The organism is Corynebacterium sp. HMSC075D04 (assembly GCF_001815635.1).
GTDB lineage: Bacteria > Actinomycetota > Actinomycetes > Mycobacteriales > Mycobacteriaceae > Corynebacterium > Corynebacterium coyleae.
The window spans coordinates 171,342-220,772 of the sequence record NZ_KV821289.1; the positions used below are offsets into that span (position 1 = coordinate 171,342).

At 59.9% G+C, this 49,431-nt stretch carries 47 protein-coding genes and 1 tRNA gene (1 of these 48 cut by a window edge); 20 read left to right on the forward strand and 28 right to left on the reverse strand.

Translation table 11 applies throughout. The annotated features are described in order from the left end of the window. Positions 1-546 carry the 3' end of an apolipoprotein N-acyltransferase gene (gene lnt, locus HMPREF3048_RS01575; RefSeq protein WP_070771018.1) on the forward strand. The gene continues 999 nt to the left of window position 1, outside the view, so 546 of the gene's 1,545 nt are visible here — the last part of the coding sequence; its start codon lies off the left edge, out of view; it ends in the stop codon at positions 544-546. 26 nt (positions 547-572) lie between these two features. Then, positions 573-1,559 carry a polyprenol monophosphomannose synthase gene (locus HMPREF3048_RS01580; protein WP_070771019.1) on the forward strand — a complete coding sequence of 329 codons (987 nt, stop codon included), beginning with the start codon at positions 573-575 and terminating at the stop codon, positions 1,557-1,559. 4 nt (positions 1,560-1,563) lie between these two features. Here HMPREF3048_RS01580 and HMPREF3048_RS01585 read toward each other — a convergent pair whose 3' ends face one another. Beyond that, positions 1,564-1,941 carry an RNA polymerase-binding protein RbpA gene (locus HMPREF3048_RS01585; protein ID WP_070423193.1) on the reverse strand — a complete coding sequence of 126 codons (378 nt, stop codon included), beginning with the start codon at positions 1,939-1,941 and terminating at the stop codon, positions 1,564-1,566. A gap of 124 nt (positions 1,942-2,065) precedes the next feature. Here HMPREF3048_RS01585 and HMPREF3048_RS01590 point away from each other — a divergent pair, with 124 nt between their 5' ends. The 3 genes from HMPREF3048_RS01590 (at position 2,066) to HMPREF3048_RS01600 (ending at position 6,138) form a co-directional block, all read left to right on the forward strand. After that, positions 2,066-2,413 carry a hypothetical protein gene (locus tag HMPREF3048_RS01590; protein WP_246818825.1) on the forward strand — a complete coding sequence of 116 codons (348 nt, stop codon included), beginning with the start codon at positions 2,066-2,068 and terminating at the stop codon, positions 2,411-2,413. Positions 2,414-2,451: 38 nt separating this feature from the next. Continuing rightward, complete coding sequence (locus tag HMPREF3048_RS01595; RefSeq protein WP_083316641.1) at positions 2,452-3,117, forward strand: YceI family protein; 666 nt, start codon at positions 2,452-2,454, stop codon at positions 3,115-3,117. A 99-nt stretch (positions 3,118-3,216) separates the two neighbouring features. Continuing rightward, on the forward strand, positions 3,217-6,138 hold the full coding sequence (locus HMPREF3048_RS01600; protein WP_070771020.1) for an FAD-binding and (Fe-S)-binding domain-containing protein: 2,922 nt from the start codon (positions 3,217-3,219) through the stop codon (positions 6,136-6,138). Here the strand turns inward: HMPREF3048_RS01600 and HMPREF3048_RS01605 are convergent. Next, positions 6,135-7,469, reverse strand: a complete 1,335-nt coding sequence (locus HMPREF3048_RS01605; protein ID WP_070771021.1) for a class I SAM-dependent methyltransferase — start codon at positions 7,467-7,469, stop codon at positions 6,135-6,137. The genes HMPREF3048_RS01600 and HMPREF3048_RS01605 overlap by 4 nt on opposite strands. Positions 7,470-7,585: 116 nt before the next feature. Here HMPREF3048_RS01605 and HMPREF3048_RS01610 point away from each other — a divergent pair, with 116 nt between their 5' ends. From HMPREF3048_RS01610 to HMPREF3048_RS01630, 5 genes are all read left to right on the forward strand, one after another. After that, entirely contained in the window at positions 7,586-8,926 is a 1,341-nt protein-coding gene (locus HMPREF3048_RS01610; RefSeq protein ID WP_070423197.1) for an NAD(P)/FAD-dependent oxidoreductase, read from the forward strand. 244 nt (positions 8,927-9,170) lie between these two features. Next, positions 9,171-11,288, forward strand: a complete 2,118-nt coding sequence (locus HMPREF3048_RS01615; RefSeq protein WP_070771022.1) for a pyruvate formate lyase family protein — start codon at positions 9,171-9,173, stop codon at positions 11,286-11,288. A gap of 44 nt (positions 11,289-11,332) precedes the next feature. Continuing rightward, on the forward strand, positions 11,333-11,584 hold the full coding sequence (grcA2, locus tag HMPREF3048_RS12610) for an autonomous glycyl radical cofactor GrcA2 (RefSeq protein ID WP_034999039.1): 252 nt from the start codon (positions 11,333-11,335) through the stop codon (positions 11,582-11,584). A gap of 3 nt (positions 11,585-11,587) precedes the next feature. Then, entirely contained in the window at positions 11,588-12,463 is an 876-nt protein-coding gene (gene pflA / locus HMPREF3048_RS01625) for a pyruvate formate-lyase-activating protein (RefSeq protein ID WP_070771023.1), read from the forward strand. A gap of 143 nt (positions 12,464-12,606) precedes the next feature. Next, positions 12,607-13,680 (forward strand): magnesium and cobalt transport protein CorA, encoded by a 1,074-nt coding sequence (locus HMPREF3048_RS01630; RefSeq protein WP_070423200.1) that lies wholly within the window; start codon positions 12,607-12,609, stop codon positions 13,678-13,680. A 7-nt stretch (positions 13,681-13,687) separates the two neighbouring features. Here the strand turns inward: HMPREF3048_RS01630 and HMPREF3048_RS01635 are convergent, their stop codons facing one another. Next, positions 13,688-14,137, reverse strand: coding sequence for a PaaI family thioesterase (locus HMPREF3048_RS01635; protein WP_070615113.1), 450 nt, complete (start codon positions 14,135-14,137; stop codon positions 13,688-13,690). A 50-nt stretch (positions 14,138-14,187) separates the two neighbouring features. Here HMPREF3048_RS01635 and gndA point away from each other — a divergent pair, with 50 nt between their 5' ends. Genes gndA through HMPREF3048_RS01665 form a run of 6 tightly spaced genes read left to right on the forward strand, consistent with a single transcriptional unit; the run spans position 14,188 to position 21,780 of the window. Continuing rightward, on the forward strand, positions 14,188-15,654 hold the full coding sequence (gene gndA, locus HMPREF3048_RS01640) for an NADP-dependent phosphogluconate dehydrogenase (RefSeq protein ID WP_070771024.1): 1,467 nt from the start codon (positions 14,188-14,190) through the stop codon (positions 15,652-15,654). Between the two features lie 27 nt (positions 15,655-15,681). Beyond that, entirely contained in the window at positions 15,682-17,031 is a 1,350-nt protein-coding gene (locus HMPREF3048_RS01645; protein WP_070771025.1) for a DEAD/DEAH box helicase, read from the forward strand. A gap of 17 nt (positions 17,032-17,048) precedes the next feature. Beyond that, positions 17,049-18,422 (forward strand): hemolysin family protein, encoded by a 1,374-nt coding sequence (locus HMPREF3048_RS01650; protein ID WP_070423204.1) that lies wholly within the window; start codon positions 17,049-17,051, stop codon positions 18,420-18,422. Continuing rightward, positions 18,419-19,471, forward strand: coding sequence for a hemolysin family protein (locus HMPREF3048_RS01655; protein ID WP_070771026.1), 1,053 nt, complete (start codon positions 18,419-18,421; stop codon positions 19,469-19,471). Before HMPREF3048_RS01650 ends, HMPREF3048_RS01655 begins: the two co-directional genes overlap by 4 nt. A gap of 11 nt (positions 19,472-19,482) precedes the next feature. After that, a complete protein-coding gene (locus tag HMPREF3048_RS01660; RefSeq protein ID WP_070451546.1) occupies positions 19,483-20,346 on the forward strand; it encodes a 3-methyladenine DNA glycosylase in 864 nt (287 codons plus the stop codon). A 51-nt stretch (positions 20,347-20,397) separates the two neighbouring features. Further along, positions 20,398-21,780 carry a vWA domain-containing protein gene (locus HMPREF3048_RS01665; protein ID WP_070771027.1) on the forward strand — a complete coding sequence of 461 codons (1,383 nt, stop codon included), beginning with the start codon at positions 20,398-20,400 and terminating at the stop codon, positions 21,778-21,780. Between the two features lie 74 nt (positions 21,781-21,854). Here HMPREF3048_RS01665 and HMPREF3048_RS01670 read toward each other — a convergent pair whose 3' ends face one another. The 5 genes from HMPREF3048_RS01670 to secA2 form a co-directional block, all read right to left on the reverse strand. Next, entirely contained in the window at positions 21,855-22,430 is a 576-nt protein-coding gene (locus HMPREF3048_RS01670) for a MerR family transcriptional regulator (RefSeq protein WP_070771047.1), read from the reverse strand. 128 nt (positions 22,431-22,558) lie between these two features. Next, complete coding sequence (locus HMPREF3048_RS01675) at positions 22,559-23,140, reverse strand: bifunctional nuclease domain-containing protein (protein WP_070771028.1); 582 nt, start codon at positions 23,138-23,140, stop codon at positions 22,559-22,561. A 5-nt stretch (positions 23,141-23,145) separates the two neighbouring features. Beyond that, positions 23,146-23,898: a transcriptional regulator FtsR gene (locus HMPREF3048_RS01680; protein WP_070423209.1), complete on the reverse strand. Its 753-nt coding sequence runs from the start codon at positions 23,896-23,898 to the stop codon at positions 23,146-23,148. A 52-nt stretch (positions 23,899-23,950) separates the two neighbouring features. Next, on the reverse strand, positions 23,951-24,376 hold the full coding sequence (gene odhI / locus HMPREF3048_RS01685) for an oxoglutarate dehydrogenase inhibitor Odhl (RefSeq protein ID WP_070423210.1): 426 nt from the start codon (positions 24,374-24,376) through the stop codon (positions 23,951-23,953). Positions 24,377-24,459: 83 nt separating this feature from the next. Then, positions 24,460-26,751, reverse strand: a complete 2,292-nt coding sequence (gene secA2, locus HMPREF3048_RS01690) for an accessory Sec system translocase SecA2 (protein WP_070771029.1) — start codon at positions 26,749-26,751, stop codon at positions 24,460-24,462. 116 nt (positions 26,752-26,867) lie between these two features. Between secA2 and HMPREF3048_RS01695 the strand changes: the two genes are divergently transcribed. From HMPREF3048_RS01695 to HMPREF3048_RS01705, 3 genes are all read left to right on the forward strand, one after another. Next, positions 26,868-28,094, forward strand: coding sequence for a bifunctional alpha/beta hydrolase/OsmC family protein (locus HMPREF3048_RS01695; protein ID WP_083279529.1), 1,227 nt, complete (start codon positions 26,868-26,870; stop codon positions 28,092-28,094). An 86-nt stretch (positions 28,095-28,180) separates the two neighbouring features. Beyond that, positions 28,181-28,522: a YchJ family protein gene (locus HMPREF3048_RS01700; RefSeq protein ID WP_070771030.1), complete on the forward strand. Its 342-nt coding sequence runs from the start codon at positions 28,181-28,183 to the stop codon at positions 28,520-28,522. 81 nt (positions 28,523-28,603) lie between these two features. Continuing rightward, a tRNA-Pro gene (locus HMPREF3048_RS01705) sits at positions 28,604-28,677 on the forward strand. Positions 28,678-28,738: 61 nt separating this feature from the next. On the opposite strand, the gene HMPREF3048_RS01710 is transcribed toward HMPREF3048_RS01705, so the two are convergent. The 3 genes from HMPREF3048_RS01710 to HMPREF3048_RS01720 all read right to left on the reverse strand — a co-directional run bounded on the left by HMPREF3048_RS01710 (position 28,739) and on the right by HMPREF3048_RS01720 (position 31,244). Then, the gene (locus HMPREF3048_RS01710; protein ID WP_342027963.1) at positions 28,739-29,629 is read right to left on the reverse strand and encodes a 3-hydroxyacyl-CoA dehydrogenase; all 891 of its coding nucleotides are present in this window, start codon (positions 29,627-29,629) and stop codon (positions 28,739-28,741) included. 46 nt (positions 29,630-29,675) lie between these two features. After that, on the reverse strand, positions 29,676-30,212 hold the full coding sequence (locus tag HMPREF3048_RS01715) for a gamma carbonic anhydrase family protein (protein ID WP_070771031.1): 537 nt from the start codon (positions 30,210-30,212) through the stop codon (positions 29,676-29,678). An 87-nt stretch (positions 30,213-30,299) separates the two neighbouring features. After that, on the reverse strand, positions 30,300-31,244 hold the full coding sequence (locus tag HMPREF3048_RS01720) for a CE1 family esterase (protein WP_083316642.1): 945 nt from the start codon (positions 31,242-31,244) through the stop codon (positions 30,300-30,302). A 46-nt stretch (positions 31,245-31,290) separates the two neighbouring features. Between HMPREF3048_RS01720 and HMPREF3048_RS01725 the strand changes: the two genes are divergently transcribed. Next, entirely contained in the window at positions 31,291-32,073 is a 783-nt protein-coding gene (locus HMPREF3048_RS01725) for a class I SAM-dependent methyltransferase (RefSeq protein ID WP_070771032.1), read from the forward strand. Positions 32,074-32,082: 9 nt separating this feature from the next. Here HMPREF3048_RS01725 and HMPREF3048_RS01730 read toward each other — a convergent pair whose 3' ends face one another. The 17 genes from HMPREF3048_RS01730 to HMPREF3048_RS01810 all read right to left on the reverse strand — a co-directional run bounded on the left by HMPREF3048_RS01730 (position 32,083) and on the right by HMPREF3048_RS01810 (position 48,803). After that, on the reverse strand, positions 32,083-32,769 hold the full coding sequence (locus tag HMPREF3048_RS01730) for a CE1 family esterase (RefSeq protein ID WP_070451561.1): 687 nt from the start codon (positions 32,767-32,769) through the stop codon (positions 32,083-32,085). Positions 32,770-32,777: 8 nt separating this feature from the next. Further along, positions 32,778-34,376 (reverse strand): ribosome biogenesis GTPase Der, encoded by a 1,599-nt coding sequence (gene der / locus HMPREF3048_RS01735; protein ID WP_070771033.1) that lies wholly within the window; start codon positions 34,374-34,376, stop codon positions 32,778-32,780. Then, on the reverse strand, positions 34,373-35,077 hold the full coding sequence (cmk, locus tag HMPREF3048_RS01740) for a (d)CMP kinase (protein WP_070484761.1): 705 nt from the start codon (positions 35,075-35,077) through the stop codon (positions 34,373-34,375). The genes der and cmk overlap by 4 nt, the downstream gene beginning before the upstream one ends. Then, positions 35,077-36,006 (reverse strand): pseudouridine synthase, encoded by a 930-nt coding sequence (locus HMPREF3048_RS01745; protein ID WP_070423219.1) that lies wholly within the window; start codon positions 36,004-36,006, stop codon positions 35,077-35,079. The genes cmk and HMPREF3048_RS01745 overlap by 1 nt, the downstream gene beginning before the upstream one ends. Positions 36,007-36,051: 45 nt before the next feature. Then, a complete protein-coding gene (gene scpB / locus HMPREF3048_RS01750; protein WP_070423220.1) occupies positions 36,052-36,606 on the reverse strand; it encodes an SMC-Scp complex subunit ScpB in 555 nt (184 codons plus the stop codon). A 36-nt stretch (positions 36,607-36,642) separates the two neighbouring features. Next, positions 36,643-37,461 (reverse strand): segregation and condensation protein A, encoded by an 819-nt coding sequence (locus HMPREF3048_RS01755; RefSeq protein WP_070771034.1) that lies wholly within the window; start codon positions 37,459-37,461, stop codon positions 36,643-36,645. Further along, positions 37,461-38,330 (reverse strand): ParA family protein, encoded by an 870-nt coding sequence (locus HMPREF3048_RS01760; RefSeq protein ID WP_070423222.1) that lies wholly within the window; start codon positions 38,328-38,330, stop codon positions 37,461-37,463. Before HMPREF3048_RS01760 ends, HMPREF3048_RS01755 begins: the two co-directional genes overlap by 1 nt. Positions 38,331-38,391: 61 nt before the next feature. Beyond that, entirely contained in the window at positions 38,392-39,477 is a 1,086-nt protein-coding gene (locus HMPREF3048_RS01765; RefSeq protein WP_246818828.1) for a hypothetical protein, read from the reverse strand. A 12-nt stretch (positions 39,478-39,489) separates the two neighbouring features. After that, a complete protein-coding gene (gene xerD, locus HMPREF3048_RS01770; protein WP_070423223.1) occupies positions 39,490-40,410 on the reverse strand; it encodes a site-specific tyrosine recombinase XerD in 921 nt (306 codons plus the stop codon). Beyond that, positions 40,411-41,058 (reverse strand): NUDIX domain-containing protein, encoded by a 648-nt coding sequence (locus HMPREF3048_RS01775; protein WP_070615156.1) that lies wholly within the window; start codon positions 41,056-41,058, stop codon positions 40,411-40,413. Further along, a complete protein-coding gene (locus HMPREF3048_RS01780) occupies positions 41,055-41,909 on the reverse strand; it encodes a copper transporter (RefSeq protein WP_083308960.1) in 855 nt (284 codons plus the stop codon). Before HMPREF3048_RS01780 ends, HMPREF3048_RS01775 begins: the two co-directional genes overlap by 4 nt. A gap of 3 nt (positions 41,910-41,912) precedes the next feature. After that, positions 41,913-43,121, reverse strand: a complete 1,209-nt coding sequence (steA, locus tag HMPREF3048_RS01785; protein WP_141758818.1) for a putative cytokinetic ring protein SteA — start codon at positions 43,119-43,121, stop codon at positions 41,913-41,915. Positions 43,122-43,161: 40 nt separating this feature from the next. Beyond that, complete coding sequence (gene recN, locus HMPREF3048_RS01790) at positions 43,162-44,892, reverse strand: DNA repair protein RecN (protein ID WP_070771035.1); 1,731 nt, start codon at positions 44,890-44,892, stop codon at positions 43,162-43,164. Between the two features lie 9 nt (positions 44,893-44,901). Then, complete coding sequence (locus HMPREF3048_RS01795) at positions 44,902-45,840, reverse strand: NAD kinase (RefSeq protein ID WP_070451574.1); 939 nt, start codon at positions 45,838-45,840, stop codon at positions 44,902-44,904. Continuing rightward, on the reverse strand, positions 45,837-46,661 hold the full coding sequence (locus tag HMPREF3048_RS01800; protein WP_070423228.1) for a TlyA family RNA methyltransferase: 825 nt from the start codon (positions 46,659-46,661) through the stop codon (positions 45,837-45,839). The genes HMPREF3048_RS01795 and HMPREF3048_RS01800 overlap by 4 nt, the downstream gene beginning before the upstream one ends. Before the next feature lie 174 nt (positions 46,662-46,835). Then, positions 46,836-47,819: an HAD-IIA family hydrolase gene (locus tag HMPREF3048_RS01805; protein WP_070771036.1), complete on the reverse strand. Its 984-nt coding sequence runs from the start codon at positions 47,817-47,819 to the stop codon at positions 46,836-46,838. A 3-nt stretch (positions 47,820-47,822) separates the two neighbouring features. Further along, on the reverse strand, positions 47,823-48,803 hold the full coding sequence (locus HMPREF3048_RS01810) for a hypothetical protein (RefSeq protein WP_083292055.1): 981 nt from the start codon (positions 48,801-48,803) through the stop codon (positions 47,823-47,825). Positions 48,804-49,431: the final 628 nt, after the last annotated feature.

Genomic DNA, 49,431 nt, shown 5'->3' on the forward strand with positions numbered 1-49,431 from the left:
CCGTTCGGCGAGTACATGCCCATGCGTGACTTCTTCCGGAAGTTCTCCGACATGGTCGACCTGGCTGGCAACTTCAAACCTGGTGACGGCAACGGTGTGGTGCACCTCGGCAACATCGCGGTCGGTGTGGCGACCTGCTACGAGGTGGCGGAGGACGAGGCCTACCGGATGGCGATTCGCAACGGCGCCCAGTTGCTCAGCACACCGACGAACAACGCCACGTTTGGGTTCACCGGAATGACGTATCAACAATTGGCGATGAGCCGCATGCGTGCACTGGAGACCGATCGCGCAGTGGTTGTTGTAGCCACCTCGGGTGTCTCCGCCATCGTCCATCCCGACGGCTCAGTATCGCAGCAGACGGAAATCTTCACGGCAGATCATCTCGTCGAAAAGCTGCCGTTGCGCGATTCTGTCACCCCGGCTGTGCGATTTGGAAAGATTCTGGAGTGGTTGCTTGTCGCGGCAGGGATCATGCTGATGGCTGTGGCAGGCGTTTCCGCACGTACCCGGGCGCACGGGTATGCTGCACCAAAGAATAAATAAGTGTGACAACGAGGAGACGTAGCACCGTGGCGAATACAACCCTGGTGATTATCCCGACCTACAACGAAGTGGAAAACATCCCGCTTATCGTTGGACGCGTGCTGGATGCCAACAAGGATGTGGACGTCCTTGTCGTCGATGACAACTCGCCTGACGGCACCGGAGCAAAGGCTGACGAGCTCGCAGCTACTCATGATGAAGTTCACGTGCTCCACCGCACCGGCAAAGACGGCCTGCTGGCTGCGTACCGTGCCGGTTTCGAATGGGCCCTTCAGCGCGAGTACGAGGTCATCGTTCAAATGGATGCAGACGGCTCGCATGCCCCTGAGGAACTCGTGCGTTTGCTCGACGCAGTATCCAACGGCGCAGATCTGGCAATCGGTTCGCGCTACGTCGACGGTGGGGAAGTAAAGAACTGGCCGCGCAGCCGCTACCTGCTGTCCAAGCTGGGCAACGAGTACATCTCGATCGCGCTTGGCGACGATGTCAAGGACATGACCGCTGGCTACCGCGCGTTCCGCCGCGAAATCTTGGAAGAACTCGACCTGGATGCACTGTCCAACAAGGGCTACATCTTCCAGGTGGAGATTGCCCACAAGGTAGCAGACGCTGGATTCGGGGTTGTTGAAGTCCCCATCACCTTTGAAGACCGCAAGCTTGGCGAGTCGAAGCTGGACGCAAGCTTCGCTGCCGCATCGTTTGCGGAGGTAACCAAGTGGGGAGCGAAGGAAAAGGCATCCTTCGTGGGCAACCTGGCGAGCGAAACCTGGCGACAGATTGAGTACGCTGCCGCCAACTCAAAGCTTGCAGATCTTCCAAATCGTGCGGCCAAGGCTCCGTCGCAGGTAGCTGACTTGGCTAACGAGGTTGCTTCCTTGACCAAGTACGAGCTTTCCGGCAAGAACCTGGATAAGGTCGGCCGTCGCGTTGCAGAAGGTGCACAGACGGCAAAAGACCTGACGACGGAAACCGTGCGTCAGGTCCTTCACGTATTCAATTCCGGTTCGAAGTAGGGAATTAGCCTTCCTTCTGCGCGGCCTGCTCCTTAGCGAGGCGGGCCGCGGTGCGACGGCGCTTCCGGAGCTGCTCTAAGCGCTCCTCAAGCAGCACGTCGAGCTCCTCAATGCTGCGACGTTCCAGCAGCATGTCCCAGTGGGTACGCGGCGGCTTCGTCGGCTTCGACTCGACGCCTTCGCCCTCCATGAGCGTGCCGGTCTGGCCGTTCTTGCACATCCACTCTTCGGGGATCTCAGCCTCATCGGCGAACGGAACCTCAAACACCTCACCATTGGGTGTTTGGTACTTCGCCATGCGACGCGGCGCGAGATCATGGTCGCGGTCAGTTTCGTAGCTCACGGCACCCATGCGGCTACCGCGTAGCACTCGATCAGCCATGTTGTCTCCATCCTTGTCGTCGTTATTGCCCGGTTGCCCAGCAATCGCTCAAGTATAACGGTCCACTAATTCGTTTTGTTCCCTGACCTCACCCAGGCTTGACACCTGTAATAGACTTGCCGCCGTGAAGATCAGGAAGCGGAGAGTAGACGAGACTACAAACGTTTGCGCGTGGTGCGGTAAAGAGATTGAAATCAACCAGGGGCGTGGCCGCAAGCGGAAATATTGCAGCTCTTCGTGCAAGCAGCGTGCGTACGAACAGCGCACACTCCTTGCAGGTACGACCGTGGACCCTGACGCTGTGATTCTGAGCCGTCAGCGCGTCGCAGAGATCCGCGATCGACTTTACGAGTTGCGCTGTGCCGCTGAGGATATCCAAACTGCAGCGGCCGAAGGCGCGACGGCGGACGAGTTGCATTCGTTGTGTGACGAATTAGTAGGCTTGGTCCAGAAACTCGAAAAACTGAGGTGAGGTACGTGAAGACCAGCTCCCGTAATACGAAGCTGCTTATGATCGCAGTTTTAGCCTTTGCCATTCTGGCGCTTGCAGTGGCGTTCATCCCGTTGGGAAGGACGCTGTTTTTTAGTCACGGTGTCAAAACTGAGGGTATCGACGAGTCCAGCCTGAAATCCGCCACAACGGAAATTGACGGCGTCTGGGAGGTAACAAACAAGCCTGGACCCAACCAAACGTCTGCAGGCTTCACATTCTCCGAGGTGCTGCCAGGTGATCGCCGGACTACGTCAGGCTCGACACAAGGCGTTCGCGGTAGCGTGACTATCGAGGCGGGCACGCTGAAGGCTGGCGAGATTGTCGTCGATATGACAAACATTCGCACCGACTCTGATGTCCGCGATGAAAGCGTGCGACGCAAAATTTTCCATACGGACGATTTCCCGGAGGCAAAGTTCGTTGTCACCGAGCCAGTGGACCTTAGCAGCGTGCCAGAGGACGGGACGATGGGCACCGTAGACCTGACGGGCAACATGACCATCCACGGCGAGACGAACACGATCACGCAGACATTCAATGTCGCGCGCTCGGGCGATCAGCTGCTCGTCGCAGCAGACATTCCGATCAACCGAGAGGACTACGGAGTGAAGACTCCGGAGCTGGTGGCCGCAAAGATCGCCGAGGACGGCGAAATTAACGTCCGTCTGGATATGCGGAAGTAGCCCTATATAACGTCACCTGACGTTATATAAAGGATAGTTGTCCGATAATGTACATTATGTCAAGTAACAATTGGTGGCACCACGGCGTAATCTGTCCCCATGGCAAAGCTCCTCTCTCCCGATCCCCGCAGGATCCCCAAGCCGGTTTACGACGATTCTTACCCGGACGCTGTCAGTGAGCAATTCACTGGCGGCTCCGACCCGGAACTCGTCGCGGCGCTCGCAGCAATCGTCGGCGCGGACAATGTTCAATCACGCGTCTCAGATCTCGTGCGTTACGCCTCAGACGCCTCTCCGTACCGCGACATCCCGTCCGTGGTCGTTCAGCCACGCAACGCGCAAGACCTTTCCGCTCTGATGCGCTATGCCCGTCGCGCAGGCCGGACGCTGACGTTCCGCGCCGCCGGGACGTCGCTTAACGGCCAGGCGATGACGAACGACATCCTCGTCGATGTGAAGACCCACTTCGCCGGCATGGAGGTCCTCGACGGCGGCAAACGCCTTCGTACGTTGCCGGGCGTTGTGCTTGGCGACGCTCAAGCGGTCCTGCGACGCCACGGCTACATGCTTGGACCCGATCCCGGCTCGACCGCATCTGCTTGTATCGGTGGCGTCCTCGCTGACAATGCCGGCGGCATGCGCTGCAAGATTGAGCGTGATTCCTTCCACACCATCGATCAGGCTGAGTTTGTATTAACGTCTGGCGAGATCGTCGATACGCGCAAAGGCGACGACGCCTTCCGCAAACAGTGCCCTGAACTGCACAAACAACTCTCTGATTTCCGTGATCGATTGCGTGCTAACGAGACGCTAGTCGCTCGCCTACGCGCAAAGTTCTCCATCCGCAACACCAACGGCTTGCGCATCGATGCATTCTTGGACGAGGACGAGCCGGTCCGTATCCTCATGCGCTTGCTCGTCGGCTCCGAAGGCATCCTCGGCGTGTTTACCGAGGCTGAGATTCGCACCATCGAGTTGCCAAAGAAAAAGGCTGTGACCTGGGTGGTTGTACCCGACATCACTGATGCTGCCAACTATGTTGCACAGCTTGTCGACGCCGGCGCTGAAGCCTGCGAGCTGCTCGTCTCCGATGTCATGCGCGGTTCAGTTGGCCAATTTAGTGCTGCTCCTGCTGAATGGGCAGATATTGACCAGTCCACCGCTGCCCTGCTCCTCGAGGTCGGTGGCACCACCGAAGACGAGCTTCAGCAGGCCATTGCCGCCGCCGAGGCCGTGCTCGAAGGCGCGGAGCTGCTAGCACCGCTGCACTTTGAGACCGATCCAAAAAAGCAAAACGCCATGTGGCAACTGCGTAACGGCCTGTTTGGCCTGATCGGGCAAAACCGCCCGCAAGGCGCCGCGCTGATTACTGAGGACGTGTGCTTCCCACCTGCGCAGGTCGGCGAAGGCGCTGCTGAACTTATGGAGTTGCTCCGGCGCTACGGCTACCCCGAAGGTGTGATGGGACACGCACCCTACGGGAACCTGCACTTCTTTATCACCCCGGACTTCTCCAACCCTGTGGAGCTCGAGAAGTACTCGCGCTTCCTTGACGAGCTGGTTGAGTTGGTCGTCGACAAGTACGACGGCTCGATGAAGGCTGAGCACGGTACCGGTATCAACATGGCGCCGTTCGTGCGCCATGAATGGGGCGACGAAATCTGGAACCTGTTCTGGGAGGTCAAGGAGATGCTTGACCCGGACACCATCCTCGCGCCGGACGTGAAGTTGACTCGCCAGTCGGACATCCACCTGCAGCGCTTCAAGTCCTTTCCCAAGGTCGAGCAGGAGATCAATATGTGCGTCGAGTGCGGCTTCTGCGAGCCGGTATGCCCGTCACGCCACGTCACTGTGACTCCACGTCAACGTATTGTGCTGCGCCGTGAGATGGCGCGTCAGCCGGAAGGCTCGGAGGTCTTGGGGGCGCTGCGCGAGCAATACCAGTACGACGCGATCGACATGTGCGCTGCCGACGGAACCTGCGCTATCCCCTGCCCTGTTGGCATTGATACCGGCAAGGTAATGAAGCAACTGCGCGCAGCTCAGGCAACACCTGCAGAGAAGCGTGTCGCAACTGGGATCGCGAAGGGATACGGCGCGGTCGAGGCGTTGGGCCGTACTGCGGTATCTGGCGTCAATATTCTCGGGCCTGCGCTAGCCAATGCTGTCACCCAGGTTGGACGTGCACTCATCTCACCCGAGCGCCTCCCCTCTGTGCCAGGGCCCATGCCGCACAAGGCACCACAGATGCCGGAAACCTCGCGCAGCGGTGCCGCAGCTGTCTACTTCCCTGCCTGTGTAAACCGTATCTTCGGCCAACCTGCTGGTTCTGCTGATCAGATTGCTGTGCCGCAGGCGGTTGTTGAACTCGGCCGACGAAGCGGAGCACCCGTGTGGATCCCGGAAAACGTTGACGGCGGTTGCTGTGGCATGCCGTTTTCTTCGAAAGGATTCGACGATGCATACCGTGCGAAGGCACTCGACCTGCTGGAGCGCATGTGGCAGTGGTCAGAGCAAGGCGCACTGCCTGTGATCATCGATGCAGCCTCGTGCACCCATACCGTGGTGGATTCCATGCCGGAGGTACTCTCCCCTGCTGATCTTGAACGTTTCGAGGCGATTCGCGTTCTTGACCTGGTGCAGTGGCTCGACGAAGAGATCATGGAGCACCTGCCCATCACTCAGGACCAGGGGCGTATTGCTGTCCACCCGCCATGCTCCGGTCAGCACCTTGGTACCACGGAAGCGCTCATGCGTGTCGCAGCTGCGTGTGGCGATGCGGAAGTGCCCGCTGGGGCGGCCTGCTGTGGCACAGCTGGCGATCGTGTGATGTTGCACCCTGAGCTGGTTGAGTCGGCGACTCGCGAGGAACGCGAGGGGCTCAATCGTGGCAATTATGCACGCTTCGTGTCAGCAAACCGCACCTGCGAGATGGGCCTACAGATGGTGGCCGGAAAGCCATTTGAGTCGATTGCAGTACTGGTCGAGCGTGCATCCCGACCGGAGGTCACGTTAGCCTAGCGACGGCCTCCGCGATGGCGCTGCACCATCGTGACCTGCGCGAGGTCCAGCATTTCCAATCGTGCAAGGGCTTCGCGCAGGGCTAGCTGCCAAGTCCACATCCTGCGGAATACAACGTCGTAGCCATCCGCTGCGGCGTCGCGTAAGTGGGCGTCGAAGGCCATTCGCTGCAGCCTCAGCGATGCTGCGAGGTGTTCAGGTGCGGTTGTCACCGCAGTCACGCGCAATGCAGTGTGCTTATCGACGATCCGGGCAACGTCATCGCAACTCACAACGTTCATCCGTGGCCACGCATAACCGGTGGTTGAGGCCAAGGCTGCCGCTGCACTCCGGGAATAGTTGTTCGTGCGGACAATTGTTTGCAGCACTACCTTGCCGCCCTGTGCGAGCATCTGTTCCGCGGATACGAGATACGCGATCTGTTCCTGGTGCGGCATGTTCTCAAACGCCTGCATGCTCACTACTGCGTCGTACACCCCGCGACGCTGCCGTGCCAACGCTTCGATTTCGGCTGGGGAATCCAACACGTCAATGCGTGCAGCACCTTCAGCACCACTGAGGATCAACTGTTCTTCAAGGCTTTTCCTCACGCGGGCGTCAAAGGTAACCACATCCAGGGTGCAGCGTCGATCAAGTGCTTCCGCAGCCACCGCTCCTCCACTGCACGGCATCTCAAGCAAATGTGTGCTGGGCCCGGCAGCGGCGGCGTCGAGAAGCATCGAAATGCTCCTGCGTTGCGCATCAGCTAGGTCATCGCGATGAGCGTCAAGTGGAGCGCCGATTTCGGTGACGTCGACGAAGTGGTGCCTTGGCTCGTTTCCTCGCCCTGCCCCCGGAGTGTGGGACTTCATCCGCGTGCGCTGAGTCGTCGGCACACCCGTGCCAAAGTGTCCCTGTGCATGCGTTGCGGTGCCACCATCAAAATGCTGCACCAGATCCGGAGGTAGCTCCCCGATCACCCCAAGGGGTGTGCGACCGTGCTTCGGAGCAGACACGCGTGCTGGTGACGGCCTGTACCCCGCACCGATCAGCGCCTGGAGTGCATCTACAAGCCCTTCGGACGTCGAGGTCACCCACTCGCCTGCCATATAGCTTTCAGCAAGGCCAGTCCACCCGCGCGCAGCGATACGCTCAAACATGTCCGCGGATTCCACGGTGAGCGCTGCATCGTCTCCTTCTAGAGCAAGTTCTGCTTTCGCACAGGCACGAGCAAATGTCGCCTCAACGATCTTCGTGCGCAGCGCTCCTCCACGCGCCCTGGGAACCGCAGCGACAGCCGGCCAGGCCGCGGCGTCGATGGAACTTTTGCGTGCGCGGGAGATATCGGCCATTTCACAAATGCTAGTGGCCAAGAACCTGCTTCTGCGGTACGCCACGGCTCAGATAAAATGCGGCGCGTACTATATAGGCGTTGCACATATAAAAATTCAACCGAGGAGAGATATTTATGGCCTCTACGGTCATTCGCCCAGACGGAAACCGCCATCATGTTGTCATCATCGGCGCTGGCTTCGGTGGCGTCAACGCAGCCAAGGAACTTGCGGATGCTGATGTCGATGTGACCCTGATCAACAGCACCAACCACCACCTTTTCCCGCCACTGCTCTACCAGGTGGCAACCGGCCTGATGTCCTCGGGCGAGATCACCGGTGACATCCGTCAGATGTTTGCTAACCAGCAGAACGTCCGCGTCGTTCGTGGCACTGTTGAGACCATCGACGTCAAGGGCAAGACCGTCACCTCTGTTGAAAGCGGCAAGGAGTACACCTTCGGCTACGACTCCCTCATCGTCGCCGCTGGTGCTGGCCAGTCCTACTTTGGCAACGACCACTTCGCCGAGTTCGCGCCGGGCCTGAAGACCCTGGACCACGCGTTTGAGATCCGCGCACGCCTCATTGCAGCATTCGAGCGTGCAGAACTTGCGGAAACCGCAGAAGAGCGCGATCGCGCGCTGACGTTCGTCATCGTTGGTGCTGGACCGACCGGCGTCGAGCTTGCTGGCCAGGTTGCGGAGATGGCGCACCGTGCCTTCACCTCGGGCCGATACTCCTTCAGCACCGAGCAGTCGAAGATTTACCTGCTTGATGGCGCTCCGCAGGTGCTGCCCCCGTTTGGCAAGCGTCTTGGCAAGAAGGCACAGCGCGAGCTTGAAAAGGCCGGCGTCACCGTGATCCTCAACGCCATGGTGACCAACGTTGATGCGGACTCTGTCACCTACAAGGACATGAAGACCGAACAGGAAACCACGATCCAGACTCCGACCAAGATCTGGTCCGCGGGTGTTGCAGCTTCCCCGCTGGGCAAGCAGGTTGCAGACCAAATCGGCGTGGAAGCAGACCGCGCCGGCAAGGTTGCTGTTAACGCGGATCTTTCCGTCGGCGACGAGTCCAACGTCTTCATCGTTGGCGACATGATGAATCGCGACCGTCTGCCAGGTGTGGCCCAGGTTGCAATCCAGTCCGGCGCTTATGTGGGCAAGGTCATCAAGAACCAAGTCGAGCACGATATCGCTCCGGAGGATCGCGCTCCGTTCGAGTACTTCGACAAGGGCTCCATGGCGATCATCAACCGCTTCAATGCTGTGGTGAAGATGGGCAAGGTCGAGATCACCGGCTTCATCGGCTGGCTGATGTGGCTTGGCGTCCACATGTCCTTCCTCACCGGCCGCCGTAACCGCATTGTGGCTGCCAACGAGTGGACGATTAACGCGTTCTCCCGCACCCGCCACAACCTGGCTGTCACCGAAGGCCAGCTGGAGAACATCCACCTGGAAAACGGCGAAAAGTAAGCGTTCATAGCGCTCCAACTTCCCCGGTTCTTCGCTCTCAACGAGCGCAGGACCGGGGTTTTTGCTACTCTCCACCCCCGAAGACTTTGTGTGACCAACACCACGCCAAACGTATTACCTATAGTCGGAGAACTTCTTTATACTCATAGGTAAGCGGCAAGCGCTTTAAAGAGACTGTGTTTGGGAATGGGTAAGCGCAGCCGCATGAAGACCACTAGTTATCTATGTGAAAGATCGTGCAACTGTGACTGTTTCTACAGAGCCGCAAATCCAGAACAAGGCGTGGGAAGGTTTCACGCCAGGACCGTGGACCGAGCACATCGATGTCCGCGACTTTGTTCAGCGCAATTACACCCCGTACGACGGGGACGCATCCTTCCTCGAAGGCGCAACCGACAAGACACTGCGCCTCTGGGACTACCTGGATAAGAATTACCTCGCCGTTGAGCGCGAGCGTCGCGTCTATGACGTTGACACTGACACTCCGGCCGATATCGACGCCTTCAAGCCCGGATACATCTCCGAAGACGACGACGTCATCGTCGGCCTGCAAACCGACACCCCAACCAAGCGTGCCATGATGCCTAACGGTGGCTGGCGCATGGTTGAGCAGGCCATCAAAGAGGCCGGCAAAGAGGTCAACCCGGAGGTGAAGAAGATCTTCACCCACTACCGCAAGACCCACAACGATGCCGTCTTCGACATCTACACCCCGCGCATCCGCGCAGCACGCTCGTCCCACATCGTCACGGGCCTGCCGGACGCCTACGGCCGTGGACGCATCATCGGTGATTACCGTCGTGTGGCGCTATACGGCGTTGACTACCTCATCGAGCAAAAGCAGCTGGCCAAGGATGCGTCTTTGGAGAAGGGCTTCTCCGAGCACTGGGCCCGCTACCGCGAGGAACACGCCGAGCAGATCAAGGCGCTCAAGAAGCTCAAGAAGATGGCTGAAGACTACGGCTTCGACATCTCCGGCCCGGCAACCAACGCCAAGGAAGCCGTGCAGTGGACCTACTTCGGCTACCTTGCCTCCGTAAAGAGCCAGGACGGCGCCGCAATGTCCATTGGTCGCCTCTCCCCGTTCTTGGACGCATACTTCGAGCGTGACCTAGCCAACGGCACCTTGACCGAGGTTGAGGCGCAGGAGATCATCGACGCGCTCGTCATCAAGCTGCGCATCGTGCGCTTCCTCCGTACAGAGGACTACGACCAGATCTTCTCTGGTGACCCGTACTGGGCAACCTGGACCGACGCTGGTTTCTCTGAGGACGGCCGCCACCAGGTCACCAAGACCGCGTTCCGTCTGCTGCAGACGCTGCGCAACCTGGGTCCTGCTCCGGAGCCGAACATCACCATCTTCTGGGATCCGGCGCTGCCGGAGGGCTACAAGGAGTTCTGCGCCGCGATCTCCATCGAGACCTCTTCGTTGCAATACGAGTCTGACAAGCAGATCCGTGACCAGTGGGGCGACGACGCCGCTATTGCGTGCTGTGTCTCTCCGATGCAGGTTGGCAAGCAGATGCAGTTCTTCGGCGCACGCGTTAACGCTGCGAAGGCACTGCTCTACGCCATGAACGGTGGTCGTGACGAAGTTACCGGCAAGCAGATTACTGACGGTGACCACAAGCCGATCGAGGGCGATGGCCCACTCGACTTCGACGAGGTCTGGCAGAAGTACGAGGAGATGCTCGACTGGGTTATCGGTACCTACGTCGAGGCTCTGAACATCATCCACTACTGCCACGACCGCTACGCCTACGAGTCCATCGAAATGGCGCTGCACGACTCTGACATCGTTCGCACCATGGGCTGCGGCATTGCTGGTCTGTCCATCGTCGCTGACTCCCTGTCCGCGATTAAGTACGCGAAGGTCACCCCGGTTCGTGATGAGACCGGTTTGATCGTCGACTACATCACGGAAGGCGATTTCCCGTTCTACGGCAACGACGACGACCGCGCCGACGACATCGCTGCAACCGTTGTTCACACCGTGATGCAGAAGATCAAGGCGATCCCGATGTACCGCGACGCTATTCCGACCCAGTCGGTGTTGACGATTACCTCGAATGTCGTCTACGGCAAGGCAACCGGTTCCTTCCCGTCCGGTCACAAGGCCGGCACCCCGTTCGCACCAGGCGCTAACCCGGAGAACGGTGCAGACAATCACGGCATGGTCGCTTCGATGCTGTCCGTGGGCAAGCTCGACTACAACGACGCATTGGACGGCATTTCGCTGACCAACACGATCACCCCGTCGGGTCTGGGCCGTAACAAGGAAGAGCAGATCACCAACCTGGTTGGTGTTCTCGACGCCGGCTTCATCATGGACAACGCCGACGCGGTCATTAACCCCGCCTAATCAGACTTTCCCACTCACCTATTCACTCCGAAGGAGACGACAACATGACCACCCCTACTTTCGACGAGCGCCTCGCTTCCATGAAGGCTTCCCGTTCCGCAAACAACATGGACTCTGGCCTGTACCACGCCAACATCAACGTGCTTGACGAGTCCACGCTTGAGGATGCAATGGAGCACCCAGAGAACTACCCGAACCTCACTGTTCGTGTCTCTGGCTACGCCGTGAACTTCGTGAAGCTGACCAAGGAGCAGCAGCGCGACGTCATCTCTCGTACCTTCCACCAGGGCGCGTAGTTTATGGCCCAAGACGGAACGAGCGGCGTCGTCACGCTATCGCCTGAAGCAGGCGAGCGCGTGCGCGGCGTCGCTGCCGGTTTAGGCGGACTTTCCACCGACGACCTTGAGATCACTCGCCCAGAGTTGTTTGAGGCTCGCCGTACTGGCGAGATCGGCCTCATCCACTCTTGGGAACTGGTCACTGCCGTCGACGGACCGGGCACCCGTATGACGATTTTCTTGTCGGGCTGCCCACTGCGGTGCAAGTACTGCCACAATCCGGACACGATGGAAATGAAGGAAGGCACACTCGAGCGTATCGACGACGTCGTGCGCCGTGTGCTGCGATACAAGCCTGTGTTCAACGCTTCAGGCGGTGGGCTGACGCTTTCCGGCGGAGAACCGTTGTTCCAGATCGCGTTCACACGCCGACTGCTCAAGGCTGTGCATGATGCTGGTGTCCACACCACGATCGATACCTCTGGTTATCTGGGTGCACGCTTGACCGACGAGGACTTGGACAATATTGACCTGTTCCTTCTCGACGTTAAGTCCGGCGATCCGGACACGTACGAAAATGTCACCGCGCGCCAGCTGCAGCCGACAATCGATTTCGGTGACCGACTGCATGAGAAAGGCAAACCAGTTTGGATTCGCTTTGTCGTTGTCCCCGGCTTGACTGACGCCGAGGAAAATGTGCAAAAGGTTGCCGATATCGTTGCACGCTGGAAAGGCACCGTGGAGCGTGTGGAAGTGCTTCCTTTCCACAACATGGGTGCCGACAAGTGGGACAAGATTGGCCTCGACTACGAGTTGCAGGACGTCACTCCCCCGTCCGCAGAGTCCGTTGAGCATGTGCGATCAATCTTCCGCTCGCGTGGTTTAACGGTGTTTTAACCCGGGGTATCACCCCCGTTAGACATTAAGGCGCGCACGCGTAATATCACTTTCGGTATTCGTGCGCGCCTTTTGCGTGCCTATTCATTACAGGGCGACCTCTCATACGGCAAGCCCCACAAGCGTGAAAGGGGGCTAAAGCTATGCCGCCACGTATTTCAATTCCAGGACAGCGTCCTAAGAAGGTGCAGCCCCCGTCTGTGAACCAAATCCCGGTGCCTGTCGAGCGTCAGATCGACTTTTGCCGCGTTTTTGTCGACGGCAAACGCCAGCCGGGAAATGTGCGCATGACTCACGCACTTGAGGTGGCAGAACGCTACGACAACGCTTTCGTATGGCTGTCTCTGAAAGAGCCCACAACGGAGCAAATGGAACGCATCGCCGAGGTCTTCGATATTGAGGACCTGGTTGTGGACGATGTTGTCGCAGCCCATCAGCGACCGAAGGTTGAACGCCACGACGAGCAGTTGTTCCTGGTTGTGCGTTCAGTGTCGTATCGTGACGACGAAGAGGTGTCGGACGCCCGTGAAATCATTTCCACCGGCGAAGTACAGATGATTATCGGCGAGAAGTTTGCCATCACGATTCGCCATAATGTCCGTCTCCCTGACCTCACCAACAAGCTCGAGGACGAAGAAGAGCTAGCGCTGCTCGGGCCTTCTGCTGTGGCGTGGGCGGTATCTGACTATCTGGTAGACAACTACCTGAAGGTCGCGGATTTCCTCGAAAGCGACGTCGACGAGCTGGAAAACGAAGTGTTTACGCCACGTCGCACGATCAACATTGACAAGATCTACACCTACAAGCGTGAGATTTTGGAGATGCGTCACGCGATCGACCCACTGTCGCCAGCGCTTCGCAACGGGTTGACGAACAACAAGGACTTTATGCGTAAGGCTCTGCGTACCTACTTCCGCGACGTCCAAGATAACTCCACGATCGTCAGCGACCGTCTTTCAGGCTTCGACGAACGTCTCACGTCCCTGCTGGACGCGTCGGTAGCGAAGATTACGATGCAGCAGAACTCTGACATGCGTACGATTTCGGCCGTTGTGGGCATGGCGGCGGTGCCGACGTTGGTTGCCGGAATCTACGGCATGAACTTCGAAGTCATGCCAGAGCTTGGCTGGCGTTACGGCTACCCCGCTGCACTTCTCGCAATGTTCATTGCTATCTCGGTGATGTGGTGGTGGTTCCGCAAGAACCACTGGCTTTAATCAGCCACTATTTGCTCAGGATCATCAGTTTGAGGTTGGTCACAGCGACCAACTTCTCCTCGCAGTACATGTTCACGCGCCACAGGTGGGTGCGGGCACCGATGTGGACCGGCTCCGCGGTGGCGTCGATACGCTGCCCCGCGCGCACGCTGCCCAGAAGGTCGGTGGAGTTGCTCATCCCCACTGCAGGCTGTGCGCTAGCTGCCACCGCCGCAATTGACCCCATGGTTTCACCGATTGCACAGTAGACACCGCCGTTGACGATGCCGGTTGGCTGCAGATGCTCCTCAGTTGCAACGAGGTGTGCATCCATCCGGTCTTTTGAGCAGTAATCCAGCACTAGCCCGAGTCGTTGGGCGAAATCAACGTTGAGGCTGTTGATCACAGCGAGTTCTTCTTCGCTCAACGGCGTGTCAAGCACTTCGTTGTACAGGCGAAAATCGAATTCTAGGTTCATGCTCGTCGATGATACGGATGATCTGTCCTCAGCCACGTAGAATTCGCACTATGACTGCAGATGCTTCAGAACCTCTTGCTCAAATCGGTGTCGTCGGTATGGCAGTAATGGGCTCAAACCTTGCCCGTAATTTTGCATCGAAGGGCCATACCGTCGCTATTTACAACCGCTCACCAGAGAAGACGCGGGCGGTTATCAACGAGTATGGCCATGAGGGAAACTTCATCGCCGCCGAGACCATCGAGGACTTTGTCGCATCTCTGCAGCGCCCCCGCAAGGCAGTGATCATGGTGCAGGCCGGTGCAGCAACTGATGCGGTCATCGAACAGCTCGCTGATGCGATGGAAGACGGTGACATCATCATCGACGGTGGCAATGCCCTGTTCACCGACACGATTCGCCGTGAACGTGAGATGGCCAAGCGCAATCGCCATTTTGTCGGCGCGGGTATTTCCGGCGGTGAAGAAGGTGCATTGCGTGGCCCGTCGATTATGCCGGGTGGCCCAGTCGAATCCTGGGAGACACTTGGACCACTCCTCGAAGACATTGCTGCAAAGGTCGATGGCACCCCGTGCGTGACCCACATTGGCCCGGACGGCGCTGGCCACTTTGTCAAGATGGTGCACAACGGCATCGAGTACGCCGACATGCAGGTCATCGGCGAGGCGTACCACCTGCTGCGTTACGCAGCAGGCCTGGAGCCTGCGGAGATCGCCGACATTTTCACTGAATGGAACAAGGGCGATCTGGATTCCTACCTCATCGAAATCACCGCGGAGGTGCTTCGCCAGGTCGACGCCCGCACCGGAAAACCGTTTATCGACGTCATCGTGGACGCTGCCGGCCAAAAAGGCACCGGACGGTGGACCGTCAAGGAGGCACTGGATCTTGGTGTACCGACCACAGCTATCGGTGAGGCAGTGTTTGCCCGCGCGCTGTCGTCGGCACTTGCCCAGCGCGAGGCTGCGACGGAAGCCGAACTTCCGGCGGGCGAGTTGAGTACCCTCGAAGCACTTGGCGTGGAGAAGACTGCGTTTATCGACGATGTCCGCCGAGCCCTGTACGCCTCCAAGTTGGTCGCCTACGCGCAAGGTTTCGACGAGATTAACGCTGGGTCCGCCGAGCACAACTGGGATATCAAACCGGGCGATCTCGCACGTATTTGGCGCGGTGGCTGCATCATTCGTGCGAAGTTCCTCGACCGCATTACCGAGGCCTACGAAAACGATCCGAATCTCCCGTCGTTGTTGCTCGATCCGTACTTCACCGGAGAACTGCAAAAGGGCCTGGTAGACGCATGGCGCCGTGTGGTTGTCGTCGCTACGCAGCTTGGACTCCCAGTGCCGGTGTTCGCTTCCTCGTTGTCCTACTACGACTCGCTGCGTGCCAAGCGGCTGCCAGCAGCACTGATCCAGGGACAGCGCGACTTCTTTGGTGCACACACCTACCGCCGCGTGGACATGGAAGGCACGTTCCACACCACCTGGTCCGGCGAGCGGGAAGAGTTGAGCTACTAAAACAACGACGCGCGTACACTGATCTGAATGACTACATTCGCCGACCTCGGCCTACCCCGTGAAATCGTCGCCACGCTGAAAAAGCAGGGCATCACGGAGCCCTTCCCTATCCAAGAGGCGGCTATCCCCGATGCCCTTGCGGGCCGTGATGTTCTCGGGCGGGGTCCAACAGGCTCGGGCAAAACGTTTACGTTCGGTTTGCCTATGCTTGCCCGTCTCGTTGGAGCCCCATCACGCCCGGGTCACCCGCGAGCGCTCGTGCTTGCGCCGACGCGTGAACTTGCAACGCAGATTCGCGAGCGTCTCGACGACTCCGCTGCCGCCCTCGGCCTACGCGTCCTCGATGTTGTCGGTGGCGTGAACATCAATAACCACATTCGTGTGTTGGCCTCCCCAGTCGATCTCCTTGTGGCTACCCCAGGCCGCGCCGAGGATCTCATCAACCAGAAGAAACTCTTCCTGGATAAGGTGGAGGTCACTGCTCTGGACGAGGCCGATCAGATGGCCGACATGGGTTTTTTGCCACAAGTTCGCAAGCTGCTCGACCGTACTCCCAAAAACGGTCAGCGTTTGCTGTTTTCCGCCACACTGGATGGCGACGTGCAAAAGCTCATCGACCGCTACATGCACAACCCAGTGACGCACTCCACTGCGCCGGTGGAGGCCGCTGTGGACACCATGGAGCATTTCCGACTTTTGGTCGGTGGCCGTGAGCAACGCAATGAGATCGCGATGCAGATCGCCGCACGTGACGGCAAGACCATCATGTTTATGCGCACGAAACACGGTGTTGACCGTCAGGTGAAGAAGCTGCGACGTGTCGGCATCAATGCCCAGGGGTTGCACGGCGATAAAACCCAAGGGGCGCGTACGCGTGCCTTGGACGGCTTCAGCGACGGCACCACCCCGGTGCTCGTCGCTACTGATATTGCCGCACGCGGTATCGATGTTGACGACGTCTCGCTTGTCGTCCACGTCGATCCGCCAGCCGAGCACAAGGCGTATTTGCACCGCGCAGGGCGCACCGCCCGTGCTGGCACGTCCGGCACAGTGGTCACGCTCGTCATGGACGAGCAAGCTAAGGAAGTCGCGCAACTGATGCGCAAGGCAGGCGTGAAGGCTCCGGAGGTCAGAGTGGCTCCAATGTCGGAGTCGTTGGTTACGATTACAGGAGCACGTGTCGCAGATGGAAAGCCATTGCCTCCGCCGGGTGCTCCGAAGCAGGCTCCCCGTGGGGGTGGCGGGCAAGGCTCCCGCGCTGGGCGTCGGTCGTCGCAACGATCGAGCCGCGCTGGACGTTCCCGTTCTACACGTGGGCAACGCGGCAACTCGCAGGGTCGTCGTGGAGAGAACAAACGAAGGAGTAACGGCCGCTAAGGCGCAGATCAACACACATGGACATATTCATATCCATACTTTCTCTTCTGGCGTTCGTATTGCTGACAGCCTCTACCGGGTTGTTCGTCGCAATCGAGTTCGCCATGACGGGGCTCGAGCGCTCCACAATCGATGCCCACGTTAAACAACGCGGGGATGCTACAGCCCGCGCTATCGCGCGTGATCACGCGAATCTTTCGTTCGTCCTCTCAGGCGCCCAGCTCGGCATTACGGTGACGACGCTGGCGGCAGGTTTCCTTGCCGAGCCTGTACTCGGTAAGTTCTTCACCCCTGCGTTGGAGGCCGTCGGACTTAGTGCGTCGGCCTCAACCACTGTCGCACTTATTTTGGCCCTTGTCATCGCAACGTTTTTGTCGATGGTTTTCGGCGAGCTTGTACCGAAAAACATGGCTATTACGGACCCGCTGGCAACAGCTCGCGTGGTCGTGCCACCAGTGCACTGGTTTAACACGGCGATGAAGCCGTTTATCAACCTTCTCAATACCTCCGCTAACTGGATTGTGCGCAAGATGGGTATCGAGCCTGCCGACGAGCTTGCCTCGGCCCGCTCTTCTCAGGAGCTTGGCGCCATGGTGCGTTCGTCGGCAGAGGCTGGTGGTTTGGATGCTGAGACCGCTGCAGTGATCGACCGATCACTGCGCTTCGGCGAGACCACAGCTGAAGAGGTGATGACGCCGCGTTCCACCATCGACTCCCTCGACGCGGAAGATACTGTTGTCGACCTGATCGCACTCGCTCGCGAAACCGGGCGTTCGCGTTTCCCAGTAAGGCGTGGCGATCTCGACGACACCCTCGGAGTCGTCCACATCAAGGACGCATTCTCCGTGCCACCCGACGAGCGTGCAACCACACAACTTGCCACGCTTGCCCGGCGTGTCCCAATCGTGCCAGGCACTCTGGACGGCGATTCCGTGCTGAACCGGGTGCGCTCTGCTGGTTCGCAGGTCGTGCTTGTTGCCGATGAATACGGTGGCACCATGGGCCTGGTTACCATCGAAGACCTCGTTGAGGAGATTCTTGGCGAGGTGTACGACGAATACGATGACCGCGAAAGCGAAAAGGACTTTGTCCGTTACGGCACCTCATGGGAGGTTTCCGGGCTCGTGCGTCTCGACGAGCTCGAAGAGCGCCTCGCCTACACAGCACCCGACGGCCCCTACGAGACGTTGGGCGGTCTGATCATGGCAACACTCGGTCGCATCCCGAAGGTTGGCGACGAGGTCGTCCTGCGCGAAACGTTCGGTTCGCTGCAGGAGGAGTTCCAATCGGCAGGCGCCGGATCATGGCTTGCCCAGGTCACCGCAATGGACGGCCGCCGTGTGGATAAAGCGATGCTGCGCCCGATTACCCCTGAGGAGGCCGACCGATGAGTATCTGGCTCGCTGTTGTCCTGATTGTCGCCCTCCTCGCTGCTAACGCATTCTTTGTTGGAGCCGAGTTCGCTCTCGTATCCTCGCGCCGCGACCGTCTCGAGTCACTCCAGGCCCAAGGCAAAACCAAAGCCCAGAACGTGATGTACGCAACCGAGCACCTTTCCATCTACTTGGCTGGTGCGCAGTTCGGCATTACTGTGGCCTCGCTGATATTGGGCAAGGTTGCCGAGCCGGCGATTGCAAAATATCTGGAGGAGCCGTTCCTCGCGCTGGGTGTACCGGCAGATATTCTGCATCCAATTTCGTTCGTTATTGCGCTTGCATTCATTTCTTTCCTGCACATTTTGTTCGGCGAGATGGTGCCGAAGAATATTGCCATCGCGGGGCCTGAGCAATCCGCAATGTGGCTGACCAGACCGATGACGGTTTGGATGAAGCTAACCCGCCCCGTGCTGGAAGCACTTAACTGGGTGGCTCGTAAGACATTAGCTGCGTTCGGTATCCAACAGCGCGACGAGTTGGATTCCACTGTTGACCAGGAGCAGTTAGCCACAATGATTCAGGAGTCTCGCAAAGAGGGGCTCCTGGATGCCGAGGAAACTGTCCGTTTGGCAAAGGCGTTGCGTCAGGATTCCCGCAGCCTCAACGAGGTGCTCATCCCGCTTGTAGAGGTAAAGACGATCCCCTACGACCCGCGCGGCATCCGTCTTTCGATCATCGAGCAGGCAGTGCAAGACACCGGTTTTTCACGCTTCCCGGTACTGATCAGCACTGGATCCCTGGCGGGCTACCTGCATGTGAAGGACATTCTGGACTTGATGGAGACAGATGAGAAGGATCCACGCGTGCCGCTTTCACGCATTCGACCGCTCATCACAGTCGACGGCCACGAGTCAATGGACGACGCTCTTACTTTGCTGCACCGACGTTCAGCGCACATGGCGGCAGTGCATGAGAACGGCCGCCTCGTCGGGATCGTCGCCCTCGAAGACCTCATCGAGGAATACGTGGGTACGGTGTCGGACTGGACACACGAAAACGAATAGTTAGCGTGCGTATGACCACAACCCTGCAACCTGAGGAATATCTCGCACGCATACACGAGCACGAGCAGCGTGCGGCTCCTTGGGCGGACGCCCGTGCGGCTCGGCGTGCGCATGGCGAGTACCACCCAGTATGGGACTTCCTCTTTGAGTACTACCCCGTTCGCCCATCGCATTTGAAGCGCTGGCATCCAGGGGTTGGGGTCGCTCTCGCGCAGGCTGCGGATACACCGCAAGCGTCTTGGCGCGACTACGTCACAGCACCTGACGGAACCGTGTCCTTGAATCTAGGCCTTTTCCTCCAGCATCGACGCAATGATGTGGAGATGGTTGGCCGGCTGCTGCGTGCCGTCGATACGCGTCCTGCTCACTTTGATTGCTTCGGCATGCACGAGTGGGCGATGGTGTATAAGACCGACCACCCACGTCACGATTTGCCACTTCGCCTTGGAGCAGAGGGCACCAACGACGTGGTTGAGTCTCACCACATCAAGTGCTCACATTATGACGCGTTTCGTTTCTTCACCCCTGCAGCGCGTCCGCTGAATCTGACTGTTCTTACTCGCGAGTCTCAGCCTGATCACGACCAGGCTGGCTGTGTACATGTCAGCATGGATCTGTACAAGTGGGCGTTGAAGTTAGGACCGCTGGTACCTGGCGAGCTTTTCCTGGATTGCTTTGAGCTTGCGGCACGGGCTCGGCGCTTGGATATGGAAGCGTCGCCATACGACTGTCGAGAGTTGGGCTTTGATGTTGTCGCGGTAGAAACTGCCGAAGGTAAAGCGGAATACGTTGCGCGTCAACGCGCATTGTCTCAAGCCGCTGCTCCACTGCGCGCCAGGCTTGTCGCGACCGTAGAAGCTGCGTTGGACAGCTAAGCTCGGAGCAGGTTTTCTCAATCGTTCGACGTTGAAGGGGCTACGACCACAATGGCTAGGCACGCAAGCGGTAAAAACAATTTCAGGCTAGCGGGTTGGCTTATCGCCCTGCTTGTCGCTCTCGCTGTAGCTGCAGTGCTTGCAGTGGTTTTGTGGCAGCGCGACGGCGCCGACTCGAGCGCTGCAGCTCCTGATTGCGTATCCGGTGATCTGGTTCTGCCGGTCGCCGCTTCCGATGAGAAAGTGGGCCGCGCGCTTATCGACGACTACGCAGCCGCCAACCCCGTTGTCCGGGACTACTGCATCAAGCCGCAGTATGTTGACTCGATCAAGGAAGCCGCAGTCTATATCGCTCCAAATACCTCGATTACGCATACTGCGTTGAAGTCGGCTGAGCGCACTGCAGCGGTTGCTGACCCCCAAGCTGTCCATAGTGAACCTGTAGGTGTCGCTGGCACCGAACAGGTGAAGTTGGAGGACGTGAAGACCGAGTCTGTGCTGTTCCCTGTTGAGGAAGAGCCTGAGGCTTCCGCGTTGGTGGCGGCAAAGATCGCCGGCAACGACAATGATGCTGTGAAGGCCCTCACCGATCAGCGTCTGGGTAAGCTGACGGACTTCGCAGGAGCAGACGGCAAGCTTGTGGCGACTGCGAAGGACAGTGTTCCGGAAGGTCTTTCATTTACCTCAGTCGGCGCAGACATTGTTTACGCGACGATCCCATTGAACCAGAACGACGCAGTAAACGAGGATCAAGCGCGCGCTGGCCAGGACTTCGCACGTGCCGCAGCCGAGAAGTTCGATGGCTCCGAGAAAGATCAGCCGGTGATTTCGGATCTGGTCTGGGCTGCTGCCCTGCCTTCTGGTGGAGAGAAGCTCGGCGATCAAGCTGAGGCTGCAAAGGTGATCGAGCCGGTCAACACGTTGTTCCTGCTTGACACTTCTGAGGCAATGGCGCCGTTTATCGAGCCAGCCAAGGACGCGATTGGCAACACCGCGCTTGAACTTGCCGGTGCAGGGAAGGAAGTAGGTCTGTGGAACTACTCCTCACCGCTGACCCCTGGCGTGGTGAATGGTTTCCGCCAAAACATCTCCGTCTCCCCTGACGCGGAGTCGGTCAACGTGGCGGTGCGTCGCTTCCTTGTCGGCGGAGTCCCGCAGACCCGCGAAGCACTCCAGGCTGCGGCTGCTACATACGGCAACGCAAATGCGCCAATGCGAATTGTGCTCGTTACCACCGGCACCGCTGATGCCGGAGATGACGCAGCATTTATTGACGGCTTCCGGCAGGCAGCGGGCAACAACCTGGACCTGACTGTGGTGCGCGTCGGAGAAGGCGATCCGGATGCGGCACTCGAGCAGATCGCCAAAAAACAGGTCGATGCCAAGACTGCAGAGAACATCGCGGATGCGGTGAAGCAGGCCGCAGGGTTCTGACGACTAACATCGGCGAGCAACAAAGGCCCGGGCTGGAGGGAGTACCCAGCCCGGGCCTTTGCTGTGTGGCCTGTTTAGGAAGTCTTGCGACGACGGCGATCAGCCAACTCGTCGAAACCAATGACGTTTGGAGCGTCGATCTCATCTTCGACACGCTCGGACGGGAACGCGGAGATGGTGCCGGTGAGTTCCTTCATAATCTGCGGCACCGCGATGCCGAACACGCCTTGGCCGCCGCCAAGGAGGTCGATGATCTCTTCGTTGGAGCGGCACTCGTAGACGGTTACACCGTCGGAGACCAGGGTGATTTCCGCAATGTCGGAGACACCGCGGTCACGCAGCTTGTCCACCGCGAGGCGAATGTTCTGCAGGGAAATGCCGGTGTCCAAAAGACCCTTGACGATCTTGAGTACCAAGATGTCCTTGAAGGAGTACAGACGCTGGGAACCAGAACCCTTTGCGCCACGGATCGACGGGCGAACGAGCCCAGTGCGTGCCCAGTAATCCAGCTGACGGTAGGTGATGCCTGCGACCTGGCATGCGATCGGTACGCGGTAGCCCACTTCGTCGGACGGGCCGACGTCGAAAAGCGATTCCTGCACCGCAGCCGAGGTGGTCTCTTGCTCGCCTACCTGGTTGAGATCGTTGATACTCACGTAATTACTCCCATGAAAGTTATATGAGGGCCTGCTGACTATTAAATGCCAAGCATAGGACCTGGGTCAAGAGTTTCACGCGCAACACGCCGAACTCTCAACCTCAACTTTACACTGAGACTTTATTTCGCCTCGTCTGCCCCATCGTCCCCATCAGTATCAGGAGTATCACCGGTGTCGAGGTCATCCACACCAAGATTGCGCATGAGCTCTTCAAAATCAGCGTCAGCCTGGGCGTCGCCGCTTGCTGAAACAGATTCCTGAGGATCAATGACCTTGAGTTCAGCACCAAGAAAACGCTGCGCGTCTTCCGGCGAAAGGTAGATCGATGCCTGGCTTGCTACGAGGTCATCAACGCTGAGTTCGTGGTCTAATTCAAGCGCAAGCAGAAGCGCGTCACTCGCCCGCAGGTCCAGTTCAGAGCCGTCCGCAAACGACACGGTTGCCATAAACATGCCCTCTAAGTACGAAGACAGCTCAATGGTTTCTACTGTTTTTCCGGTGTTGCGAATCAGATCCACAACGGCATCTATGGTGCGGGGGCGGATTGGCGACCAACCTGAAAGCCGGGCAGCCAATTCCCCACCCTCATGCGTTGGTACCCAGACAGGAATGCACCGGCCGTTAGAGGATCGCTGCAGCAATGCGCAAAGGTATTGCTCGGGACCGACGGGGTACACCCCGACCAGCTCGACTGTTTCCATAACGACTAGTTGCCGGACTGCTTGCGCAGTTCGTTCTTCACCAGCGAAGCGTGCAGCGAGACCACCAGCGCGGACATCTGCTGGCCAATCTCTTCTGCTTGCTGCTGCGCATTGACCTTGCCGGACTTTGCAACCGGTTCGGTGACCTGACCGATCATGTCAGCCTGACGAGCAGCAGCGGTACGCAGCGTCTTCAGATGACGCGAGTCCAAGCCGAACTCAGCCAGGGACATTGCGGTAGTGACAGTGCGGACATCGTCGACATTGAACAGCCCTGCCGCGTCAGGGGTGATGAGGCCTACCTTGATGTATTCCTCAACCGTGGACTGCGAAGCCTGAGCCTGTTCCGCAACATCCACGTCGGTCAGGCGCGTCGGTGCCGGGGCCCGGAAGTTCTCTGGAGAGATCATCGGCTCAGCATCGTTTGCAGTCAGGATCGCGGTGACCTGGCCGGAATCCATGGCCTCGAGCTGTTCGCGGATCACCTTCAGCGGGAGGTAGTTGTCACGTTGGGTGACCAGAATGTAGCGCAGGCGCTCCACGTCCTGATCAGTAAAACGGCGGTAGCCCGACGCCGTGCGCTGCGGTGTGATCAGTCCCTCGGATTCGAGGAAACGGATCTTGGAGACGGTCACGTCCGGAAACTCAGTCCGCAAACGCTCAAGCACAACACCAATCGACATGGTCTTTGCCGGTTTGTTGGGCTTGGCTTGCTTCGCGGCCGTCTGCTGCGGTGCGGTTTTGCGGATTGCGCTCACGTGATCGTGCTCTTCTTCTCGTGGGACGTCGGGCTAAGGATGAACGGAAAGCTTAGGCTTCCGCGGTGATGAATACGAGTCGGAACTTGCCAATCTGGATTTCATCGCCATTGGTCAGCTGCTGCGTGTTTCGCGGCTCGCGGTTGACGTAGGTGCCGTTGAGCGATCCGACGTCGACAACCTCGTAGCCATCCTCGTTGGCGCGGAACTCGGCGTGACGACGAGACACGGTCACGTCATCGAGGAAGATATCCGCCTCTGGGTGGCGGCCTGCCGTGGTCGACTCCTGGTCGAGCAGGAAGCGTGCACCAGCGTTCGGGCCACGCTTGACGACGAGCAGCGCCGCACCTTCGGGGAGGTTTTCAGTTCCTGCTGCGGAATCCACAGATGCCGCGGCACCAGATTCCATCTCCTTGAGCAGGTCTGCTCGGAATACCGAGGTGGTTTCGACCTGGTTCTGCGGCGTGTTGTCGCTCATGACTAACTCCTTGACTATCGAGTCGAGATTGAGAACTTCTGCAATAGTACCGCCCAAGTCGGGATTGGGTGGTGTTTAGTGACTTAACGGAAAATATTGCCGATGCCACTAATGACCGAATTGCCTGACCCGGCAAGCGGATTATCCGAAACCATGTAGGTCCATGTGGCGCTTGGACGCTTCCATCCTGCATCAGCAAGATGCGCCCCGGATTCATCGATATCCACGGTGTTAAAGGTTTCTACTGCTTGGTCAACCGCACGGTTGGCGAGGTCTTTGAACTCGCGCACAGCAATACGGTGGTACTCATCGATCGGGGTCTCGCGTGCGATAGCGCGAAGGTGAATAGATTCACGGACATCGTCCATCAGCGCGAGGTGTTCGGACCACTCTGCGTCGAGATGGAACAGCATGATTTCGCGCGCTGCTTGGTCGAGAGCCGGCTGCGGTAGGTGCGATAGTTCGGCGGCGCGCTGCGGGGAGCGCTTAGAGAGTTCTCGCCACGCTGTGTCAGTATCCAAAATGGTGGCGCGACGCTCGTCGAGAATGTCGCGGTGGTCTGCGAGAAGCTTGTTGTACTTCCACGTCTGGGAGTGGATCTCCAACAGTTGGCCTTCGGTGACGCGCTGGCAGTGCTCAACGAACTGCTGGGCTCGATTGCCGGTGAGGCGCCCATCCGGTTCAGGCTGCGCGGAGAAGGATTCGTCGGCCCCTCCGGTGGTGATGATGTCGTCGTCAAGGGAGACGAAGAACAAGCTCAAGCCTGGATCGCCCTGGCGCCCTGCACGGCCGCGAAGCTGGTTGTCCAAACGCGCGGTGCGGTGACGTGCCGTGCCAATCACGGCGAGTCCGCCGAGGGCGGCAACTTCGGCATGATCGTTTTCGTTCGCACCGCCGAGACGGATGTCGGTGCCGCGACCGGCCATCTGGGTCGAGACGGTGACACGTCCGATGTCGCCGGCTTCTGCGATGATGCGTGCCTCTTCTGCATCGTTTTTCGCGTTGAGCACGTTGACGTCGATGCCACGCGCCTCGAGTGCTTCCGCGAGCGCTTCAGATTCGGCCACATCATGCGTACCCACGAGCACCGGCTGGCCAGTGTGGTGGATGTGCTCAATCTCGTCGACAATCGCCGCGTTCTTATCTGCCATGGTGGCGTAGATCCGGTCTGCCTCGTCGAAACGCTTGAGCTCGTTGGCTCGGTCGATAACGGAGACGTGCAGGCCGTAGAAACTGCGCAGCTGGTCGGTCGCCTCGACGGCGGTGCCGGTCATGCCGCACACGAGCGGGTAGCGGCGCATGAGCGCCTGCAGGGTGATCGAGTCTAGGATGCGCCCGCCCTCGGACACGTCGAGGCCTTCCTTTGCCTCGACCGCAGCTTGCAGCCCGTCCGGCCAGCGCTGGAGTTCAGCGACTCGGCCACGTGAGGCGTCGACAAGTGCGACCTTGCCATCCTCGACGATGTAGTGGACGTCGCGGATCAGCAGCGCCTTAGCGTGGAGCGCCAAGTTCACGCGGACCAGTGTGGTGCCGATGTTCTCGTCGGAATACAGCGAGTCGATGCCCAGCAACTGCTCGATTTTCTGTGCACCTTCGTCGGTAAGAAACGCGTTGCGCCCATCCGAATCGATGGTGTAGTCCTTGTCCTCCACCAGGTGCGAGACGGCCTCAGTGATCTGCCCGGTGGCCTGTTGGGCGCCTTCGGAGCCGGCGAGGACGAGTGGGACCAGGGCTTCGTCGACAAGCACACTGTCCGCCTCATCGACGAGGGCAACATCTGCCGGCGCCTGCACCGTCTGGTCGCGGGAGGTGATCTGGTTGTCGCGCAGGTGGTCGAAGCCAATCTCCGTCACCGGGGCATAGATGACGTCGCAACGGTAGGCAGCGATGCGCTCTTCGCGTGTCGACGACTCCGTCACCGCAGCCACCGACAACCCGAAAAACTCCACGAGCGGGCGCATCCACTCCGCATCACGGGCGGCAAGGTAGTTGTTCACCGTGATCAGGTGGACGCGCTTTCCCTGTAGTGCAAAGCCGGTCGCGGCCATCGCGCCGACCAGGGTCTTGCCCTCGCCGGTGGCCATCTGGATCACGTCGCCTTCGAGTAGGCGAAGCACCGCTTGGTTCTGCACGTTAAACGGAGTCATGCCGAGCGTGCGTTGCGACGCAACGGACAACCCGGCGAGGAAACGAGACTTGTCCTTGACCTCCCCATCTGTGACGGCGGCGCGGACGGTTTCGGCGAGCGCGGTGTCGTCGAGAAGCGAAAGCTCCTCAATGAGTCCATGCGCGTCAGCGACGACAGCCTTGGACTTCTTATTGTTGCGCTCCGCCGTGGAGCCCATGGCTTTCCAGAACCAGTCGAATTTGCCCATAAGGCTTAAGGATAATGCGGTTTGACGCAACGTTCCGCTGAAGGGGTGCGCCAACGTGCGAAATTGATGGTGACACGATTACGCTGATGGTCAAAATTAAGGAGGGAAGCCAAACCATGCTGTCTATGAACGTGAAAGTCCCCTCGTCAACGGGGAAAATGATGGCAGGCACCATCGACCGACCGGACGGGCCGGCCCAGGCATACGCGATCTTCGCGCACTGCTTCGCCGGGTCCCGCCACACGCCGGGCGCATCGCGCATTTCTAAGCGCCTGACCGAGCACGGCATTGCCACGCTTCGGTTCGACTTTCCGGGACTCGGCCAGTCTGAAGGCGAATTCAAAGACACGTCGTTTTCGCAGAACGTCGACGACATCGTCGCTGCAGCGCAGTGGCTGGAGGAGAACTACAAGGCCCCGCAGCTGCTGATGGGCCACTCCCTCGGCGGCGCGGCTGCGCTGAAGGCAGCAACCCGCCCTGAGCTGAAGAAGATGCTCAAGGCGGTGGCCACTGTGGGCGCGCCGTTCGACCCCGCCCACTCGGTGCTGCACTACGCACATTCCATCGGCGACGCCGACATGCACGGCTCCGTCCCTGTCACCCTCGGCGGGCGCGAACTGATCATCTCGCGCGAATTCCTCGAAGACCTCGCAGAGACCAACCCAGAGGAATATCTGCCGAAGTTGCGCAAGCCGTTGCTCATCGTGCACTCGCCTATCGACGTCACCGTCGGTATCGACAACGCGCAGAATATTTTCACCAAGGCCCGCTACCCCAAGTCACTTATGACGCTGGACAAGGCAGACCACCTACTCACCCGCGAAGGCACTGCACAACGCGCTGCAGACATCATCGGGTCCTGGGCCGTGCAATACCTCCAGCCACTGTTTGTGCCAGCGAAGACCACCGACGACAACGCGGTGTCCTACTCTGCCCGCGGCACGAAGTACGGCGACGTGGTGCGCACCTCTAACCGTGCCATCACCACGGACCGCTCGAAGAACACCGGAGGCAAGGGCCAGGGTGTCACCTCCACAGGCCTGTACATGTCCGCGCTCGCCGTGTCCTGCTCCCAGGCAGTGCGCGAGGCAGCCAAGGGCATGTCGCTTGACGACGTCCGCGTGGAAGTCAACCACAACGGCGACGGCACCTTCACCCGCCTGATCACCCTCTACGGCGACCTGACCGACGACCAGGTGGAAACCCTGCGCGCCGCCGGTGCCGCGTCCACTGTCGACGGCTACGTGGCCAAGAGCGAGATCGAAACAACTGCGGAGACCGCCTCGCTTGAGCGCCGTCGTCGCCAGAACCAACTGCACCGCGCAGAACGGTTGGGCAAGTAATGACAGGCGCTGAAAACGCTGAAGGTACTGCTGGCACCGGTGACTTGTGGAGCGAAGTACGCGGGCTTTGCCGATGTGGGCTTGGCATGCCATATGAAGCCTGCTGCGGCCGCTACATTTCCGGTACTGCGAAAGCCCCGACCGCTGAGACCCTCATGCGGTCGCGCTACACCGCGTTCGTCATCGGCGACGGTGACTACATCGCCCGCACCTGGGCACCGGAAGAGTTGCCCGCCGGCCTTGACGTGAATCCTGAAGGCGAGCCGTTTACCCGCCTGATCGTCCTGGAAACCAAAGGTGGCGGCCCCTTCGACACCGATGGTGTCGTGGTCTTTGAAGCCCACTACCCCGGCGGTTCCCTTCGGGAGCGCTCCACTTTCGAACGGCGCGACGGCGCCTGGGTTTACGTCGACGGCACCGTCAACTGACCTGGCAGTTTTGGGGCAGCATGACAGTGCTGTAATATGCGACAAGTTGCCACAATTGCAGCAATGCAAACGGTAACGGATCGGGCTGTGGCGCAGTTTGGTAGCGCACCACACTGGGGGTGTGGGGGTCGCAGGTTCAAATCCTGTCAGTCCGACAAAACACCCCTGGGGCCGCTGCGATAAACGCCAGGCCCCAGGGGTATTTGCGACTGTAGGTTAAGACACGATCTTGCCGTTCGCGTCGTAGGTGTAGAAGCCCTGCCCAGCTTCCAAGCCGGTCCTACCTTCTGCGACCATCGGCTTCAGTGTCGTCTCAACGAAATCCTTCTGCCACTGCGGGGCGTTCTCGTTGGACTCGATCACGGCGACCAAGGTGCGCACGCCGACGAGGTCCATGATCTCAATCGGCCCGCGCGGGGAGCCGGTGGAGTTGCACCAGTCGCGGTCGATGTCGACGGGGTCAGCGATGTCGTGGTGCAGCAGGTACATGCCGGCACTGAGCAGCGGCACCAGCAGGGTGTTCAGCACGTAGCCGGGCTGCTCGCGCTTGAGCGGGACCGGTACCATGTTGATCTGCTCCGCAAACTCCACGAGTTGGTCCACATACTTCGGGTCAGTGCCCTCGTGAGGCATGATCTCGGCAGTGTTCTGAATCCAGATGTGGTTGGCAAAGTGCAGTGCCAAGAAGCGCTCCGGCGCACCCGTCGCGTCCGCGAACTTGCTCGGCATGAGCGTCGACGTGTTGGTGGCAAAAACGGTGGTCGCCGGGGCGTACTGCCCCACTTCGGCCCACACCTTGCGCTTGAGCTCGAGGTTCTCCGGGATCGCCTCGATGACCAGGTCCGCGTTCGCTAGCGCTTCCTTAAGGTCCGAGGTCTGGGTGAGGTTTTCGTGCGCCGCCGCGATGGTTTCGTCGTTAGCGGACTCGAGCTCCACCTTCATTTGCTCACCGATGGCGTCGAAACGCTGTTTGCCGGCCGCGAGGGCCTCCTCGTTAATGTCGTAGGACACTACCTTCTTTCCCGCGAACGCAGAGCAAAAAGCGATCTGCGCGCCCAGGACACCTGCACCAAGTACTGTTACGTTATTGAATGTCATGCCCGTCACGTTACTCCTGTTTATGTGACTTTCACAGCAGTTCTAGTGTGAAGTTTTACGCAAGCGACGCCCGGTCCACCGCCATGAGACCTGTCGCTGCCCGCCGGCCCAGCTCCACGTAATACGCCGCGTGCCTCAACCGCGCCTCAAAGGTGTCCGACTCGAGTGCGCGCTTGACCTTTGCCGGCACACCTGCTGCAAGAGAGAACTCCGGCAACTGCTGCCCCTCCAGTACCACTGCCCCGCCGGCGATGATGCTGCCCTTGCCGATGCGCGACCGCGACAGCACCGTCGCATTCATCCCGATCAGGCAGCCTGGCTCGATATGGCAACCGTGGATCATCGCAAGGTGGCCAATCGTCACGTCCTCCTCGAGCACTGTCTCCCCATCCGTGTCCACGTGCAGGACTGAGCCGTCCTGCACGTTCACACGCGCACCGATACGGATTGCGCCCACATCGCCACGGATGACCACGCCGGGCCAGATGTTGGCGTCCTCGCCGATCTCTACATCGCCGATAATCGTCGCCTCGTCAGAGATGTACGCCGATGGAAGAATCTTGGGGGTTTTGCCCTCGAAGCTATAAATCATGCGTTCCAGTGTGCCGGAATTGCCCAACGCGTGGCGCTGAAAAGTGCGTAACCGCGTCTGTACGGGTGGTCGTCGTCAAGCAGTGCGCTACTGCTGCGTCGCCCGGCCGAGCCGGAAGAACTTCAGCATGGCGTCGGTGGCGAAGCCTTTCGGCACCGTCCCAGATGAGTCGCCGGCGCCGCCTGGCCACACGTGGGGGCCATTTTCGATGCGGTAGTGGGCAAGTTCGGCGTCGCACCTCGACCAACGCTCTCGGATGACGCCCGGGGCCACCTCAATATCTTCGTCGCGTGCTGCACAGTGGTTGCGTGATGCGGACTCGTGAAGCATTTCCTCCACCGAGTTGTATGCCGTGGCGTGGCGTTGCCCGCCGTTGTAGGCGATGACATTGTCGCCCGTGCCGTGGAAATCGACGTGCATCATCGGGATCTGGGAACAGCCTGCAGAAACGCGTTGATAATAGGCGCCCGCAACTGTCGCGATACCAGTGAATGCCTGCGGCCGTTGGCAACCCACAAATGCGGCGAAACCTCCGCCGTTAGAGAAACCTGCGGCAAAAACACGAGAGCGGTCAACTGAAAACTCACCTTCAATCTCAGCCAGGACGGCGTCGACGAACGCCAGGTCTTGCTGCCCGGAGGTTGAGGCGTATGGTGCGGGCGCCCAGGCGGAGTCTTTGCCGTCGAGGTACGCCACGATGGCGTCTGCGGCATCGAGCCCGGAGTTTTTCCGGATCTTTTCGGCGTCTTCCTTATAGCCGTGGAACACGAAGATCACTGGCAGACGGTCACGCTGACGCGCTCCCGCAGGGGTAGAGACGATGTAGTCGCGCTTCAACCCACCTGCGGTGATGTTGCGATGTTCGCTGCCTGGTGGCCCCCATGGTTCGACCTCGCGCACGTCGTCCGCAGCGGGCAGTGCTTTGGTTGTTACCCCGGGTTCCTTGACGCTTCCGTCCCCTCCGGAGCAGCCGGTGAGTACGAGCAGGACTGTGGACAACGCCGCCGCGGTGACGGTTGAAACTTTGCCCATTACGTCTGCTGCTCCGGATAAAACACGACAGGTAGATTAGTGCATCATGCCAATAAGCGGAACACAGCCAGGTCCGAGCAAGAAGTCGCAGCCGACCTTTCGTGACCGCGCTCACCAACACACCGCGGCGAGTGCGTTTGTGCGCGATGCGGATCGCTACCACGACGCGCGTCCGTCGTATCCTCGTGAGGTTGCCGAGTTGTTCGACGGCGCCGATGTCGTGTGCGACGTCGGCGCCGGCACTGGGAAATTAACGCAGTTGCTTATCGACGACCACCGCACCGTCTACGCCTGCGACCCCTCCCCCGACATGACACGCGTACTCCATCACCAGTTGCCGGAGGTGCCTGTGTGGCGGGCGACGGCGGAAGCGACGGGGCTCGCGGACAATGCCGTCGATGCGATCGCGTGCGCACAGACCTGGCACTGGGTAGACCCGGCAGAGGCCAGCGCTGAGACAGACCGCGTCATCCGCGATGGCGGTTGCCTTGTCCTGTGTTGGAATACGCTCGCGGTACATCACCCTTGGGTGCTGCGGCTCAGCCGCATCATGCACTCGGGTGATGTGCAGCGCGAAGGCTTCTACCCCACCGTGCACGCCCCGTGGCAACTCGAACGGGAGGTCCGCACGGAGTGGGTCGATCAGATCCCAGTCGAACACTGCTTCGAGCTCATGGCCACACGCTCGTACTGGCTGAAAGCCTCCGAGCGCACCCGAGCAAAGATGGAGGCGAATCTGACGTGGTACCTCTACGAGCGCCTCGGGTTCGATGAGGGACAAATCATCCCGCTGCCCTACCGCACGGACGCGTTTGTGTACCGGCGATAGAGCGGGCTGCTAAAACAAATCGGTCCGCTTCTCAATCCCGAAGAAGTCGAAGATCTCCTCGGTCACGTCGATGCCACGATGCGCAGCCCACGGTCCGGTAGGCCACTCGTGGCCCATGCCCTCCACTCGGTGGTGCAGGGTACGAGCCTTGTCGCTGTTGCGACGCTCAAACGCGGCAACCACTTCGGGAGCGCCGAGAATGCCGTCCTCAGCGGGGCTTCCGTATCCCGGCCGGACCTCGCCGTTATATGGCACTACGTCGTCGTGGGTGCCGTGGATGTTGAGGTAGTCCACCGGCTCGGCTGCCTCGATCTGCGCCTCGGTGCAGCGCACAGCCGCAGACACAGAGGCAACACCCGCGAAGGTATCGCTGAGCGTAGACAAGTAGACCGCGAGACCGCCACCATTGGAGAAACCAACGGCGTAAATGCGTTCGGGGTCGATGTCGAAGTGTTCGCTGGTTTGGGCGATGATGTCGTCGATACGCGCCTTGTCCTGCTCAATCGTGTTCAGCGCGTACGGCGCAGGAGCCCACGCCAGACCGGCACCCGTCGGCGCAACGACCACTGCGTTGGCCTGCACGAGGCCGGTACCGCCGAGGAAGTTCCGCCCATTATCGCCACGGCCGTGCAGCGCAACAATCAGGGGCAACGGCCCCTTCGGATCTGAGGGCGCGGAATAGACCGTCGAGTCCATAGTCCTGCCTACTTCTTTCCGCGACGCTCACGCACACGCACCGCGATGCGCACCGGAGTGCCGTGGTAGCCGAACTGCTCGCGGAACTTGCGCTCAAGGTAGCGGCGGTAACCGCCATCGAGGAAGCCCGTGGTGAACAGAATGATTGTCGGCGGGCGCGTCGTCGCCATGGTGGCAAAGAGCAGCTTGGGCAGACGGTTGTTCTTCATCGGAGGCGGGTTCGCGGCAATCGCCTCACGCAGCCAGTTGTTCAGCTGGCCCGTCGAGATGCGCCTGTCCCAGTTCTCCAGCGCTTCCTTCATCGCTGGCTCCAGGCGGTGCAGACCACGACCGGTGTCCGCGGAAATGTTGAGCTTGGTTACCCACTTCAACTGGCCCATGGTCAGGTCGAATTCGCGGTCGAACTCGTAACGACGATCCTCGTCCATGAGGTCCCACTTGTTAAAGCAGATCACCATCGCCTTGCCGGCTTCGAGGACCATCGAGATCACGCGCTGGTCCTGCTCGGAGATCTCCTGGGAGGCGTCGATGAGCACCACACACACTTCAGCGGCCTCGATCGTGCCGCGAGTGCGCAGTGATGCGTAGTACTCGTGGCCCTGGGCGTTCTTAACTTTCTTCCGCAGGCCGGCGGTATCGATGAACGTCCAAAGGTCCTCGTCCAACTGCACCAACTCGTCGACCGGGTCGACGGTGGTGCCGGCGACGTTGTCCACGACAGAGCGATTGGACTTGGTCAGCTTGTTCAGCAGGCTGGACTTGCCCACGTTCGGGCGGCCCACAAGTGCAACACGTCGCGGGCCCTGAGTGACCGACGCGGCAGCACGCGGAACCTCGGGGAAGTTGCGCAGGATCTCATCGAGCACGTCGGCACCGCCGCGGCCGTGCAGCGCAGAGACCGGCCACGGATCGCCAAGACCCAGCGAATAGAACTCGGCGACCTCGCCCCACTGACTGTCGGACTCAAACTTGTTTGCAACGAGGATGACAGGCACCTCAGCGCGCTGCAGGTTGCGGGCCATCACCATGTCTGTCTCGGTCACGGTGGTCTTTGCGTCGACAACCATGACGATGACGTCCGAGGTCTCCATGGCTGCCTCGGACTGGCGCGCGATCGAGGCGTGGATGCCCTTTGCGTCCGGGTCCCAGCCACCGGTGTCCTGCACCCAGAAACGACGTCCGTTCCACTCCGCCATGTAGCTCACACGGTCGCGGGTCACGCCGGGATGGTCCTCCACAACTGCTTCACGACGACCCAAGAACCGGTTTACCAGCGAAGACTTACCCACATTCGGGCGGCCCACGATAGACACCGTCGGCAACGCTTCCTTGACCACGTCCGGGCGGATGATGCCGTATTCGGCTTCGATTTCGGCCCATTCTTCGTCGGTGTAGTCGTCGGTCTCGTCGCCAGCATCGGTATCATCGCCGAAGTCGGCCTCGCTGAACTCCGACTCATCGAAGTCCTCGAGGTCGTCGTAGTACTCAGCGTCGTCCGCATCGACCTCATAGGCTTCAAGGTCGTCGTAGCCAGAGGCATCGATGCCGGGTTGGATGAATTGAGTCTCCGGCTCGAGACCGTCTTCAATGTTCTTCTTGTCGCTCATCGTGCGCTCCTTTCCACCACGGCAGTCAGCGCAGCGAGCACCTCATCCGGGGTCATTTCAGACGTATCCACGATCTCGGCGTCGTCAGCGGGACGCAGCGGGCTGGTCTTGCGTGACGAGTCCGCCTCGTCGCGCCGCTTCACATCCGCCAACACTGCATCAAAGTCCACGTCACGGCCAGCGGCTACATCCTGATCGAAGCGACGCTTCGCACGTACTTCAGCGCTTGCCGTCATGTAGACCTTTGCCGGAGCATCCGGCAACACGACAGTGCCGATATCGCGGCCCTCCACGATCGCGCGGCCGGCCTCGCGGGCCAACTTGCGCTGCAGTTCCACAAGGTTCACGCGGACCTGCGGGATCGCAGAGACCGCAGAAACGTGCTGGGTGACTTCCGGTCCTCGGATCTCGCGGGCAACATCCTCACCTGCAAACAACACTGCGGTGGAATCCGGATCGTCGGATACCTCAAGCGGCAGATCAGCGGTCGCTTCGATCACCGCATCCGTATCAACCGGGTCGACACCAGCGCGCAAGACGGCCAGGGTGGCAACGCGGTACATCGCACCCGTATCCACATACTTCGCGTCGAGCTTCTTCGCTAACGCGCGACACATCGTAGATTTACCGGTGCCGGACGGGCCGTCCACTGCGAGAATCAGCCCGCCGTCAGCCAAGTTGGAAATCTTCTGGTCTGCCATTACATCCCCACCGCCTTGTACAGCGACGCAAGCTCGGAGGAATTGAGCGCACGCATCATGCCTGGCTTCATCTCGCCGAGCTGGACCGTGTGGAACTTGGTGCGAACCAGTCGTTGCACCGGGAAGCCAGCTTCCTTCAGCATGCGGCGCACAATGTGCTTACGCCCTTCGTGGAGCTCCACTCGGATGATCGACTGCCCGTTGTGGACATCCACGATCTGAGCGTAGTCGGCCTTCGCGGGGCCGTCGTCAAGCTCGATGCCCTCCTTGAGCTGCTTGACCAGCGCATTGTTCGCCTCGCCCAGGACAGTGGCCATGTAGGTCTTCGACACCTCGTACTTCGGGTGCATCAGACGATTCGCCAGTTCACCGTCGTTGGTCAACAGCAACAGACCCTCCGTGTTGGCGTCGAGGCGTCCCACGTGGAACAGACGCTGACCCGCGGCGGTGCGCTCCGAAAGGTAGGAGCCGACCGAGGTGCGGTCAAGCTCATCCTTCATCGTCGAGTGCACGCCACGCGGCTTGTTAAACACGAAGTATTCGTGCTCCTCGTTGACGTTGATGCGCTCCCCGTCCACGCGGATGATGTCCACGTTCGGGTTAACACGCATGCCTTGCACGTTGACGATCTTGCCGTTGACCTCAATGCGGCCCTGGTCGATCATGGCCTCTGCGTGACGACGAGACGCCACACCTGCCTGCGCCAACACCTTCTGCAGACGGATCCCCTCAGTTTTGCGGGTCTTATCCTGCGGGTTGTCGTCCCACCAGTTGTCATCCAGCGGGTGGGGCTCATTCTTCGCGGCATTTGCGCGTCGCTTGTCCAAACGGACATTCTGCTTCTTTGCCGGCTTCGCGTACGAGATGTAGAACGTTTCGTCCTTCTCGGGCTTGTCCGGTGTGCCGTCTCGGCGAGCGGGAGGAGTCATGTTTCCTCAATTCCTTTTCAGTCGTATGCGGTTTTTGGGCCGATCCTACCAGGCATCTTCGATTGCATCGATGTCCGGAAGCAGTGGCGCAAGGTCAGGAAGGCGCTCAAGCGAGTCAATGCCCAGAAGTTCGAGGAACAGCTCCGTCGTCACATAGCGGTGTGCGCCAGATTCTTGCTCAGGATCAACCTCCGCAATCAAGCCGCGCAGCGCAAGGGTGCGCATGACGCCATCAACATTGACCCCGCGCACTCCGGCAACCTGCGAGCGCGTCACCGGCTGGCGGTAAGCAACCACTGCGAGCGTCTCCATTGCCGCGCGCGAGAGTTTCTTCTGCGTGCCGTCGAGCAAGAACGCCTCGACCGCATCGGCATTTTCGGGCCGGGTATACAGCCGCCAGCCCTCTGCGGTCTCACGCAAATCAATGCCACTGCCACGGGTGTCGAGTTCTCGCGACCACGCGCGAAGGTGATCCGACACTTCCGCAGTCGTTGCTCCGAGCGCACCCGCGAGGTCCTCCACGGACACCGGCGTATCGACGACCAACAGCACCGACTCAATCCGCGAACGCAACTGCGCAACCATCGGCATGTCTTCCATACCGCAGGAGTCTAGCTGCCCGTACTTGTTCAGTGACTAGTTCCAGTTCGATGCCGCAACGACCGCCGGATCGACCTCAAGCCCGGTCCAGGACACGTCAAGTTGGCCAAGCGCTTCGGGCTGCTCTGTTTCCACCGCTCGGGCCTTGTACAACTCCAGCAGGGCGAGGAACCGGCCAACCACCTCCATGGACCTCGTGCAATCGCGTGTCAGTGCGGCAAACGTCATCCAGGTACCTGAGCCGGCGAGCTTGAGTGTGTCCAGGATCTTGCCCGCCTGCTCAGGCACGGACACAGCAATGGCGTGCAGGTGGTCAGTGCGTACTTCCTCCGGCGGCTTAGGCCGGAAAACACTGGCAGCAAGTTCCGCGAAACTTGCTGCGGTATGCCCAAGTTCAACCGGTGGCAAAAGGTCCACGAACCGAGGCTCCATGGATACGGCACGCGGGTGTCGTCGATTAGCAGATGCTTGCCACGTAGCAAACTGGTCAGCAACCTGCTGATATGCGCGGTACTGCAGAAGACGTGCGAACAGGAGGTCCCGGGCCTCCAGAAGGTCGTAGTCCTCCTCCAGGTCATGATCACCACGTGGCAACAGCCGCGCAGTCTTCATGTCCAACAAGGTGGCCGCGACCACGAGGAACTCAGTGACCTCGTCAAGCGACTCCGTCTGCCCCAATGCACGGGTATACGCAATGAACTCGTCGGTCACCTCGGCGAGCGCAACCTCGGTCACGTCGAGTTTCTTCGCCTGAATCAAGCTGAGCAGCAGATCAAACGGCCCTTCGAAGTTATTCAGCGCGAGGGTAAAGCCCGTGATCTCCGGCTGGGGGTACTGCTCAGGTGCCTGGGCCACTAGCTAGTGCGCTCCAACACCTCAAGGGCCAGATTGCGGTACTGTTCCGCACCTTGCGAGTTGGGAGCCCACGTAATAATCGGCTCACCCGCAACCGATGTCTCCGGGAAACGCACGGTACGGGTAATCACGGTGTCGAAGACGCGGTCGCCGAACACCTCAACTACACGATCCATGACCTCACGGGCGTGGGTCGTGCGACGATCAAACATAGTGACAAGGATGCCCACGATGTCCAGGTCGAAGTTGATGCGGTCGCGCACCTTTTCCACGGTATCGGTGAGCAGCGCGAGACCACGGAGCGAGAAGTACTCACACTCCATGGGGATGATCACGCCCTGCGAGCACGCCAACGCATTCACAGTGAGCAAACCGAGCGACGGGCCACAGTCCAGGATGATGAAGTCGTACTCCCCGCGCACGGGGCGCAGCGCACGAGCAAGCGTGTGCTCGCGGCCGACTTCGTTGACCAGCTGAATCTCAGCCGCAGACAGGTCAATATTCGCGGGTACCAGATCAAGCCCGGACACGTTTGAGCGCTTGATCGCCGCGTGAATGCTGGCAGTGTTGTCAAACAGCAAGTCGTAGACCGTGACCTGATCCTCCTCATAGGACACACCAAGGCCAGCGGAGAGTGCACCCTGCGGGTCGAGGTCTACCAGTAGCACCTTGCGCCCTTGCTCTGCCAAGCATGCACCGAGATTGATAGTGGACGTGGTCTTACCCACGCCGCCCTTTTGGTTCACCATCGAGATGATGGTTGCGGGACCGTGCCGCTCAAGCTCCTTCGGCTTGGCAAACTCACGCCACGGCCGACCCGTCAAAAACGTCTTCTGGTCAGCCGCGTCAAACAGCGCCTCGTCCGCCATGGCCGATCCTTCCCTCGATCACGTCTAAACCCTTGACTGCAGTCATCTTACAACGCTGTGATTAGACCTGCCCACGGCTTCGCTTCCGAAGGAAGATAATCAGCAGCGCAAGTGCCGCGATAAGCGCACCACCACCAATGATGAGCGGGACAAGATCACCTACCGACGAACCCGAGTCAACGCTATCGCCTTGACCTTTGTTGTCTGCTCCCGCATACGGGTTTTCTTCATCCGTTTCGGCAGCCTGCTCAACCGGAGCATTCGTCGACGTAATCACCGCGACAAACGTCGCCGCGCCGTTCTCCACGACCTCCATAATGAACGGGTTGTCAGGCGTCTCGCCTTCCGGGTACGTCAGCGTCAACGTGCGCCCCGCGACGTTCACGTCACGCTTGACCCCTTCGATGATGTTGCCGTTGACATCGAGGTAACGCAGTTTCGCATTCGACGAGTCGTAGTTGGCGTATTTCATCAAATCGCGCGCCTTACTCAACGGCACCTTGACCACGATCTCGTTGCCGTGAATCTCTCCCTCGAAATCGAGGCGCTTCGCATCCGCGGTGTCCGCCTTTTCCGCTGGCTTACGCTCAGGGCGATTGACGGCGCCGCTGCCACTGCCTGCACCCGCACCGGATCCGCCGTTCGAGGCTTCACCGTTTGCGTCGCCACCGCCGTTTGCGCCACCGCCACCGTTGTCTTCGGAGTGGCCTCCACCACCGTGGTGCTCGGTGTTTTCTCCAGCGCCACCGCCCGCAATTTCGTCTGCATCAGTTGCCTGTCCGCCGCCCACAGCGACGAGGTTAACTGTCGCCGTGTAACCGCCGGCGCTCGCAGGCACTGCTGCGGTCGCGCCCTCTTCCGCTGGAGCGGTCACCGACACCGACGTGCCATTGGATGTGACCACCCAGCCGCCTGCGGAGTAATTCACATCCACCGGCACGCCCACATCAACCGTCGTCGTCTGCCCCGCAGGCACGGTGATCTCCGAGGGAATCATGTTCGCCATTGCATCCGGGCTTAGCCCGCCCGGGATCTGCGCCGAGGCAGGGTGTGCTCCCACACCTCCGCCAAGCCCCACGGCAAGCAGCAGGGCTGCCGGAACCGCAAGTGTTGCGCGACGTGCTCGTGCAAATGTGTACTCACTCATAAGCGCAAAAGCTTACGCACGTGGATGCGAACTACGCCAAACCTCGCGCAGGCTATCTGCTGTGACATGTGTGTAAATCTGCGTAGTCGTCACTGAAGCGTGCCCCAACAATTCCTGCACGGAGCGCACATCTGCGCCACCTTCCAGCAGATGCGTGGCAAACGAGTGCCGGAGCGTGTGCGGGGAGATCTCTTTGTCTATCCCCGCACGCTCCGCAGCCTGCTTGATTACAGTCCAGGCGCTCTGGCGAGTTAAGGCTCCACCGCGCCTATTCAAGAACAACGCGTGTGACTTCCCGGTGGCGAATACGGGTCTGCCTCGCACGAGATACGCCTCGATCGCATCTTGTGCATGCCGGCCGAGCGGGACGAGGCGCTGCTTACTTCCCTTGCCAGTCACGGTCAGAATGCCTTCAGTATCTATTGCGGCTGTCGCATCATCGACGCTCAGATCAAGCACCTCAGAAACTCGCGCACCTGTGGCATACAGCGTTTCCAACAGCGCCTTGTCGCGTAGGCCGAGGGGCTGTTCGGTCGGGCAGGCATCGAGAAGCGTCGCCACCTCCCCAATGCTCAAAGTGTCGGGTAGCTTCTCGCCAGCTGACGGTGGGGAAACTTCGGCAGCGGTATCTGCCGGCAATACGCCTTCTTCTACGCCAAAACGGTGCAAGCCTCGGGCGACAGTCAGCGCACGCGCAGCCGAAGATGCCGCGAGGGGGCGTGCGCCGTCCACCCCGCGGCGCAAGTCAGCAACGTACGCCTCTACATCGGTGGCACTGACTGTTGCCAAGTCGCTTTTCCCAGCGGCTGCCAACCATCGTGTGTACCGGTTGACGTCGCGGGTGTAGTTACTCAACGTGTGAGGGGAGACTCCCCGCTCAACAGCGAGATGCTGCAACCAGCGCGCAGCTAGTTCGTCGGCTTTTACCGCCATCTAGATGCGCTTCATATCCGGCACGATGCCACGCTCGGCTCGCCGCTTCGGCAGCGATTGCGGGCGCAACTCGAATGGCTCCGACACATCACGTGACTGCGCTTTACCCTCTGCGACGCGGCAAGCAGCCAAAATGCCGCCCACGGCGATTGAGTTCACAATCTCGCCTCGAAGCACCATTTGTGCGGCCTCGCTCAGTGGCACCCACCGAAAGTCCATGTCGGCTTCTTCGTCCTCGGCGTCCGGGCGTTCCACCTCGCGCAGTTGCTTTGCGACGAATACCCGCACCGCCTCTTCCGCAAATCCCGGAGACGTCACCAAATCCACCAGCACGCCCCACTGCTCAGCCTCGAGACCGGCTTCCTCAACCAGTTCGCGCTTCGCACATACCAACTCGTCTTCTTCGTACATGTCCAGAAGCCCCGCAGGCAGTTCAAGCAGCCGCTTGCCTACGCTGTGCCGGTACTGCTCGACGAGCGCGACGCGCCCGTCGTCGTCAAGTGCAACTACTGCCACTGCGCCGAAATGCTCGACGATCTCACGGTTAGCTGGCTTGCCACCAGGCATGACCACACTGTCGCGGCGCACAGCGATGATTGGGGCTTCGATCAGTGCCTCGGAGGACTCGACGGTAAATTCGTGGCTCACTCTGCCACCGCCAGCACTGAAGAAATCCTGCCGGACTCGTAGCTCACGTTGCCTACCGTAGTCACGCCGCGCAGTTCCTTTGGCGCGATGTCTTGACTCGTCAGCACGGTTTTGCCTGCATGGCCAAGTGCTTCCGCAAGGTCCTGCACCAGCTTCGCACCGAAGTCTCCGCCGGCGTCACCGGAGGCGCCATCCACAATCACGACAGCCTCCGCGGGCACGATCTCACCTTTCGTCTCGACGAAACCGGATTGTTGCAGCGTGTCAATTACGATTTTGCGATCCGAAGCCTGTGCCGGCGCTTCCTTCGTCTCAGGGTCGATCAACATAATCGACGCCAACGACTCACCCGCATGGGTGCCCGGTGAACGGTTCTCCACGCTCAACTGCGCACCGGACGGCAACGTCGACGCAATCACCGTGGACAACTCGTCGGCAGAGTTTTGCGACGTAAACTTCTCTGTCAGTTTCAATTCACCAGCATCGGAAGCGCCCGCCGCGTTGAGCAGCCACCGCACGGAATCGACATCGATATCGGCGGCTGTATGCGTACGCACGATAGCGACCGGCACCTCTTTGAGCGCTCCAGAGACGATGGACACCGACTCACTGCCCAGAAGAGCATCGGCAGCATCAAGCCGCTGCTGCGCTTCGCTGCTTTCCTTTGTCGGCTCCTCGGCTCCATCACCATTCGCGTTCCGGTCGACGTCGCTGAGAAACGCACCATTGAACAGATCCGGGCCGCCAGGAATAGCCGGCGCGAGTACCGACGCCCCCAACACCACGCCGAAAGCTAACCCCCAACACAGACCAGCAGTGACAAGCCCACCCGTCCCTTTTTGCTTTCCCACGGTTTACTCCCCTTCCCCTGCCGGAATCCAGCCGCGCACCGTGTTGGCAACTGTGTCCCAGGTATTGACCAGGTTGTCGGCGAACGTCCCATTTCCGCCAAGCCCAACGACGAGAATGACGGCGGCAGCAGCGACCAGCAGGCCGAGTAACGCCCAGGCCCATGCGACACCGCTGGTGGATTCGACTGCGTAAAGATTCTCAATAACCGTAGAATCAACAATCTTGCGGCCGGCCTTCAAGCGAGCAAGCAACGCAGCCGGATCGGCATTTGCCGGGTCCGTGAGCATCCCGTCCAACTCCACCGGCTCGCCTACGGTGACAATCGTCTCCGCATCATGGAACGCAGCAAGCAAGATCGCGAGGTCTGTCGGCGAATCAGTCGCTGTTGGGAACGTCATCGCCCCCACACCCAAGTCTTGGATACGCTCCAAGCCAGGCGCATAACCGTCTGGGTCAGCCGGCAGAATCACCCGTGCTTCAGAACGCAAATTCTCCGACGCGACATCTGCGGGGTCACCGACAATGAAGTCCGCGGCATAACCCATCTCTGCCAGCGTGTTCGCGGCGCTTCCCACACCAATGATGACCGGGGTGTACTCCCGCATAAAGTTGCGGATGCCTGTCAGACGGCGCCGCGTGTCATCTCCTGGAGAGACAACAACGACCTTGCGGTCCGCCATTGCGTCGCCAAGTTCGGGTGCGCCGACACCGTCAATAAGCAACGGCGCTTCCGAGTGGATGAACTCAATGGTGTTGCCGAAATAGGCTTCCATGTTCTCCACGAGCCCTTGCTGTGCCTCAGCGAAGGAGTTGTCCACCTGCTCACGTGTGACACGCTGTGCAACACCGACGTCTTTCCTTCCGACGGTGATCGTCCCCTCTGGCGTGACCGTGACCTTCTTGCCGTCGCGGATCTTCTCGCGAACAGCGGCGTCGGCCACTTCGAAGATCGGAACGTTGGCGTCGAGAAGCAAATGCGGACCGAACGTCGGTAAGGATCCAGTGCTGTACGGCGCAAGATTGATCACCGCAGCAGGACGGCGGGCAATGAGCTGCTCTGCTAAACGACGCTGCATGTCCGGCGCATCCACAATCGCAATATCGCCCTCATGCAGGCGAGCAAGGCCTTTGCCCCGCGGTGTGCAGTCGCGCAGCGTACCGCGCAATTCCTGCGCGGGCGCTTCCCCAGTTCCAACAGTCATAGCGACCATTGTGCAACGTTGACCTGCCAGAACTGTGGAGGCGCGCGGGCTACGTCCGCATTTCCTCCACTTCGCGCTGCGCACGCTTGAACAATTCTGCCGCGTGGGCACGCCCTGTATCCGAATCATCAAGGCCCGCCATCATGCGCGCGAGCTCCTCAATCCGCTGCTCGTCAGTCAGATTGCCCACACCCGACGTCACCGCCTCGTCGCCCACGTCCTTTGACACATGCAGGTGCGTGTTCGCATACGCCGCAACCTGGGGCAAGTGCGTAACGACGATGACCTGATGCCTCAACGCCAACCTCGCCAAACGGCGCCCAATCTCCACCGCAGCACGTCCACCGACACCAGCGTCCACCTCATCAAAGACCAGCGTGCCGCCCGCCGACGACTCCGAAAGGATCACCTCAAGTGCCAGCATGACTCGTGAGAGCTCACCACCAGATGCGCTCGTGGCCAACGGCTTTGGCTCCAACGCGCTGTTCGGTGCGAGCGTGATCTCCACAGCGTCCGCACCATCGCGGCCAAACTTGGCCTCCGCCAGCTCGACGCGCAGCTGCGCCTTCGGCATGGCAAGCCCGTGAAGCTCTTCCGTCACCGCCTCCCCGAGGTTTTTGGCAGCCTTGTTGCGTGCCTTGGTCAACGCTGCCGCTCGCTTTTTTAGTTCGGCTTCAAGATCAGCAACGCGGCGCTTCAGCTCGTCGATAGCTTCTTCTGACGTATCAATCTTGCTCAGCCGTTTCCCGGCCTTCTCTCGCCACGCCAACACACCCGCGATGTCCGGAGCATATTTTCGTGTGAGCCCCTTGAGTTCCTGTTGGCGCTGCAGAAGGCGCTCTAGCTCATCCGGGTCGGTCGGAAGATCTGCGGTGAAACTACCGAGTTCCGCAGACACATCCGCAAGCACACCGGCGACCTCCCCGAGGCGCACACCAAGCTCCCGTAACTCCTCGTCACTAGCTCCTACCAACGCCGCCTGCGCCCTGCCAACAAGGTCTGATGCAGCTTCTTCCGCCTCTGCGCTGTAGCCGCCGACGGCTTCAGCACCATCAATTGCCACCAGCGCGGTCTGGGCGGCCTCACGCAGCGCATCAACATCCTGAAGACGGTTAATGGTTGCAACGAGGTCGGCATCTTCGCCGTCTACGGGTGCTACTGCGTCGATTTCCTCAATTGCAAACCGCAGCCGGTCCATCTCCTGTGCTAACTCAAGGCGTTTCTCGGTGCGGTCCTTCAGATCTTTCGCTGCCTCCCGCCACTGGACATAAACATCGCGATAGGAGGAAAGCTTCTGAGCGATCGCCGGGTCGAACCGGTCCAACGCCGCCAGCTGCTGTTCCGGCGCGAGAAGCCTCAACTGGTCGTTCTGGCCATGAATCGTGAGCAGATGCCCAGCAAGATCACCCAGTGTCGCGGCCGGAACCTTTCGGCCTCCTAGGTGAGCGCTCGATCGCCCCGTCGCTTTCACAGCACGTGAGACGACGTATTCGCCGTTTTCATCAGGCCCTGCACCAGCGCCCTCTGCAATCGCATGCACGGCGGACAATGTCGATTCCGGCAGATCTGCGATGCTGAGCGCGCCTTCCACCACAGCTTCCTGCGCCCCGGTTCGAACTCGGGAGGCATCAGCGCGGCCTCCTGTCAGCAGCCGCAAGCCAGTTACAACCATGGTCTTACCTGCACCGGTTTCACCGGTGAGCACCGTCAACCCAGGAGCAAGCTCCGCCGAGGCATGACGGATCACGCCCAAGTTCGAAATCGCGATCTCTGCGAGCACTCTGCCTCCTTACGCATCAACGCCGCGTACACCACGACCCGTCCGCGGGCCGCGCCAGCCGGACACCGGCAGCCGGAACTTATCCACCAGCCTGTCGGTGAACGGTTTGTCGTCCAAGCGTACCCACCGCACCGGACGCGACCCCCTACTTACTTCAACCCTCGAACCAGGAGGCACCGGGATGCGACGGAACCCATCCATTACCGCCATGGCACTCGACGTCGTGTGTTCTGACTCCACAGCAACCGTCGAGCGCGGCGAGACAACAAGTGGCTTTGCAAACAACGCATGTGCGTTATTCGGCACCACCAGCAACGCATCGAGTTCTGGCCACATCACCGGACCGCCAGCAGAAAACGCATAGGCTGTGGATCCGGTCGGTGTGGCCACCAGTACGCCATCGCAGCCAAACGACGACACAGGCCGAAAATCAACCTCCAACGTGGCATCAAGCACCCGTGTACGATCCAGATTCTCCACGCTGCATTCATTCAGCGCCCAATCCGTCCCGACGACCTGCCCCTCTTGGTCGATGACTGCCACGTCGATGGTCATTCTGTCGACAACGCGGTACGTCTTATCGACGACCTGCCTCACCGACTCCTCAAGACTCTCCGCGTCACCTTCTGCGAGGAACCCGACATGTCCGAGGTTGACTCCCAACACCGGAATATCCTGCGCCCGGGCATGCTCTGCGGCGCGCAGAAATGTTCCATCTCCGCCGAGCACCAGCACCAGCTCGCAGCCAAGCGCCGCATTGTCGTCAGCAGCGGCACGTGTCAGCCCACTGAGCACCGGATGCGTCTCAATCGCATCCATCTGTTCCTGTTCAAGCAACCGCACCGTAATGCCGGCTTCCTGGAGCATCTCCGCAGCCCTCGCTGCGGACGCGATATTCGACTCGCGGAACAAGTGCGGAACCAACAAGATCTCACGCTCAGCCGTCATTGCGGCCCCTCCTTCACGGCCTTTTGGACTGCGGCGGCGAGGGAATCGTCGTCAAGCATTGCCTCGCCTCCATCCTTTACAAGCCACAGGAAGTACTCCACGTTACCGCTCGGCCCTGGCAGAGGCGACGCAGCCACCCCACGCACGCTGAGCCCCAGCCCCTGTGCGAATTGGGCGACATCCACAGTGACTTCTTCGCGCAACTCCTGTGAACGGACAACGCCACCAGAGCCTAAACGGTCCTTGCCAACCTCAAATTGAGGCTTGACCATCGGCAACAAGTCAGCGCCATCCTCAAGACATTCCACCAGTGCCGGCAACACCAGCTTCAACGAGATGAAAGACAGGTCGCCGACCATCAGGTCCGCGAGTCCACCCATCATGTCCGGCGTCAGGTTTCGGATATTCGTCCGATCGAGCACCCGCACCCGCGGATCGTTCTGCAAGCGCCACACGAGCTGACCGTAGCCAACGTCCACGGCAACAACCTCACGTGCGCCGTTTCTGAGCAACACGTCTGTAAACCCACCTGTCGACGCGCCAGCATCCAGCGCCCTACGCCCTTCGACGCTCAGGCCACGTGGCCCGAAGGCTTCCAACGCTCCAAGTAACTTGTGCGCGCCACGAGACGCCCAGTCATCAATGTCCTCGACATTGACGCGTATCGACGCCTCTGGCTCTACCACTGTCGCCGGCTTCGACGCCACAAACCCACCGACCTCGACACGGCCCTCCTTGATCCACGTTTGAGCCTGCTCGCGCGAACGTGCAATCTTGCGGCGCACAAGCTCTGCATCCAAACGCCTCCGTTTGGGCGGCATTAGCTGTTCCTTTCTTGCAACGCATGCCCCAGTACCGCATGCGCGCGCGTCAGTGCGTCAACCTCATCGGCAAGCGATTCAGTATCTTCCGCGAGAATCGCTTCAAACTGTGACGTGACCTCCTCAGGCGTCGTATGCGGCGCCCGCGGATCCCTGGGCATGGGTGGCTTCATGTCACCACCACTGAGCTGTAGCAGCTTCAGCAGCCTCTGAGTTGGGCCGCACAAACTCCGGTGGAGTCTCCATATGCCACGCGACCTCCAAAACCGTGCGCAGGGCCTGAATCGGTGTCGCACCATCCTTGCCGTAGCTCAAAATGATGTCGTTGCCGTCAATACGTGCAGCGAAACCGCCCTGCGGTCCCGGACGCAAAACCTCTGGGTCCTCGTTGAGTCCGCGCATATCCTCCGCGATAAACGTCGGTCGCTGCTCCTTGGGCGCCTCCATGAGCGCCAACGGGCCAGAAACACCGGTAAGCACGTGCAGCGACGGAATCCCCGCCGCAACGCCACCTGCAATATCAGTATCTAGCCTGTCTCCCACGGCAAGCGGACGCTTCGCATTCATGCGTTCAGAAGCCTGAATGAACATCGCCGGCCCCGGCTTGCCCGCGCTTTCCGGAGTCACACCTGTCGCCGATGTCACCGCAGCAACCATCGAACCATTGCCGATCATCAACCCACGTTCCATTGGCAAAGACGTATCCAGGTTTGACGCAAGATAGATTGCGCCCCGCTGAATTGCCAACGCAGCTTCCGACAACTGCACCCAACCGGTCCCCGGGTTGTGGCCGTGCAGCACCGCCTTCGGATTCGCATCTGCACTATCGACGACGACGTAACCCGCTTCGTCGACAAGCTGCTTAAACGACGGCGCGCCAACCACAAGAACAGGATCTCCGGGGGCGAGGTGCGCCTCAGCCATCGACAACGCAGCCTGTGCTGAAGTGATCACGTCTTCGGTCTTCGTATCGAGGCCAATCTTGCCCAGCATCGCAGCCACATCCGCTGCGCTACGCGACGCATTGTTCGTCACATACATAGCCGGAATCCCCGACGCCGTAATGGCCTCTACGGCGTTTGGAATCGCCACTCCGCCATTCCACACAGTGCCGTCGAGGTCAAGCAGGAGAGCGTCGTAGTTATCCTTCAGCGCCATTGTCTAGTCCAATTCTGCGGCGCGCTCCGCCGCATCCGTGAAACCATCCGTATCAATCTTCGCAGCGTGTTCAAACCACGTCTTGGCCTCACCACGCTGGCCAGTCGCAAGAAGGGCATCAGCATATGCGTAGGAAAGACGCACTTGCTCAAATCCCTGCGAATCCAAAGAAGGATTCATGCGCTGCAGCGTCGCAAGTGCAGAATCGTGCTGACCGAGATCATGGCGTGCGCCGGCAAGCACAATCGCCAATTCGATCTTCCCCGCTTCGTCCAATTCATTAGCTTCAGGGCTACGACCAAGTTCAAGCGCCTTCTGAGGTCGGCCCAAGCCACGCTCCGCATCAGCCATCACAGCTAGCAGCCCCGGGCCACCAGACATCCGCCGCGCCGCACGAAGTTCTGAAAGCGCTTCCTTCCACTCACCAGCGCGATATGCAACTACGCCAGCAGTCTCACGGACAACGCCGACACGACCAGCACGGTTCTTCGCGGCGCGGGCGTGCTCAAGTGCGAGCTTCGGATCGTCCTCCAGGAGATCAGTAGCCATCAGCATGTGCTGTGCAACGCGTTCCGCATTGTCCTTGGAAAGCACCTTGAGGTCCTGCAGCACAGACGGGTCAAGGTCGTTAATATCCAGGCCCGACGGCAAGTCAGGTTCGCGCTCCTTCTGCGCCATCCGTTCCTCGCGGTATCCCTCACGATATGGGTTCGAGCGATCGTGGCGGACACGGTTGTCCTGCCCGCCGTGGCCCGGGTGGCCGCCCTTACCGTGGGGCTTGCCACGGCCGCGGCCACCACCGTGACCGCCGCGTTTATTGTCGCCGCGTGCTCCACCGTAGCGATCCTCGCGACGTCCGCGCTCTCCGTCGCCAAATTCACGACGACCACGAGACTGCCCGCGGTTATTCCTACCGCGACGGTCTCCGCCACCACCATAAGAACGTTGACGTCCCTGGTTATCTCCGTTGCCGGCCTCTGCCATGGAATCCCTCCAATTCGTATCCAAGCCATTATAGGGATGCTCAACACAGTTATGCTGATCCCCCTCAGCCGAGCGGACTTGGCGAGCATTCGACTCCGTAATGGGCTATCAAGGATTCGTTCTCCGCATTGCGGTTACGTCCCTCTCCTGGCTGTGCTGTATGCAAAACCCGACGTCATATCTTTCGCTGACTTGGGCAGAGTGTAAAACGCTGCGGCCGTGAAGCTTCATTTTGCATTTACGACTGTGTGCTGGTGGCTTTAGTCGAGTCTTCGGTGGCGTGAAGTCGCTTCGCTCCGCATTGCGGACAAGTGGGTAGACACCAACTATTTCCTTGTATCGGCTGGGCTACTTTTCCAAGAGCGCTGACAAGAGCGCCGCCGCTGGCATCGACTCCGTGGTCCACATTGCGGACTAATGGGTGTACGCCAACTATGCAGTGGCATAGTCAGGCACGCAATGTTTCTGACTCTGTATTGCGGTCTGGTGGGTGTGCACCAATGTTGCTGTTGTCGGCGACAACAATCATGTGGGTATGCGCAAAAACACCCGTAGGTGAAACCGGTTGGGTTTAGTTTCGTTTACGGGTGTTTGTGTGTGAAGTTGTTGGGTCGGCGGTAACCTACTC

Bases quoted from the DNA above. Each gene is read 5' to 3' on its own strand.
- HMPREF3048_RS01585 (WP_070423193.1), bottom strand. From the start codon at position 1,941: ATGGCTGATCGAGTGCTACGCGGTAGCCGCATGGGTGCCGTGAGCTAC.
- HMPREF3048_RS01595 (WP_083316641.1), top strand. From the start codon at position 2,452: ATGATCGCAGTTTTAGCCTTTGCCATTCTGGCGCTTGCAGTGGCGTTC.
- HMPREF3048_RS01600 (WP_070771020.1), top strand. From the start codon at position 3,217: ATGGCAAAGCTCCTCTCTCCCGATCCCCGCAGGATCCCCAAGCCGGTT.
- HMPREF3048_RS01605 (WP_070771021.1), bottom strand. From the start codon at position 7,469: ATGGCCGATATCTCCCGCGCACGCAAAAGTTCCATCGACGCCGCGGCC.
- HMPREF3048_RS01610 (WP_070423197.1), top strand. From the start codon at position 7,586: ATGGCCTCTACGGTCATTCGCCCAGACGGAAACCGCCATCATGTTGTC.
- grcA2 (WP_034999039.1), top strand. From the start codon at position 11,333: ATGACCACCCCTACTTTCGACGAGCGCCTCGCTTCCATGAAGGCTTCC.
- pflA (WP_070771023.1), top strand. From the start codon at position 11,588: ATGGCCCAAGACGGAACGAGCGGCGTCGTCACGCTATCGCCTGAAGCA.
- HMPREF3048_RS01630 (WP_070423200.1), top strand. From the start codon at position 12,607: ATGCCGCCACGTATTTCAATTCCAGGACAGCGTCCTAAGAAGGTGCAG.
- HMPREF3048_RS01635 (WP_070615113.1), bottom strand. From the start codon at position 14,137: ATGAACCTAGAATTCGATTTTCGCCTGTACAACGAAGTGCTTGACACG.
- gndA (WP_070771024.1), top strand. From the start codon at position 14,188: ATGACTGCAGATGCTTCAGAACCTCTTGCTCAAATCGGTGTCGTCGGT.
- HMPREF3048_RS01645 (WP_070771025.1), top strand. From the start codon at position 15,682: ATGACTACATTCGCCGACCTCGGCCTACCCCGTGAAATCGTCGCCACG.
- HMPREF3048_RS01650 (WP_070423204.1), top strand. From the start codon at position 17,049: ATGGACATATTCATATCCATACTTTCTCTTCTGGCGTTCGTATTGCTG.
- HMPREF3048_RS01655 (WP_070771026.1), top strand. From the start codon at position 18,419: ATGAGTATCTGGCTCGCTGTTGTCCTGATTGTCGCCCTCCTCGCTGCT.
- HMPREF3048_RS01660 (WP_070451546.1), top strand. From the start codon at position 19,483: ATGACCACAACCCTGCAACCTGAGGAATATCTCGCACGCATACACGAG.
- HMPREF3048_RS01665 (WP_070771027.1), top strand. From the start codon at position 20,398: ATGGCTAGGCACGCAAGCGGTAAAAACAATTTCAGGCTAGCGGGTTGG.
- HMPREF3048_RS01675 (WP_070771028.1), bottom strand. From the start codon at position 23,140: ATGGAAACAGTCGAGCTGGTCGGGGTGTACCCCGTCGGTCCCGAGCAA.
- odhI (WP_070423210.1), bottom strand. From the start codon at position 24,376: ATGAGCGACAACACGCCGCAGAACCAGGTCGAAACCACCTCGGTATTC.
- secA2 (WP_070771029.1), bottom strand. From the start codon at position 26,751: ATGGGCAAATTCGACTGGTTCTGGAAAGCCATGGGCTCCACGGCGGAG.
- HMPREF3048_RS01695 (WP_083279529.1), top strand. From the start codon at position 26,868: ATGCTGTCTATGAACGTGAAAGTCCCCTCGTCAACGGGGAAAATGATG.
- HMPREF3048_RS01700 (WP_070771030.1), top strand. From the start codon at position 28,181: ATGCCATATGAAGCCTGCTGCGGCCGCTACATTTCCGGTACTGCGAAA.
- HMPREF3048_RS01715 (WP_070771031.1), bottom strand. From the start codon at position 30,212: ATGATTTATAGCTTCGAGGGCAAAACCCCCAAGATTCTTCCATCGGCG.
- HMPREF3048_RS01720 (WP_083316642.1), bottom strand. From the start codon at position 31,244: ATGGGCAAAGTTTCAACCGTCACCGCGGCGGCGTTGTCCACAGTCCTG.
- HMPREF3048_RS01725 (WP_070771032.1), top strand. From the start codon at position 31,291: ATGCCAATAAGCGGAACACAGCCAGGTCCGAGCAAGAAGTCGCAGCCG.
- HMPREF3048_RS01730 (WP_070451561.1), bottom strand. From the start codon at position 32,769: ATGGACTCGACGGTCTATTCCGCGCCCTCAGATCCGAAGGGGCCGTTG.
- der (WP_070771033.1), bottom strand. From the start codon at position 34,376: ATGAGCGACAAGAAGAACATTGAAGACGGTCTCGAGCCGGAGACTCAA.
- cmk (WP_070484761.1), bottom strand. From the start codon at position 35,077: ATGGCAGACCAGAAGATTTCCAACTTGGCTGACGGCGGGCTGATTCTC.
- HMPREF3048_RS01745 (WP_070423219.1), bottom strand. From the start codon at position 36,006: ATGACTCCTCCCGCTCGCCGAGACGGCACACCGGACAAGCCCGAGAAG.
- scpB (WP_070423220.1), bottom strand. From the start codon at position 36,606: ATGGAAGACATGCCGATGGTTGCGCAGTTGCGTTCGCGGATTGAGTCG.
- HMPREF3048_RS01760 (WP_070423222.1), bottom strand. From the start codon at position 38,330: ATGGCGGACGAGGCGCTGTTTGACGCGGCTGACCAGAAGACGTTTTTG.
- HMPREF3048_RS01765 (WP_246818828.1), bottom strand. From the start codon at position 39,477: ATGAGTGAGTACACATTTGCACGAGCACGTCGCGCAACACTTGCGGTT.
- xerD (WP_070423223.1), bottom strand. From the start codon at position 40,410: ATGGCGGTAAAAGCCGACGAACTAGCTGCGCGCTGGTTGCAGCATCTC.
- steA (WP_141758818.1), bottom strand. From the start codon at position 43,121: ATGGTCGCTATGACTGTTGGAACTGGGGAAGCGCCCGCGCAGGAATTG.
- HMPREF3048_RS01795 (WP_070451574.1), bottom strand. From the start codon at position 45,840: ATGACGGCTGAGCGTGAGATCTTGTTGGTTCCGCACTTGTTCCGCGAG.
- HMPREF3048_RS01800 (WP_070423228.1), bottom strand. From the start codon at position 46,661: ATGCCGCCCAAACGGAGGCGTTTGGATGCAGAGCTTGTGCGCCGCAAG.
- HMPREF3048_RS01805 (WP_070771036.1), bottom strand. From the start codon at position 47,819: ATGGCGCTGAAGGATAACTACGACGCTCTCCTGCTTGACCTCGACGGC.
- HMPREF3048_RS01810 (WP_083292055.1), bottom strand. From the start codon at position 48,803: ATGGCAGAGGCCGGCAACGGAGATAACCAGGGACGTCAACGTTCTTAT.